The organism is Thioalkalivibrio sp. HK1, assembly GCA_000583135.1.
Taxonomy (GTDB): Bacteria; Pseudomonadota; Gammaproteobacteria; order HK1; family HK1; genus HK1.
Genome location: JFBG01000027.1, coordinates 1 through 57,671 on the forward strand (window position 1 = coordinate 1; position 57,671 = coordinate 57,671).

Below are 57,671 nucleotides of genomic sequence, written 5' to 3' on the forward strand. Positions count from 1 at the left end.
AACTGGTGGAACGGGAATTCGGGTTCTTCATCCTGCGCTCGCCTTCGAATGCCGAAGTCTGCGCCGCCCGGGATGCGATGCTCGAGGCTCTCGAGTCCTCGCTTTTCGATCGAACGAAACCGGCCATCAGCTCGACCCGAATCATCACCGGCGTCGAACCCTACCAAGCGCAGCTCATCAATAAATGGCGCCAAGGCGCACTGCTCGTGCCCGGGCGGACTCTGGGGATCGTCGAGTGCGCCCCGGCGGCCTATATCTCGATCGGGGCCAACGAAGCCGAGAAAGCGGCCGAAATCGATATCGTGGAAGTCCGCGCCGTCGGGCGCTATGGACGGCTCTTCATTTCGGGCTCGGAGAACTCCGTCAAGGCCGGGGTCGAGGGTGCGGTGCGAGCCGTCGAAGGGGTCCAAGGAAAAAGCGGCTGATGGGAGGAAGGCGGGTCATCGGGGTCGAGAGCGTCGAGGATGCCCGTCGACGGGGGCGACGAACGATCGAGATCCTGCGCGGCGATATCGTCACCGCCTTGGCCAAGGAGAGCGCCGAGCGATTGGGGATTCGCCTCGTTCAGGGGCCCATCGAGCGGGCGCCGGCGCCCGAGGCCGAAGGGCATCTCGTCTTGCAGCGAGCCCTTTGGCGACGATCGGCGAGATGGACCGGGATTGGAAGCGATCGGCAAGGCGACCCTCTTGCAGGCGAAAGTACCAAAGGATTCGTCGGCGGAATGAAAGGCGTCCGGCGATTTGCCAAGCTCGCCCTCGTCGGCGCCGGCGGAGTCGGAGCCAATATCGCGCAGATCGCGGCCATGCGGGGGATGGCCGAGGAAATAGCGCTGATCGATATTTCCCCGGGACTGGCCGCGGCTTTGGCCTTGGATCTGGAGCACGCCGGGGGTATGGGCGGCAACGCCGCTTCGTTCGTCGGCGGCGAATCCTTGGATCTTCTCGACGGGGCGGATGTGGTGGTCATGAGCGCCGGTCGCAGCCGACGACCGGGGATGGAGCGATCGGAGCTGGCCGCGGTCAACGCTCGGGTCATCCGGCAGGCGGCCAATGCGATTCGCACGCTGGCTCCTCGCGCGGTGGTGATCGTCATCACCAACCCGCTCGACGAGATGACCCTTGAAATGCTGCGAGCCACGGGCTTCGAGCGCGAGCGGGTCCTCGGCATGTCCGGGACATTGGACTCCGCGAGGCTGCGCCAAGCGCTGGCGCAAGCGGCGAGGGTCGATGCGGGCGATATCGACGCCATCGCTCTTGGCAGTCACGGTCGGGAGATGATCCCGATCATCAGCCTCGCCCGGATTCGCGGACGAAGCCTCGACGCCTTCCTTTCTCCTGCGGAAATAGAATCCTGTATCCATAAGGCGATCAACGGTGGCGGGGAGATCGTGGCGCTCAAAAAAACCGGCTCGGCGACCATCGCTCCCGCCCACGCCACGATCGAGATCTTGGATCACCTGCGCGGGGCGCGCCACGGCGCGGTGCCGGTATCGGTCATGCTCGCCGGGGAATACGGGATCGAGGGGGTGGCGGTCGGGGTTCCGGCGCACTTGGGAAGCAAGGGGCTTGTCGATATCGTCGAGTTGCCGCTCGACGATCGTGAACGAGAGCGATTGAAGGCCGCCGCGGCCGCGATCCGTCGGCGCTGCGAAGGCATAGGTTAAGGAGCCGCCGTCATGATGGTGGCGAGCGAAAAATCCGGCGGGCGCTTCGAGGAGATCGGAGCTTACAGCCGGGTCAAGCGTATCGGGCCTCATGTCTGGGTGGCGGGCACCGCGGCCATCGAGCCCTCGGGACGCATCCACGCCCCCGGGGATTGCTACGCCCAGACCCGCTATATTCTGCGGCGTATCGAGCAGGCGCTTTCGCAGGTCGGGGCGGAACTGTCCCATGTCGCTCGGGTGCGCTGCTACTTGGCCGACATGTCGCACGCCTCGGAATTCATCCGCGCCCACGGGGAGGTCTTTCGCGGCATCGATCCCGTGTTGACCGCCGTCGTCGCCGGACTCTCGCAGCCGGAACTGGTGGTCGAGATCGATGTCGATGCCCTGATCCACGAGCCGTCGATCGTAAGATGATCCGTCTTAATCGAGGCGCTCGATGGATCTCGCAGGCAGGCTTCGATCCCCAAGAGGGCTCTTCCGATCGACCATCGGCGATCGACCATCGGGTTTGGCGCGGACGAGACGATCTCGACGATCTCGACCCGAAACACCGAACACCCCGAGAAAAAACAGGAGATTGAGGATATGAAAAGCGCCACTTCGCCGGGCATCCGGTTTTTGGGCATCCGGTTTTCGGGCACACGGTTCTTCACGGCGGCTCTTCTTGCCGCCGCATTCACCGCCCACCAAGCCGCCGCCGATATCAAGGTGGGATTCATCGGCTCGCTCTCGTCGGATACCGGACGATCGACCCTGCGCGGCGCCGAAATCGCCGTCGACGAACTCAACGCCTCGGGCGGCGTGCTCGGCGGGCAGAAGATCGTCCTGATCCCCGCCGATACCGGCGAGGATGTCACCGAGGGCATCAAGGCCTACGAATACCTCGCCGAGAGCGAGGAGGTCGATTTCATCGTCTCCGGATCGATCGACGATGTCTCCTTGGGCTGGATCCCGCGCATGCGCGAATATCGCATTCCGACCTTGGATACATGGACATCCTATATCGGCATCATCGATATGGTGATCGAGGATCCCGAAGCGATGATGCCCTATTTCATGAATATCGCTTCCGACGAGGCTCTGGCCACCCTTTATATCGACTTCGGCAAGGATGTGCTCAAAGGCCAAATGGGCTGGAACAGCGTGGTGATCCTCGCCGAGGATACGGCTTTCGGCGGCGCGATCACCGGCTTGGTGACCGATGCGCTGGCCCCGGAGGCGGGGATCGAGGTCAAGGAGATCATCAAATACGACATCGCCACCGTCGACTTCGCCCCGATCTTCTCCAAGGCGCAAAACTCAGGGGCCGACTTCATCTACCTCGTCAGTTCGGTCAACTCGCAGGTGGTTTCCTCGCAATACGTCAAACTGCAAGTGCCGATGGCGATGACCGGGGTCAATGTATCGGCCATGGGCGCCGACTACTGGGAGGATACCGGCGGCGCCGGGGGCGGGATGTCGACCCTCTCGCCCGTCCCCTCGGTCGGCTTCAAACTCGATCCGGTCAGCCAAGCCTTCGTCGACACCTATCGAGCCCGATACAAGGACCGTCCGGTGATGCCCCATTTCAACGGCTTCAACGCCTATCACGGGGTCAAACAGGCGATGGCCGCCGCCGAAGCCGCCGGGGGATTCGATGATGTCGATGCTTGGGCTTCCAATATGAAACAGCAAGATCTGGTGTTGGAGCTCGACGGTCAACTCTGGCTTCGCTACGGATTTTGGGGCGACGACGAGGTGGAGCCGAGAACCGGACGCAAATACCCGCATAACATCCGCTTCGATATCACCGAGCCTTACGACGAGGCCTCTCCCTCGATGGTCGTGATCCAGTGGTACGAAGACGGCACCACTGCGGTGATCTATCCGAAGAAATACGCAACCGGCGAATTCGCCTTGCCCAGCTGGGTGAAGTGATCGATATCCGCTCGGGGGGTCGTCTCGGCCCCCCGAGGCCCGGCATCGAGCGCGCGATATCGACCATCTTGCCTCGGCGGCCTTAGGGCATGCTCCTCCAAATCCTGATCCAGGGCTTTTTGCTCAGCGGCCTTTACGCCCTGATCGCGGTCGGCTTCACCTTGATCTTCGGTATCGGCCGGATCCTCAATCTGGCCCACGGCAGCTATTTGATGGCCGGGGGCTACGCTTTTTTCTGGATCGGACAAATCATCGGCCTGCCCAAAATCATCGGGGTCGCCTTGGCCGTCTTTTTGGGTGCCGGTATGGGCATCGCGATCTACCGCTTGATCGTGCGCCCCCTCAAGGGAGACCGAATCGCGGTCGAGATCGCGACCCTGATCCTGGCCGTCATCTTGCAGGCTGCCATCGTGTTGATCTTCGGCAGCAGCTCGAAGATCCCCCATCCCTTGGTGCCCGGGGTGGTTCGCATCGCCGACACTCCGATCGCTTGGAGCATTCTGGTTGCGACCTGCGCCAGCTGGATCATCTTGCTTTCCCTTTACGCCTTCATCCGCCTGTCGCATACCGGCCGGGCGATGCAAGCGGTTTCGATGGATCCCAAAGGGGCGGCGATCTGCGGCATCGATTCCAATCGAATCGACATCATCGTTTGGAGCATCTCCGGGGGGCTCGGAGCCCTCGCAGGGGTGTTCTTCGCAGGCTATACCCAGCTCTCGCCCTCGATGTGGGTAACGCCTCTGATCATCTCCGTTGCGGTGGTCATCGTCGGCGGGATCGGATCGATCATGGGCACCTTGGCCGTGGCTCATATCATCGGTTTCATGGAGGTGATCGTCACCACCTTGATCGCCCCCGAATTGCGAGGGGTCTTCACCATGGGATTGATCATCGTCGCTTTGTTGTTTCGCCCCCGAGGGTTATTCGGCCGGGAAGAGATTTGAATGGATATCGGCAGACATCATCTCGCGCTTTGGGCGATCGCCGCCGCAGGTCTGTTCGTTCTCCCTTCGCTGGTGGGCAGCGGCATCCTGCGAACGCTGATACTCGCCAACTACTTGGCGATCTTCGCCATCAGTTGGGATGTGCTCTCGGGTCGCACCGGCTATATCAGCTTCGGACAACCCTTTCTCATCGGCATCGGGGCCTATACCACGGCCATCTTGACCAAACGCTTCGACGTGCCCATGGAGATATCGATCCCCGCCGCGGTGCTGGTAACGATGGTCGGGGGGTTGATCGTGCTCTTGCCCGCGCTGCGCCTTCGCGGCAGCTATTTCGCCTTGGTGACCTTGGCCTTGATGGAGCTGTGCTACCAGCTGGTGCAGGTGATCCGACCCGATATCACCGGCGGCACCCGCGGCATGTCCGGCCTGCCGACCCTGACCCGCGGCGCCTCGAATGGCTATTACCTCTCCACCGGGCTGATGTTGACGATCGCTTTGACGGCTTGGATGCTGATGCGAACGCGATTGGGACTCGCTCTTTCGGCCATCGGCATGGACGAGGGCGCGGTGCAAGGGGCGGGCCTTTCTCCGACCCGTCTCAAGAGCTTCGCCTTCCTCGCCAGTGCATTCATCGCCGGGCTCGGCGGGGCTTTCTACACCCACTATCTGGGATCGATCGCTCCTCGAGCCCTCTTCGATATCACTTTTCTCTTCACCATCCTCGCCGCCGCCCTGATCGGGGGATCGGGCACCGTGATCGGTCCGATCCTCGGGGCCTTCTTTTTGACCTTTTTATTGGAATGGCTGCGCCCCCTGCTACCCGGCGCGGAGCGCTATTTCGTTTACGGCCTGGTCGCTCTTTTGCTTTATATGTACCAGCCCGCCGGGATCCTTGCGATCATCGAGCGCGTGCGGGTCCGCTTGTTCGGCGATTCCCGAAGCGGATGAGGATCGATGACGATCGCCTTGGGCATCAGCGATCTCGGCAAGCGTTTCGGCGGGCTCGTGGCGATCGACGGTCTCTCCTTGGCGATCGATGACGGAGAGTCGGTCGGGCTGATCGGCCCCAACGGCGCGGGCAAGACCACGATCATCGGCCTGATCATGGGCGAGCTGCGCCCCGATTCGGGTCGGATCGATCTCTTCGGCAAGGATATTTCACCGCTCGGCGTGGCCGAGCGCATTCGATGCGGGATCAGCCGCACTTGGCAAATTCCCCGACCCTTCGCGAATCTCTCGGTGATCGAAAATATCCGCATCGGATCGATGCCCGACTCTTTGCGGGGGATGATCTTCGATCGATCGGATCCGATTCGAGAGCGCGAGCTGGCGATGAGCGTCGGCTTGGCGAAGAACGACCTCGAACGAAAAGCGTCGGATCTGGCAATGGGGGATCTGCGCAAACTGGAGATGGCGCGCACCTTGGCTGCCGGGGCCCGCATCCTGCTGCTCGACGAGGTCTTCGCCGGTCTCACGGTCGGGGAGATCGACCATATCGCGGCGGTGATTCAAAACCTTCGATCCCGAGGTATCACCTTCTTGATCGTCAGCCACGACTTGCCGGCCCTCGCCCCTCTCATCGATCGCGCCGTTGCCATCGATCGCGGGCGGGTCATCGCCGAGGGGCCGCTCGACGATATCCTCGATCATCCGGATGTTCGCGACTCCTATTTGGGAAGATAGGCATGAGCTTTTTCGCAACCCGACGACTTTGCGCCTTTCACGGCAAGGCCTAGGCCCTTTGGGATATCTCGCTCGAGGTGGAGGAAGGCGAGATCGTGGCCATCGTCGGGGCCAACGGTGCCGGCAAATCCACACTCTTCGACGGCGTAATGGGATTGGTGCACACCCGAGGCGATATCCGGCTCGCCGGGGAATCGATCCAAGGCAAGGGGCCGACCTTTGCAGTCGGCGCCGGAATCGGCTATGCCTCGGAGCGATTCAACCTCTTTCCCTATATGAGCGTGCGCGACAACTTGCTGACCGGCGCTTGGACCGCCCGCAAGTCCATCGAGGAAAACCTCCTTCGCGTGCATACCCTCTTCCCGCGGTTGGCGGAGCGCGAAAGCCAGGAAGCCGCCACTTGCTCCGGCGGGGAGCGTCAAATGATTTCGCTCGGCCGGGCGTTGATGAGCGCCCCCAAGTTATTGTTGGTGGATGAACCGACGATCGGGCTGGCCCCGAAGATTTGCGCGGAGATCGCCCAATCCTTGCAACGCATGCGCGACGAAATGGGATTGACGGTCTTGATCGCCGAACAGAATGCGAATTTCGCGATCCGCCTCGCCGAACGCTTGCTCATCTTGGAATCCGGCCATATCCGGGCCGGCGGACAAAGCGAAGAACTGGCGAAAGACGAGGGGTTGGTGAGCGCTTACTTCGGAAAGGATGCAGGCGGATTCGAAGCCAAGGAGGGTGTGAAAAGCCCCGGCGCCGCCTGGACGTGATGGCGAACTTTCGTCCTACACTACACCCTTTGTATCGGAGCGAACTCGGCGGCGGATCCAATGATCGAAGGAGAGAAAAATGTCCAAGATGCGCAAAGTATCGCTGGATGAATACACCGAAGAGATCAAGAACAAGCGCTTTTCCGATTATCTCGACGACATGCTCTGCGATCCCGATGACTCGGAAATCATCGTGATCGATAACGACAGTTTCTCTCGAGCTTGGCAGCAAGTCGGCGATGATTTGCGCACCGCCATGGGAGAGATGGATGAAGAAATCGCTCGGATGCCGCAGGTGCCGCAACGGGAAATGCGAAGCGTCACCCCCGAAAAAATACCGGATAGGGGTCCGGCGAATTCGATCCGAACACAAGGGATCGTCGATGCCGGCGATGTTTCCGACGAGAACGGGGGCGTCGATGTTTCAGCGGACCATTCAAATCCGATGCCGTCTCCCAAGGATCTTGCCGGCTACAAAGAGGTGCTCGAAGACGCCCCGGAGCGCATTCTTGCAATGGCCGGGAAAAATATGGAGGCTCGCAACAAAGCATTGATCTCCCTTATAAAATCCCATGAAATCAAAGCGCACCTTATCGGCTCGGCAAATTTGATCTGGACCATCGGGGTATTGCTCTTCGCTGTGATAGCGGTCTTGGAAGGACATCCCGTCTACGCCGCTTTGCTTCTTATCTTGGTGGGCGGACCGCGCTTTTTAAAATCGATCCGGGCTATTTTCAGATCCGATGGGACTTAAGACCGAAGTCTTGGCTCCAAAATCGACCCTCCTCTCGCCGATGGCCCCATACTCGCTTCAAGGCGGCGATGGGGAAAAAATCGGCTTCGACCTTCGATCCACAAGTCTCGTTCGCTCTCGCCGGAGCCCGAAATCCGGGCGCTTTTGAGTATTCGGGGCTTTTTCGAGAAAATCCGCATCCGTTTTCGATCGATCCGACACTTCGATGCTGCGGATTCGCACGCTCGCCCATGCGCTTTTTTCGATAGGAAGCGCCGAACCGATGGATGATTCGATATGAACGATCCGATACGCACTCATCTGGAAGGCGGAATCCTGGAAGTCGTCATCGATCGCCCCAAGGCCAACGCCATCGACTTGGCGACGAGCCGAAAGATGGGCGAGGTATTCAAAGCCTTTCGTGACGATCCGGCATTGCGGGTGGCGATCATCACCGGGGCCGAAGGGAAATTCTTCAGCGCCGGGTGGGATCTGAAAGCGGCGGCCCAAGGGGATGCGGTGGATGGCGACTACGGTGTCGGGGGCTTCGGCGGATTGCAGGAACTGCCGGGACTCGACAAGCCCGTCATCGCCGCCGTCAACGGCATGGCGGTGGGGGGTGGCTTCGAGATCGCCTTGTCTTGCGATCTGATCCTCGCCTCCACCGAAGCCTCCTTCGCCCTGCCGGAGATCCGGGCCGGGACCTTGGCCGACGCCGCCACCGTCAAATTGCCCCGACGCATCCCTTGGCATATCGCAATGGAACTCCTGTTCACCGGTCGGTGGATGGATGCTCATGAGGCCCATCGCTGGGGCTTGGTCAACGAAATCTTGGAATCTGAGGATCTGCTCCCTCGGGCTCGGGAGTTGGCGCGCTTGCTCGAAAGCGGACCGCCGCTGGTCTTCGCCGCGATCAAGGAAGTGCTGCGCGGGGTGGAAAACTTGAGCGCCCACGATGCCCTGAGCCGCATCGGCAAACGCCAATTCCCGAGCGTCGATCGCCTCTACGACAGCGAAGATCAGATGGAGGGATTTCGCGCCTTCGCCGAAAAACGCGATCCGATTTGGAAGGGTCGCTGAGAACCGGACGATTTCGCGTGGAGCGAAACACCCCTTCGAGGATCATGCTTTCGCATCTTGGCTACGATGCGATGGAGCGAAAGAACTTCGATATCGAGATCCGACGATTCACGGCAAGCAATCGCTTCTAAGGTAACGATTCCCCGCAACAAAGCAAAGCGGCTTTATCCCGACATCGACGAGAAGGGTGCGAATGCGCGTTGAGGATCTCGAAGGTCGATGCCTTCGGATCGCTGTTGATCGGGTACGGTCGAAGATGCGCCCGAATCGATCGATGTCTCGGACGCGGATTTCAAAGATCGATCCCCTCGAATTCGCCCGCTCCGATCATCAAATTGAGATTTTGCACGGCGGCTCCCGCCGCTCCCTTGCCGAGATTATCGAGGCGGGCGACGAGCATGATCCGGGTATCGTTTCCGAATACGAATAGCTCGATCGAATTCCCGCCCTTGCCCTGCTCATCGGCGTGCCCATCGACGTGCCCATCAAGTCGGGGATCGAGAAAACCGTCCTGTAAATACGCCTCGCCACCGAGGGGGCGCACCCGGATGCAGGGCTCGTTGCGATAACGAGCCTCCAAGCAGGCATGCACCCGGGCCGCGCCTTCGTCTTTGGCTCGGCCCGCCAGCATCCCGGCGGACAAGGGAATCATCGTCAGCATTCCTTGGGCGAAATGCCCCACCATCGGCGAGAAGATCGGTGGCGCCTCCAATCCGGCATGGAGCGCCATCTCCGGCAGATGCTTATGGTCGAGATGCAGGGCATAAGGGCGGACCGGCCATAGCCGATCGAGGCGATTCGAGGGCTTCGATGAATCGAGGGCTTGGGCGCTTCGATCCTCATAACGCTCGATCAGCTGCCGACCGCCGCCGCTGAAACCGGAAATCGCATGACACGAAAGAGCGGCTCCGGCGGGCAAGAAACCGGCGTCGACCAAGGGGCGAATCATCAAGATGAAACCGGTGGGATAGCAACCGGGGTTACTGATCCTCGATCCCTGTCGAATCCGCTCGCGCTGTTTCGGGCATAGCTCCGGCAATCCGTAGACCCACTTCGAGGCGGTACGGTGAGCGCTGCTCGCATCGAGCACCCGCACCCTCTCGTTGCGGATCATGGTAAGCGCCTCGCGAGCGGCGTCATCGGGCAGACAAAGGATCACGATATCCGCTTCATTGATAAAGCGGTCCTTGGCCGCCGGATCCTTGCGCGATCGATCCGGGATTTCAATCAACTCGAGATTCGCATGGGAGGCGATCAGCTCGCGGATGCGAAGACCGGTGGTCCCCGCCTGCCCGTCGATGAATACCCGCACCGCCTCCGTGCGGCGGCTCCCCCCGCTATCTTGCCGGCTCGTCCCTCGATGCTCGATATCGCTCATATCGCTTAGCCCTTGGTTTGAAAATCCGGTTTGAAAATCGAAGCCGCCGGCGCCGGATCGTGTTAAAAAAGATAGACGAGATTGCAATCTTGGCTATCGGAGGAGACGGCATAAATCTTGGCTCCGTCGGCACCGTCGGCAACGCAATTCCTCTCGCTTTGAGCCGGCTCCCCGAAGGTCGCTCCGGTGCTGACGGCAAGACGCACCGATCCGGTATCGGGTGCCCCGTCATCGAGTTTGACATCCACCTCGCGCGCGATATCCACCGGCATCCCGCGGCCTAGCACCAGATTCAAGCGCACCGTCGCCGTACCGCCGGCGAGGTAGTCGTCCGTACTACCGATCACCATGATCCGATTGTACGGATTAAGCGGCGCCAATCGGTTGGTGGCGTTCGGTTCGGCGGTACCGCCTTTGAACTCTCCTTGCAAGAACCCCGCCTTGGCCAACTGCTCCCAAAGGGCATTGGGTTCTTTCCACTTATCGCTGGATTCGTTGTCGATGCGACCATCGTTGTCGCCACCACCGTTGAGGGTAACGCCGATCGCCACCGACGCCTCTTTCATCCCCCAATCCCCCGGTACCCGCCGATAGCGATCCACGAAGCCGAAATAGGCAGCCTCGATACCGGAAACGCTATCGATGATATTGCGTACGCGAGCGCTGCCGATCAGCTCCTGCCCCTTCATCACCGCTCCGAGAAGAAGACCGACCACAACGAGCACGATGGCGATCTCGACGATGGTAAAACCCCTGCTGCGAGTCTTTCTCATGACACTCTCCTTGATTCTCCTTGTTGCCTGCCTGCGGATTTCGCGAACCTTGCGGGCTTATCCGAAAGACTTGGCCGCCGACACCTGATGAACGACGATGGAAACGCTCGCATCGACGAGCGCATCGAAAGTACATCCTCATGGCCAAACTCCGCTCATGGCCAGACCCCGGCCCGGATGAGGCGATTGAGCAAGACATACTTTGAAAGCCAGACCAGCATGTCGTCGGGCTCGCCGCTATCGGAACGCGCCGGCGGGCCGTATTCGTAGCGCGCATTGGCGGGGCGAACGGGATTGGTGCAGCCGTTCGGCGGGATCGCCGCCGCCTTTCCTTTTCTACCGTCGTTCTCTCCATCGGGAACGCCGTTCATCCCGCACGAAAAGAGGATCGCCGCCGGGCCGCCCGGGTTGCCGCGAACCAAGTCTTCATCGCCGACCCTATCCCGGATCAGCAGGCTGCCGATGGTGGCAGGGGGATTGGGGACTCCCTCTTTTCGGGTATAGGCATCGTTGCCGCGATAGCGAATCCGGCGATTCCAGCCATCGAGACCGCTGACCCCGAGGGTCATCCAAGGAATGCCCCCTTCGAATCTGCGACAAGGATGCGCATCGGGTTTCGCCGGATCGATCGATAAATCCTCCAGCCCATCGTCATCGATATCGGGGCAAGGCAAGCGACGATGGATGGCGGCATGGCCGAGCAGGGCCTCCATCGCTTGGGCAAGGGCCATTTCGGTCTCTCGCATTCGATAACGTTCCAACTGGGCGGAAAGCGGAACCATCAACCCTCCGACCATCAAGGCCATGGCGGCGATGACAATGGCCAATTCGATCAACGAAAAACCCCTTTGGCGGCCGCGACGAGATCCCGGCGCGATGATCTCGAAGATCGAAAGGGATAACGAGGAATGCGGGCGAAAACGGCGATCGACGACCAACGCTCGCTCGCCCCTTCGAGGTAGAGGCGAGCGCGATCGACACCTAAGGCGGCGATGACGCAAGCTGCGCTTTGCAAGGGCATCGGATTTGGGATAAGTCATCGCCCATCTCGGAAAAAACCGGGGGCCGACACATCGAGGTAATCGTTGAAATCCGGGGTGCGAAGGCGCATCTCGTAGTGTCCATCCGAGAGATTCGCGTTTTCTCCTTCGAACCACTGACTCGCATCGAAGCGCTCCTTATCCCGCCTCAAGGGAGGAATCGCCCTTCCGGGCAACAAGAACACCATCGCAATCCCTTCTTCATGACGACGCCGACCGTCGATGAACTCCCGAGTGACCGAAAGGCAATCGCCTTTCATGCAATTTCCGCTTCCCCCGGCAACGAAAGGGGGAGCGATTTCCACCCATAGAAGGCGGTGCCAGTCGTTCTCCGACAGCCAAAAAGGTAGGCGTCGATCGTCGGGATCCTCTTTGATGGTCGAGGGAGGAAAGGCGATCCCTCTCACCGAAAGCGGGGCTTTTTCATCCTTGTCGACGGGATCGTTCTCGGCGGGATCCTTGGTGAGACGGACCTTTCCCTTCCTCTTCAAGTTTTCATCCGTCGCCGGCTCCTCCCCATGCTCTGTGATTTCGATATTCGCTTTTATCGTCTTGGTGCCTTTCACCTCCCGCCGACGTAGATCGCTCACCGAGGGGGCGACCACCTTCGCCTGCCCTTCCAAATAGATATCGATCTCATAAATCCGAACTCCCCCGCTTGGAAGGCGCATGCGCGCACTGCCTTCACAATCGGCCTTGCCCAAGGAGATCCAAGTGCACTTCCCTTTCTCCACCGAAAGCCCTTGCTCGAGAAGATTCAGGGCATCGGCGGCCACGCTTCCCTCGATCGTCGCCCCTTCGAGCGAGCCTGCAAGAGAAAAAGGGGTTTCGATCTCCGATCCATCGATCGCTATCGGCAACCATCCTCGGCGGGTACCGACGGTTGCGAGCATATTCTTGGCACCCTCGTCATCCGCACCCTCATTCAACTTGGGCAAGAGCCAAGGCGGGGCTCCTTCCTCGTTCCATTTCGCTTCTCGATAACGACGCAGGTAGTTGCGCAAGGCCGCAAAGACCCGCAAAGCGACGACATCCATCAACTCGTCATGGGTCAGGAGGGCCAGCCGATCGTTGAAGCGCCGGGGATTCGAAGCCATCACCCCTCCGTAGGTGAATTCTCCATCTCGGGGGGTGGCGTTCTCCCCTTCGAGAAACTCCTCGGGAGCCGATTTATCCCGGGATGGATCTTGAAAATCGAGCGGGGTCCCGGGGTCGATGATCACCGCCACCACCCCATCTCGATCATCCACCCTCGAATCGGGCTTCGTCTCCATATTCACCGTTCTTTGATCTTTATCGGCGCGATATTTATCGTCCACCGCATACCATAGATAGCCGATTCGATTCTCATCGACGCCGCTTCGGGGCGCCACACCGAGTTGGGTCCAAGGAAGATAAGCGGTGGTCGGATATCGACATTTCCCGGCATCGGCGGAGCCATCGCCTTTCAGATCGGGACAAGGCAGGCGACCCGGGCCTTTTTTCTTTTTGGTGCCGGGACGACGCGTATCAGGATAAGCGGCCGAATACCCGATCAAGGCGTCCTTGGCGATGGCCAAGGAATATTCGTCACGGCGGCGAAGTTGACGCTCCCGATCCAAGGATTCGAGCCAAGATATCGATAAAAGACCTGCCGCCAGCACGCCGACCAACATCATCGTGATCAGCGCCGCCCCCCGCTCGGATGCCGCTTTATCCGAAAGCGACAACTTCGGCGGCAAACCCTTGGATCGAGCAAGCGAGCCCGGCGCACGACGGGGCTCGTTCGAGACCCGATGCGGGTTTTGCGTCGATATCGCAAAGCGGTCCTTCGCTTCCTTCATGTTCTCTCGCCTTCATCCTTGTGCGCTTCGAAGTTCCGGCTTCATGCCGATTGCAAAGGATCGCTTTTCAAACAACCGAAGAAGATGCGGCCGCGCAAGCGATGGATGCCCTATCGAGATGACGAAATGGGAGGAATTCCGATATCTCGCATCGAAGGGGGTGTTCTCGCCCTTGGGCATCGAGGCCCGCTTGCGCGGCCGGGAAACGCTAATCAAACACGAGGGGATCGGATGGATCCCCGGTGATCGGATCGATCGATTGACCGGGCAACACCTCCACCCATCGATCCCCGGCGCGCAAACGGATCGCCGGATAGGGATCGGTGATCGCGATGGCATCCGGTGGCAGGAGATCGACCTCGATCCGCTGCCCGTCGATCCAAATCCAACGAGGTTCGCCTGCGCGGGCGATGATTCCGCCGAAATGCCGGGATCGAGGAATCGGCGCTTCGGCAGGCGCTTCATGGTGAGACGATCCTTGTGGTTCGCCTAGTGGCTCGGAGAGTTCGAATGCGGGATCGAAAGGCTCGAATGCAGGCTCGGGGGGTTCGAACGCAGGCTCGGGGGATTCGAAGAGATCGAATGCCGGCTGGATCGACGCTATGGGTTCCTCCTCGGGCTCTTCCTCGGGTTCCGGCAAAATCGGATCGACCTTGCGTATCGCGGCCATCGCCGAGGAAAGGCGCAAGCGATCCAGGCGATCGCGCTCGGCGCCGGTCGTCAGCAGCCGATCGAATTCATCGAGGGGCGAGGTCGAAAGGATCGGATCGGGCGCACTCTCGCCATCCGGGACGAGGAGGGCGGCAACGGAAAAAGAACCGGCATCGAATGCCGCTTGCGGCACGCCGGGAGGGCGCCTGGCGGGATCCGAAGGCGGGACCACCACCCTCGTCCAGCGCAAACGACAGGCGACCCCCAATAAAGGATCGGGGACGACAATGCGCCCTCGACGGTCGATATCCTTCGCATAAGCCACGGCGGGATCGGAGGACGCCTTGCGCACCACCCGACAATGCGTGACGCTCACCGGAAGCCCGACCCTCGATCGAAGGCGACGAAAAAAGGCGAAGATCTCTTCCTCGTGAAAAAAGCGCCGCTCCACCCTGGCATCGATCCGCTCGACCCTCACCCCCCGACGATCCTCCGATCCCCGGTCCCCTTCGTCCCTCCCCTCGTCATCGTCGACGACCACCGAAGAAAGAAAGATCGGCTCCGACGCCAAGGCAAGGCGCATCTCCTCGAGCCATGCCCCTTCGCCCTCTCGTCGAATCAAACCCTTGGCTTCGAATGCGTGAAAAGAAGGCGCAAGGCGATCCTCTTCGAGCGCCAGCGATTCGAGGGCGGCATGCCGGTTGCGCAAATCGACGAGATGCGCCTGCGCCGTCGACAGCGACCGCTCCCGACGATGGACATGCCAAGCGGCACCGAGCGCCAGCGCTATCGCCACCGATAGACAAAGGGAGGCCAATATCCAAGATCTGCGCAAAAAAGGACGGCGCCACTCACTTGGGGGGAGCATCGAAAACCATCCTCATCGTGAAATCGACGCTTCGGGGCGAGGACGAAGGGCCGTAATCCTCCCAAGTGCGAGAGGGAACGCCGATGGCCTCGATGTCGCCGAAGCGATCCTCTTGCGCCATCGCGCGGGAAAAACGCCGGATCTCGTCGGCCGCGGGGCGGACATGGCCACCGATGGGGCGAAGGCTGGCCTGCAAATTCACGATTCGCCGCCGCTCGCCGATGAGCTCGACGAGGGTGGTGCGATCGAGGGCATCGACGCCCTCGGCCTGCAAGGATCCGTCCTCGGATGCCCGCCGATCGGCAAAGGGATCCCGATCCGCTCGTATGAAGGGATCGAACCACTCGATGCTCGATGGATGGATATCGGGGAAACCCTCGAGCGAATCGGAAAGCGCAGCGAAGAGCGGCTCCAATCGCGCCCCGCCGCCCTCGATGGCTTGGGCGGCGGCGACCGCGCGCCGAAGGTCGGGCAAGGGGATGCTCGGCGGCGAGCGCATCGGCGCTTGCATCCGCATTCCAAGGCCGTGAATGCGATGGTCGATGTCGGCGATCTCGGAGTCGATCTCGCCCGCCCGCTGCCAAGCAAGCCCGCCCCAGACCATGCCCGCAACGAGGGCGGCCACCCCCGCCGCTTTCAAGGCACGGGCCAAGCGCATCGCGCGCCATAGCCCCAGCATCGTCGGCGAGGCATAGTGATTGGGGAAAAAGCCTCGACCGGCAAGGTGGGCGATGAGCATGTCCGCTTCGCCGGCATCGATATCCGACTTCATCGCAGGCGGTGCGGCCGCCGGTGCAGCGCTCGTCGAGGTCGAATCGCCATCTTCCCTTTGCCCGAAAGGCGCCCTTTTGCCGAGCGCCGGCGGCGAGGGCGACGACCATGAGGGATCGACTCTCACCTTCGAAAGGAAGGGGGCGATCTCCTTGGCATCCAGGATCGACAACCCCTCGAAGGCATCGGGATCGCGCTTTATGGACTGCGAACCGGATTGCGAGCCGATCTGCGAGCGCAGCGCACCCGCCAAAGCCCCGCCGACCAACGCCACGACCTCGATATCGATATCGACATCCTTCGCCCCCGAGTCGGCCTGCTCCGATCGTTCCGATCGTTCGAGGTGCCGACAAAAGCGCTCGATTTCCTCCATCGCCCGTCGCCCTCGCAGCCAAGCATCCCCCTCGGGCAGCACCGCCAAGCGACTCATCACCAACCGTCCCTTTTTGAAAAAGCTCTGGCGAAGGGCGAAACGCCCGCTTTCACTGACCAAGAGCATCCTTTGGGCAAGCGCATCCGAGGACTTCGATGGCACCGAGGAAGACGGCTTTTCCCCATCCGATGGCGAGGACGAGGACGAGGATTCACGCTCGCCCGAACGCAGGAGATCGATAAATCCCGGTAAGCGAAGCAATGTCTCGCTCGCCAACGGCAACGACGTCACCCCGACCAGCGGGATATCGCATTCACGGAGCAGATCCAGCCATGGATCGAGGTATTCCGGTCGCACGATGGCCGAGAACAAGACGATATCGTCGCGCCGACCGGAGCGGTTGCGACCGGCCTCGCCGTCGGGCGGGTCCGCCCGACCCCGGCGAAGAACATGGATATGGGAAGCCCCGGGGAAAAGGCGTCGACCACGCAGATCCTGCACCGAGCGGCGGGAGCGCCCGATGACATGCGGGACATTCTCGAGACGAAAATCCTCCTCGACGAGATCGACCAACAACCGGATCGGATACTCGGCTCTTCCCCGCGCTTCGCCGAGAAGAAGGTGGCTCCGCAAAGCGGCGAACCCCTCCTCGGTGGCATCGAAGTGAAGGACTCGCCCCTTCGCCATCGATCGTTCGCTTCGATCCCCGGACCCTGTCGAGGGATCCTTGCTCGAAGGATCTTGTGCCGGCGGATATAGATAGGCGCCCTCGGCGCGCACGATCAGCACCTGCGCCTTTTCCCGCCGAGTCAGGCGCGAAAAGACGGCTCGCACGAATCGCGCAAGAAGGGGACGATTAAAAAGCAATGCCCGCCACCATGTCGTAGATCGGACCCATCACCGACACCACCACCCACAGCAACAAAGCCCCGAGAAAAAGCGTACACAGCGGCGCTATCAGCGCCTGCACCCTTCCTGCCGCTTCTCGCACATCCCGTTCGTAGAAATAGGCGATATTCGAAAGCGCGGTATCGAGCCCTCCGGTGCTCTCCCCGACTTTCAGCATGCGCAATACCAGCGAAGGAAAAAAGCCGGTGCGCGCAAAACCCTCGCTGATGCTCGCCCCTTGGGAAATTTGCCGCGCCGCCTCTTGCGCTGCGCTCTCCAACGCGCGGTTATCGAGCAGGGCTTCGCTAAGACGGATGCTCTCCAAAACCGGAATCCCGGCGGAATACATCAATGCGAAACAGTTGGCAAAGCGCGAAAGAACGAACTTGCGGCGCAAGGGACCGAAGGGCCATAACCTCAAGCGCAGGGCATCGAGCCGCTCGTGCACCGTCGGGAACAGACGGGCGGCGATGACGACCGGCAAGGCGGGCAAGGCCAGCAGCGGAGCCAATCGCCACCACCGCTCGACGAAGGCGGATATGGCGACCAATATCCGGGTATGCAGCGGCAGATCCTGCCCCATGGTCTCGATGAACCCGACCAGCCGAGGCACGAGGTAGACCATCAAAAAGACGATCACCGCCCCGACCACGATCGCCACGAAGAGCGGGGGGATGAGCAATTTGCGAAATTGCTGCATCTGTTCGTCCTGCCACCGCAGGTTTTCGGCGATCCGCCGCAGGATCGTCGGCAAATCGCCGCTGGATTCCCCGGCCCGCACGAGACTCACCATCATCGAATCGAAGACTTGGGGGTGGCGTTCCATCGACTGCGAGAGCCCGGCCCCGGCGTTGATGGCCTCGAGCATGTCCGCCAGAATTTCTCGCAGGCGATGCCCTCGCACGCTATTTCGCAGCTCGTCGAGGGCTTCGGGCACCGGCACCGAAATCGACACGAGTTGCTCCAAGTGAAAATAAAAGTGGAGCAGCTGGCTACGAGGAATGCCGCGAAAGGCGAATCGAAGGCCCTTGGCAAAGCGCCGACCGCTTCGATAGTCGATCAGATCCAGCTCCATCCGCTCCAAACGCGCTTCCAGATCCTTGACGTTGGCCACATCCATGCAGCCGTGGCGGATCGCCCCTTGCGCATCCATCGCCCGATAGCGCATCAGCGGCATCGATCCCGCCTTAGGGAGTGCATGGTCGAGCCCGGCACGCCCTTGGAACCGTCGTGGATCGGATCGTCGAGGAAAGATCCTCCACTTCCGGGATCGACCATCCGCGAGACTTCCTCCACGGTCGACGAACCATCGGCGATCCTCCTTTTCGCATCCTCGGCGAGGCTGACGAATCCCTTGCGCATCGCCGCCTCTTGCAGCTCGCGAGGGGTCGCCCCGCGGGCCACGAGATCGCCGATCTCATCGTCGAAGCGCAATACCTCGGTCAGTGCCATTCGACCTCGAAACCCTTGGTGATCGCATTCATCGCAGCCGACGGCGCGATAATTCCGGCGCCTTCGGCATCCGGCGCCTGAATACTCCGGGGAGGCATAACGAAAGGCGTTGGCCGTGGAATAGGCCTGCGCTCGGGCGGGGAAATCGGTCGATGCGGCGAAAGAGCCGTCCAAGGTGAAGGCGGGGGATGATGGATCGGGGCCATCGGCGGGCATCCGACATGCGCGGCACAGACGACGCACAAGGCGTTGGGCGACGATACCGATGATATTTCCCGCCACGGCTCCGGTGGACACTCCGATATCCAGCAGCCGCGGGATGGCGGCGATCGCACTCGAACTATGGAGGGTCGAATAGACTTGATGGCCGGTCATCGCCGCCCGAAATGCCATCGTCGCGGTATCGGAGTCGCGAATTTCTCCGACCAAAATGATGTCGGGATCCTGACGCATCAGGCTTCGCACCCCGTCGGCGAAACCGAATTTGATCGACTCGTTGATCGATGTCTGACGGATCCGGCTCATCGGATATTCGACCGGATCCTCGAGGGTCATGATATTGACCCCCTCGCGATCGAGATGAACCAGCATCGAATACAAGGTCGTGGTCTTGCCGCTGCCGGTCGGACCGGTGACCAGGATCACCCCGCTGGGGCGTTCCATCATGCGATGAATCTCCGCCAGGGATTCGGCGGACATATCGAGCGCGTCCAAAGAAAGGATGCCGCGGCTGCGATCGAGCACCCTTAGAACGATATTCTCTCCATAGGTGACGGGGAGCGAAGAGACCCGACAGTCGATCTCCCGTCCGCCCACCGAGAGGGTCATGCGCCCGTCTTGCGGCGCCCGCGTCTCGGCGATATTCATGCCCGACATCACCTTGAGGCGCACGGCGATCGCCGGCCAATATTCGCGATGCAGGCTGCGAACCTGACGCAACACTCCGTCGATGCGATAGCGCACCCGGAGAAATCCCGCCTCCGGCTCGAAATGCACATCGGAGGCTTCCTGCCGCACCGCATCGAAGAGCAATCCGTCCACCAAACGCACGATCGGCCGGGTATATTCGACACCCTCGGCCTCGGCGATCGCCTCGGCGGAGCTCTCTTGCTCGAGCTCGTCCAAAATCCCGGTGATCGATAAATCGTGATCGCAATAGCGATCGATGAACTCCTCGATATCCGCACGACTGGCCAATACCGACAGAATCCTCACCCCCTCCCCGATCAGGGAGCGGATATGGTCCAAGGCGATCACGTCGAAGGGATCGACCATCGCCACCCGCAAAATGGTCGGGGTCTTCTTTTCCTCCAAGGTCAGGCCGACGACGAGGAAACGCCGCGCCACTTGTACGGGGATCGCCTCGATGGCCCGGGCATCGGGGATCGTTCGCGCAAGATCGACGCTCTCGATGCCGAGGGCTCCGCCGAGGATATCGCGCAAAATGGCCCCGCTGACGAACCCCAAACGAATCAGGTTGTCTTCGAGGCTGCCACCTCTTTGCCGTTGCTCGGTCAGGGCGATGGCGATCTGATCCTCGCTGACCGCCCCCGACTCGATCAGCAAGGACTCGACGCAAGCGATGGAGAGATCCGGCGACCCTCGCTCTTTTTCTCCCACCTCTTTTTGCCGCCAACGAGAGGAAGCGGTCGCACTCGATATCGAAGCGGCGGCGCCGGATAGGGGGGATATCCCTTCTCGCTCATCGACCAGCATCGATTCGATCGAGGGGGCGTCCGGCGGCTCGCTCGATCCTTGCGCCGAAGATCCTTGCGCCGAAGATCCTTGCGCCGAAGATCCTTGCGCCGAGCGATCGCAAGAGGATCCCCCGTAAAGGCGAGATCCGAGCCCGGCTTCGAGCCCCTTCGAGCGGGAGGTCATGGCGAGCCCGCCCCCGGCGACGACGAAGCCCCGGTAAGCACCGACACCCGATCTCGGGCTCGGTGCGGATCGAAGGCAGGAGGCGATATCCAAGCGTGCGCCAAGGCCTTGCGATAAAAAGCGATGGCTCGGTCTCGCTCGCCTCGATGCTCGGCGGCGAGCGCCAGATTGAAAAGGGGATCGGGACTCCCGGGCGCCGCACGATGGGCGAGCGCATATTCGATGGCCGCCTCCTCATGGCGAAGCCCGAGAGCGAGAAGATTCCCCAACGCCACCCGCAACCAAGCAGGCGCCATCGAAGGCCTTGGAGGGCCATCGTCCCGATCACCGGAGGCAAGCGCCTCCCCGGCAAGGGAATCGCCGGCCGATTCGAAGGAAAAATCCGACTCCGATAGGACCTGCCTTAGGGCCCGCTCTCGCTCCGCCGCATCCCGCCCTTCGTCCAATACCACTCCCAAGATGCGGGCGATCTCGTGATCGGGGTCGATCTCGAGCAAACGCCGATACCATCGATGAGCCCGCTTCGGCCTTCCGGCTCTCAAGTCCACGACCCCGAGACCTTCAAGAGCCGCCGGCGGCCGCAAGTCCAGGATATCCCGATAAGCCTTGCGGGCGGCTTGGAGATCCGATCCTTTCAAGGCCTTGCGGGCGAAGGCAAGCCGCTCGTCCACCGAGAAGCGAGGCGGCGATCGATGCCAAGGAAGGTCCGGCGAAGGGGGCTCCCCGCTCGGGCTCGCAGCCGAGGATTCACCTCGGTAGGAAGAAGGCATCGCTTCGAAATCCGTTCTGGTCGATCCTGCGGCCTTTGATCCCCCGATCGCGGATCGACCATTTGGATCTCGAACGACGACCGGGCGCAAAAAGACCAATAGTTCGGTCTTGATCTCGCTTCGATCCCGGTAGCGAAAGGCAGACCCTACGATGGGCAGGCGGGAAAGCAGAGGCAGCCCTTCGCGATCGTCTTGATACTTATCCTGCATCAGCCCCCCGAGCACGGCGATCTCCCCGCTTTTCAGCCGCAGCACGGACTCGATTTCACGCACCGCGATCTCCGGGATACGACTCGTCACCCCGGCCATTGCAAGCTCCGGATTCGGGTCGACGACGAAGCCGATTTCCCTGGTCAGGGTGGGACGGATTTTCAAGATCACCTCGTCCAACGAGGAGACCGTCGGCGTCACCAACAGGATCAGACCGACCGGGATCGTGTGCAGATTCGTACTGATATGACGTTCGACGGTATTGTTCCCGGACGAGACATTGATATCGGTAGTGAAAAAAACGCGGTTTTCCGCGATCTTGACGATGGCGGTGTGATTGTTCAGCGCCATCACCACCGGGGTCGAGAGAACCCGCACCTCGCCGAATTCATCGAGAAGGCGGATCGATATCCCGATATCGGGCAAGGCGATGCCGGTAAAAGGGGCCGTTCCCAAACGGCCGCCGATATGCTGCGATTCGATGCCGATACGACTGAAAATACGATTGAAATCCACCCCGCCCCGGAATCGATCGTCGAGATCGACCTCGACGATCGTGGCCTCGATCAACACTTGGCGCTTGGCGCTGCCGATCGCTTGATGCAAAAAGCGCTCGATCTCCTCATGCTCGGTTCGGCGCGCCCATACCGCAAGGTTGCCCGCCTCTTTGTTGACGATGACGTTGGTCTGACCCGACGGGGGCTCGCCGACCATCGCCTGCACCGATTCTTTCAGTCGCTCCCAAAAACGATGCTCGGTACGGGTGACGATGCTGGCCGAAGAACTGTTCTCCCGACCGGCGGGGGAGCTGATATCGCTTGCGATCCTCGTGCCCGCCTCGTTGACGAGCTCCACCTCCAGATCGAGAGGGACATAATCGATCGGATAGGAGCGCAAAAAAGGCGTATCGGGATAGACGGAAAAGCCCCTTTCGAAACGCTCGATGCGCAGCGAAGCATGGCGAGAGATACGATCCAGCAAATCGTTCAAAGGAGCGTCGATGGCGTTGATCGTGATCCTCTTCTCTCTTTGCTCGCCTTCGAGGGAGATATCGATATCCAGACCGGAATCTCTGGCCAATGCGAAGAGCAGTTCGCCCACCGGCACGTTCTCCACCGCCACCGACCAGGTTTCGAGCGCATCCTTCGGCGGGGGCGAGGATATCGGGGGCGAAGATAGGGGCGGCGAGGGTAGCGGCGGGGGCATCCAAGCCGGCGAGGGAATCCCCTCGTCCTCGGATTCATCGAAAGCATCTCGGGTGGCAACGAGCGGATCGGGGGCGACCGAAGGCGAAGAGGCAAGGCGGGCGGAGCCCGTCCTCGATGCCGGGGCTTCGACGACCTTCGATGAGGGTCGACTCGGTCCGGTGCAAGCGGTGATGGATCCGATGAGCGCGAGCGAAAAGAGGCAAGCGAAGATCGCCGAAGGCTTTTTTCGCCCGAAAGGGATTCCGACTCGGCAAGGGATGGCGAAAGCCCCCGAATGCCTTCGGATGAGGATCGAGCCTTGAAGGAGGAATCGAGCGCAGCCCCGGGCCATCGCTTTTTCGGTGCCCCGCCCATCGGGGAGGCTTCCGGTCGATGCCTCGATCGCTTGCCTTCGATCGGTGATTCGTCGAATTCCCCGAGGCATCGAGGGTGTGGTGTTTTGGATGCGCATGGCTCGCCTTTTTCTCTTCGAGAGGCTTTGATCCGCATCATCGGGCGAAAAAGAACGAATGCCCCCTCCCTAAGTGCCCGTATCGTGTAAGCGAAAGTCCCATCGAAGATGCGAACGAAGGGAAGGTTCACGGGAATCACGCTTGTTTCGCTCGAACGACGCCAATCCCGGGGATGCTCCCAAACCATCGGCGGCGCATTGTTTTGAAAGGAGAAAAATCCCTCCATCCCTTGACGGCAATGCAAAAAAAAATCCTTCGGCCGAACGGGCGAAGTCCTCTTTCGAGGGTTTTGGAAAAAAGGATCGAAGGATCGAGGAATCGAAGAGAATCGAGGGAAATCGAGAGAAACGACGAGAGAAAATCAAAGGCGCGGATGAATCGAGATGCCGCCCGATTCGAAGGATGAGCATCGACCCGTCAGCGGCGAGAATACGGGTCGATGCCGACGGGCAGCAAGGGATCGAGATGGGTATTCTTTGCGGATCGAATACGAAATGCGGATGCTTCGAGGATCTTACGAATGACCAAAATCAAACGCCTGCTCGAAGATCGGGCGATCTTCTCGTGGACGCTCTACGACTGGGCGAATTCGGTCTTCGCCACCACCGTCATCGCCGGCTTCTTTCCGGTCTTTTTCAAACAATATTGGAATGCGGGCACCGAGGCGGTGGTCAGCACCGCTCGGCTCGGATTCATCACCTCCCTTTCCGGCATCATCATCCTGGTCGCCGCCCCCCTGATCGGCATCCTTGCGGATCGAAGAGGCGAGCGCAAGCGATACCTCGCTCTTTTCACCTTGATCGGGGCCGGGGCGACGATGGCGTTGTGGCTCGTCGACAAGGGTCAATGGGGCCAAGCCGCCGCCGTCTATGTCGTTGCCGCCACCGGATTTTCCGGCGCCATCGTTCTTTACGATTCGCTGTTGCCCGCGGTCGGCTCGCCCGAGAACTACCATGAAGTCTCCTCTTTGGGGTTCTCGCTCGGATATATCGGCGGCGGGGTGCTCTTCGCCCTCAATGTCGCCACCACGCTCAAGCCGGAATTCTTCGGTTTTTCCGATAGTGTGGAGGCGGTGCGTTTTTCATTCCTGCTGGTGGGGATCTGGTGGCTGCTTTTCTCCTTGCCTCTTTTTCGCCATGTCCCGGAGCCGCCTCGGAACCTGCGTTCCGGTTTGATCGAAAGCGATCCTCCGAAAGCGAAGGCGGGCAAGAAAAAATACTCATATAAGGAGATTTTTCATCACCATCGGATGGCGGGGCTTTTCCTGCTCGCCTATTTTTTCTATATCGATGCGGTGCATACCATCATCCGCATGGCGGTGGACTACGGGCTTTCGATCGGACTGCCATCGACGAGCCTGATCGTCGCCTTGCTGATCACCCAATTCGTCGGCTTTCCCGCGGCCTTGGCTTTCGGGTGGATTGCCCATCGCTTCGGCGCCAAGCCTGCCCTCTATACGGGCTTGGCGGTCTATACCGGCGTGATCGTCTACGCCCGGTTCATGTCATCGGAGCTGGAGTTCTATATTCTGGCGATCATGGTGGGGTTGGTGCAAGGGGGGGTGCAATCGGTATCGAGGTCGCTTTTCGCCCACTACATTCCCTTGGGTCGTAGCGGGGAATTCTTCGGATATTTCAATATGATGGGCAGATTCGCGGCGATCATCGGCCCGGCTTTGGTGGGAGCGGTGGGGCTTTGGACCGGCGATGTTCGAGATGGAATTCTCGCGGTTTTGATCCCGCTGCTGATCGGAATGGCACTGATCATCCCGCTGCGAGAGTCCGCGCAAACCGAACGAGCCCCTTCGCAAGTTCAAAGATAATAGGCGCTGCAAGTCATCGACTTCGATACATGACGCATCAAACGACGAACGATTCGGGGCAAGGGAACGCCCCCGGCGGCGATGGCTCCGGTGGCATGAGCCTGCTCGTCGGCGCGCATCCTTTCGAGGATGCGACGGCTACGACGATCCCCGGGCGGCAGCCGCTCGAGGTGTCGATCCAGATGCTCGACGACTTGATGCTCGGTTTCGGCGACGAAACCCAGACTGTATCGATCCCCCGCCCTTGCCGCCATCGCGCCGATGGCGAAAGAAGCGGCGTACCAAAAAGGATCGAGACGACTCGGGGCGGCATCGAGCTCCGAAAGCCGCTCCCGACACCAAGCGAGGTGATCCCCCTCCTCGGTGGCGGCCTTTTCCATCGCCTCCCTCACCGCCGAGTCGCGCGCTCCGAGAGCCTGTCCGTGATAGAGCGCTTGGGCGGCGATTTCACCGGCGTGATTCACCCGCATCAAGCCTGCCGCATGGCGACGCTGGGCCCTCGTCAACGGCTCGTCGGCGACCCCCGATGCGGGACTTTGTTCCGAAGTTCCGGATTCGACCCCGGCCACGGCCCGAAGCGCGCGATCGAAAACGCCGACCATACGATCGCCGAAATCGGATTCGCTCGGGCGATGACCCGGAACCGAGCGATCCCGCCGATGATCCCTTTTCGACATCGGACACTCCCTTCGATGGGCATCTTGTTGATGGATAACCGTTGATGGACAACAGTCGATGGAAATCTTGCCGGGACATTCGAGGATCGACGAATCGATGCGATCTTTTTTCGCACCGGAGCGTCGATATGAATATCGATACCGGCTCTTGCTTGCGAAACCCGCCGACATGATTTCGAAAACCATGGATCCCGCCAAGGCCCCGTCCGATGATTTTACGATGGCACCGAAGGGGCTATCGGGGGATCTTTCGGCCGTTGCCTCGATCCATCGGCATCGGCGCTTCTACCTGCGATCGATCCATCCGTAGATGGCGCATCGACTCATCCATCGGGGGCGAAGGCGCTCGTCCCTTATCCGAGTCCTGCGAAAAAACACCCGCCCGATGCGGGGCTTGGGCGGCACATCGAGCGCATCGATCCTTAGGTATCTTGCCCGATGAGCGCCCGCAGTTCCGAATCGAACCCGACCCCCGCCGGCAAACCTGCGGGGTCTCGCTTTGCGGCCTTGACCGAGCCCGCCTTCCGACGCTACTGGCTCGGATCGATCGGAACCATCGGCTCCACCCAACTCCTGTTCATCGGCATGGGCTGGCTTGTCTTTCAGCTGACCGGATCGCCCTTCGATCTCGGTCTCGTGGGGCTGTGTCTGTCGCTGCCCGCCATCGCCTTCAGTTTCATCGGTGGAGGGCTCGCCGATACCTTGGATCGCCGCCGCATCCTCTTTGCGACCAATCTCGCCTTGGCGATCGTATTGCTGGCGCTGGCCATCGCCGACCGCTTGGAAGTGGTGGAGGCTTGGCATGTACTGATCGCGGCCACCGCCTACGGCATCATCGCCGGATTCGATTGGCCGACCCGCCAATCATTCTTTCCGACCCTGCTCCCCCCTGAAAAGTTGCCGAGCGCGGTGGCCCTGATGTCGATGCTGTGGCAAGGCGGGCGCATGGCCATACCGGCCATCGGGGGAACGCTGATCGCCGCCGGCGGAACCGCCGGGGTCTTCGCCCTCGGGGCCTTGGGATCTGTGGCGATGTGCGCGGTGCTCTACAAACTGCCCTCGGTTGCGAAAAAAGAACCGGAAGAGGCTCCGGGGCTGCCGGCGGGGATTCGCTTCATCCTCCATGAACCCCTCTTTTTCACCTTGATCGGTCTTACTTGGGCGCTGTCCTTCTTCGGCATCTCCTATATGCAGATCATGCCCGCGCTGGCCGACCTCCTCGGAGCCGGCAGCCGGGGTTTCGGGGCGATGGTCTCGGCATCGGGGGTCGGATCGCTGATGGGGACGGCGCTGGTGATGATGCGAAGGCCGCATATCCGAAATCCGCGGCGTTTTCTGCTGTCGGCGCTGACGGGAGCGGGCTGCGGGCTGGCCGCGTTCGCCTTGGTCTGCTGGAACGCCCAAGGTTGGGATATCGCTTGGTACCTCGCCGTGGGCATCATGGTCCTAACCCACACCTGCGCCTCGATCTTCTACGTGATGACCATGATCGTGCTCCAACAAAATGTGCCGGAGCATCTGCGCGGACGGGTGATGGGAGTGCACGGCATCGGCTTCACCTTGATCATGCTCGGCGGGGTGTTCAGCGGCGGCATGGCCACTTTGCTGCACCCGGCGGCCGCGGTGCTGATCGGATCGATCATTTTGCTCATCGCCACCGCGATCGGGAATCGCTGGTTGCCTTGAAAAATCGACACTCGATTGGGTCGATCCGATCCCGAATACGCGATCGAAGGGATCCGGTTCGACAGCGCCGAGAATAGAGCATCTTGGAAGGATTGCGATGACCATGAAAAAGCGATCGATGCCTCGCCCATCGGGAGATTCCTCGATGGACACGATCCATCCTCGGCTCGCCCCGAAGGGATGCACCCACAACCCGAACGAGAGCCTCGATGCCGCATAAAGCGCCCTTTGCCAACGATCGCATCGTCTTGGGTACGATGCTGATGCTGGGCTTTTGCCTGACCGCCCCCCTGCTCGATGTCTGTGCGAAGCTGGCGGCCGCCACCATTCCCGTGGGTCAGGTAACGGGGGCGCGTTTTTTGGTGCAATCCCTGATCATGCTACCGGCGCTGATCCTGTGGCGCTATCCGCTGCGCTTCGATCCCGCCTTGCTGCGACTTTTATTCGCCCGCGCCTTGCTGCTGGTTCTTTCGACCTTCTGCTTCGTCGCCGCCATCGCCTCGATGCCGATCGCCGATGCCCTGGCCATCGCTTTCGTCGAGCCCTTTTTGCTCTTGCTGATCGGAAATTACGCGCTGGGCGAAAAGGTGGGGCCGCGCCGATTGGCCGCCTGCGCCGTCGGATTCATCGGGGTTTTACTGGTCATCCAACCCAGTTTCGAAGCCTTCGGCGCGGTCGCCTTCTTCCCTTTGGGCACCGCGCTTTTCTTCGCCCTGTACATGCTGATCACCCGATCTTTGAGTCGCCGCATCCAAGCCGTGCCCATGCAACTCCACTCGGCGTGGATCGGCACGCTGATCTGCCTGCCGATCCTGCTGCTCGCCGAGGGTAGCGGGATTCAAGTCTTGGATCCGGTGATGCCCCAGGGGATATTTTGGTTTTTCCTGATCGGGGTCGGCGCCGCCTCGTCCCTCTCTCACCTGCTGATGAGCCTGGCTTTGAGCCATGCCCCGGCCACCGTCCTGGCTCCCTTGCATTATTTGGAGCTGGTCAGCGCCGCGGCTTTGGGCTATTTGGTCTTCAAGGACACGCCGAACGAGCTGGCGCTGGCGGGGATGGCGGTGATTATCGGCTGCGGTTTGTACATCATCCATCGAGAAAGAGTGCACGAACGCCGAACGAACAAGCCTTAGGACCCTCTTCTCGAAGAACCGAGCCCCATCGGCTTTTTATCATACGGCCTGCTCTTGTTTCTCCCGGCGCACATAAAGACGGGAGAAGATCACCCCGAGCTCGAAAAGGGCCCAAACCGGCAGCGCCAGCAGGGTTTGAGAAATCACATCCGGGGGTGTCAGGAGCATCCCGACCACGAAGGCGCCGACGATGATATAGGGGCGTTTTTTCGCAAGCGACTCGGGGGTGGTAAATCCGGTCCAGACCAACACCACGGTGGCGATCGGAACCTCGAACGCCAATCCGAAGGCGAAAAAGATCTTGAGCACGAAATCCAAATAACTGCTGATATCGGTCATCACCTCCACCCCTTGGGGGGCCACCGCCTGGAAGAATTTGAACATCAGGGGAAAGACCACGTAATAGGCAAAAGCCATCCCAAGATAAAAAAGGAAGGAGCTGGTGACCATCAACGGGAAGACGAGGCGCTTTTCGTGCCGATAGAGCCCGGGGGCCACGAATGCCCAAAACTGATAGAGGATGAGAGGAAGGGCGATGAGGACGGAGCAGGCAAGGGCGAGTTTGAAGGGGGCGAGGAAAGGCGAGGCGACCTGGGTTGCGATCATGCTCGCCCCTTCGGGCATCGCCAAGAGCAAGGGCGCCGAAAGCCACTTATAAAGATAGTTGGCGAAGGGCATCAGGCATAGCAGCACCACCGAAACCGCGATCACCACCCGCACCAAGCGGTTGCGCAACTCCACCAAATGCTCGACGAAAGTCATCTCCCCTTGGGGCGAGGCGGCCCCGGCGGGGGTCGATGCGGCGGGATTCTCCTTCGCCGACTCCTCGCTCATCGGGGTGTCTCCGATGCGGATCGAGCCGCCTCAGGCGCAGGTTTTTCCTTCGAAGACACGACGGGATCCGCCCCCGGGGGCGAGATATCCCCATTCGATCCACCGACATTCGTTCCATCGGCCGATGCCCCGAAAGAATCGCTTTGTCCTTCGTCGGCCGAGCGGGCAGCAAAAGCGGGGGCATCGTCCGCCGCCGTCGGGACTTGGGGATCGCCCGAGGAATCTTCCTTCTTGGATGCAAGTTTCGAAGACGATCCCGATCCGGTGGCCGGCTCATCGGGCTTTTTTTCGTCTTTCGATGCGTTTTCGGGGCGATCGGGGGCGATCGAAGGGGCGTTTTTCGGAACTTGCGCAGACGAAGACGCCGGGGAATCGACGGATTCGATCGCGCTTTTCGCCTCTTCGAAAACCTCCTTCGTTTCGTTGGCCGCCTCTCGAATCTGCGTGAATTCGGAAGCGGGCTTGGCCAATTGTTCCTTCCACTCTTGGAGGCGCACCTCGCGATCGATATCGTTCTTGGCTTGGTTGATATAGCGCCGTATCCGACCCATCCACAATCCGATGGTACGCACCATCTTCGGCAAACGCTCGGGGCCGACCACGAGCAAGGCGATGATGCTGATCAGGGCGATCTCGAGAAAGCCGATATCAAACATGGCCGAAGTCCGGCATCACACTCTCCGAAAAACGCATCATCCGAAGGCGAATAAAAAAGGCCGTCGAAACCCGAGCGGCGATCATGCGCCCGCCGCCCGAGGCACGAAGCAAAACCCGAAAAAACGCTTCGAAAACGATAAAGCGGCGGGAACGAGAATATCTTTGCGCCCGATGACCGAAAAAGTCCGGTTTTGCGATCAATCGCCGCGCTTTTTTTCGGTGCCGGATTCGGGGGGATTCGATGCGGTGCGGGCCGCGGCGGGCTCCTCCTCCTTGGAGGATTTTTCCTCCCCTTCGAGGGCGGATTCCTCTCGCGCCTCGGCATCGCCTTCCTTGACCGCTCCCCGGAAATTGCGGATCGCGGCCCCGAGGTCGCCGCCCATATTGCGAAGCTTCTTCGTACCGAAGAGCAACAACACGATCAACAATACGATCAGAAGCTGCCAGACGCTGATCCCCATGCCCGTCTCCTTGATGTTTTTCAAACCGCCGCGAACGATCGAGATGGCAATCCCGATACTTGAAACTGTAACGCAAATAAAAAGGGATCAGCGAGCGGCCTTCTCTTCGAGGCCCGATCGTCCGAAGCGGCGGGAGAGCTCGTCGAACACATCCGTCGGGGAGAGCCCATGGGACGAAAGCAGCACCATGCTGTGAAACCACAGATCCGCAACCTCGTGCACCAGCGCCGCTCGATCGCTGCCTTTGCCCGCGATGATCGTCTCCGCGGCTTCCTCGCCCACCTTTTTCAATACGGCATCGACTCCTTTGGCGTGCAAAGAAGCCACATAAGACTCATCGGGCGGGGCGCCTTTGCGCGCATCGATGATCCTCGCCAGATCGGTCAGAACATCCCCGCTCGGGGCAAGAGGCAGGATCGGCGCCGCTTTTTCCTCGTCCGCCGGTACCCGCCCATCCTCCCCTTCTCGGTAGATCTCCTCGGCGGGGATGCGCACCGGCTCCACATCCACCCAGCGATCCCCCTCGAGCCTGCGAAAGAAGCAATGCTCGCGGCCGGTATGGCAGGCGATCCCGCCGACCTGATCGACCGCCAAGACCACCGTATCCCCGTCGCAATCGAGACGTATCTCGTGCACCCGCTGAACGAATCCGGATTGTTCGCCTTTGCGCCACAAACGCTGCTTCGAGCGCGACCAATAGACCGCCCGCCCCTCGCGGGCGGTGGCGGCCAAGGCCTCGCGATTCATCCACGCCAGCATCCATAGGCGCTTGTCATCTCGGCCATAGGCGATGCAAGGCACCAAACCCTGATCGTTCCAACGGACCTCATCCAACCACGCGCTCACTCGTCCGACTCCGTTTTCGATTGCGATACTTGCGGTTTTCGCCTTTTTCCCGGCGCCGATTTTCGATCGTCATCGATCACAAAGGGGGCAAGGCGGAAGGGTTGTCGAAATACCCGACGAGGCCTTCGCTCTATCGATCCGATGCGGGCAATTCGAGACGAGACTTCTCATCGACAATTCTTTCGGGTGCGAGGCGAGGCGATCCTCCAAGCGATCCATCGCTACCTTGGCGGGGGAATCGTCATGGGGCGGTATCGAAAGCCGCGGATGCAAGATTATATAGAACGCAAAGCCCGGGATCGGGGCATGCGCTCGACAACGCTCACCTCTTTTGCGCTTTGGAGCGACGACGATGCCCGTCGAAAGCATTCCGATGCCTTATCGCTTCACCATCGCCTTATCGCTTCGACATCGCATCGATCCTATCGGCCGACCATCGGGCGCTTTGCACCCCATTGCGCTTCCAGCCCCCATGCTTTCCAACCGGCAGCCGGCTCTCGGGCAAAGAGCTCGATCTTCGATTGATCGGGGAACATCGATTCGATCCTGCGCCGCACCTCGTCCGGCTTGCGCGAATGCCCCTGCCGGGGCTCGCATACGAGTTGGCGAATATTCCTCGCCCCCCTGGGCGAGGGGATCTTCCCCTTCTTGAACGCAAGGCACATTTCGCACTGCGAAAGGGTGTAATAGCCGGGATTGGTCTTGCACTTATCCCAAACGAAGGCGACGGTGGCCCAAGCGAAACCCCAAGCCTTGCCCAGATCGATCGCCTGATCCAGATGCGGGGAGGTCGCCCATAAAAAAAGCAAGGAATCGTCGGCGGCGATCCGATCCACCGGCAGGGTCTTCAAATCCGCAAGCCTGACCGTCGGATAGTGGCGCATCGCTCCCCCGGAATCGCCGCCCCCGGCCCCGCAATGTTGGAGCTGTCCCTTGTAATCCCACGGCGGGTCGGCGTAGATCACCTCGTATCTCTTCGACGGCATCGGCGGAAATAACGAAGCCCTCCCGCTCTTGGCATGGCCCGACATCTCGATCCTCCCTCCTTGTCCGGTGTGATCGATTCGAAAAGTGCACTATCCGGCTGCAATATCCGGCTGATCGAATATCCCTTCGACGCTCGATCGGGCATCGAGATCGAGCAAGGCGGCTCTCATCGATGCCTGACGATACCCGTCGTTGTCAACGATACCCGTCGCCGGTACATCTCGCCCGCACATCGCAGATCCGGCGCAAAACGATGATCCGAAAGCGCAAGTATCGTGAAGCCGGCGCCCTCGGGTCGATCCGAAGGCGCCCGGATGATAAGCACGAATGCGATCATCGGCGGCGAGGCGGGGCATGAAAAAGATGGCGGCGTTTCGATCCCTCGATCTTTTTTCGCACCCTCTTGCGATCCAATCGCCCTCGCCCCGGCCGTGGATCTTTGGATAAAAACGCCGATGAACCAAGCGATCATCGGATCCAAGGATCGCCTCGATGATCGATGGGCGAGCGAAGTCTTATAATTTCAACCGCATTCTTCCAACCGCATGCTTCTTGGCGGTCTTCGAAAAAACCTCGAAGATCCGGATCAAGGAATCAAGGCGGCGATGCGCCGACGAAGAGGATGAAAGAGCATCGATGAAAACGAGAAAGATCGCGATCTTGGGTGGATCGGGCTTTGTCGGCGGGCACTTGGTCGCCGCCTTGGCCGAGCGCGGGATGGCATCTCGCGTCATCACCCGAAGGCGCAACCGTACCCGTCATCTGTTGGTGATCCCGAGCTGCGAGGTGGTCGAGGGGGATATTTTCCAACTTGCGGATCGACAACGGCACTTGGCGGGCTGCGATGCGGTGGTCAATCTCGTCGGCATCCTCAATCAGGGCCGATCCGCACTTTTCGAGGATGTCCACGCCCGCCTCCCGGCATCCATCGCCGCCGCCTGTCGTTCCCTCGATATCGGGCGCATCGTGCATATCAGCGCCTTGGGGGTCGCAAAAAACGCCCCCAGCGAATATTTGCGTTCGAAATTCAAAGGCGAGGAGGCAATCCACGCCGCCGGTGGGGATATCCGGGTCACCAGCATTCGCCCGAGCATCATCTTCGGCCCCGGCGACAGTTTCTTCAATCGTTTTGCGAATTTGCTGTCCCTGTCGCCCTTGGCCTTTCCTTTGGCCTGCGCCGATGCCCGCTTCGCCCCGGTTTGGGTCGGGGATGTCATCGAGGCCATCCTTCGCATCCTCGATGACGATTCGACCGACGGCCACCGGTACGAACTTTGCGGCCCCGAGGTGCAAAGCCTTCGAGATCTGGTGCAATTCACCGCCGATGTCACGGGCAAAAGACGATGGATCATCGATATCGGCCATCGTTTATCTCGCCTGCAGGGCATCGCGATGCAAAATCTGCCGGGGAAGATCTTCACCTTGGACAACTACCTCTCGGCGACGGTGCCGAGCGTGTGCAAGGATTCGGGCTTCGCTGCCTTGGGCATCGAACCTTGCGGTATCGAGAGCATCGTGCCCGCCTATCTCGGGGCTCGGGAAAAAAACGCTCGTTTGAGTCGCCTAAGAAGCATGGCTCGACGATCGGATACTTGACATATCCAAAGCCGAGAAAAGATCGGGTATCGATCCGACGCGACCCGATACACCCCGATACATCGGCCCGATATCGCATAAAACCCCATCTTTCGGAGATCGAAGGCCACAAGAACGAAGCCCGACCTCGGGGCTTTCGTCCTTCGGGTTTTGCGTTTTCCGGTCGCCCCCTTCAACCGATGATGCGCTCTTTTTGCGATAACCTGGCTTGCGATCGATCCTTCGTGAATCGGCTTTCGAAGTCGGATCACATGGCCGGTCGATGAGCGATCGCCCAAGGCCTCGATGATCCTCGCCGGAGATCGATTTCTACGATGTACGCAATATTCATCGAGACCCTGCCCTTCTTTGCGATCATCGGGCTCGGCTATCTATCGGGGCGAAGCGGATTCTTCAGCGAAGAGGCCACCGATTGCCTCACCCGCTTCGTTTTCTATTTCGCCCTCTCGGCGATGATCTTTCGCTTCTCGTCGAATCTTTCGATCGAGGATATCTTGCAATGGAACTTCGTCGCCGCCTATCTCTGCGCCTCGATTTCGGTCTACGCCCTCGCCTTGATCGTCGCCCGCTTGCGCGGCATCCGCATCGAGGAAGCGGTCATCGAGGCCCAATGCTCGGTCGTCGGGAATGTGGGTTTCTTGGGGATCCCCATGCTCTCGCTGCTGATGGGCGAGGCCGCGGTCGGCTATATCATGATCGTCTTGGCGATGGATCTGCTGGTCTTCGGAACCCTGGCGGTATCGGTGATCATCGCTCGAAGAGATGGTCGGATGAGCCTTTCGCTCGGGCGCGTCCTGTTGGCGGGTCTGCTGCGCAATCCGATGATCATGTCGCTCACCATCGGTCTCCTCTGGTCGACATGGAACCTTTCGATCCCCGGTCCGGTCGACGAGTTCATGACCCTGCTAGGAGCGGCCGCCACCCCCGGGGCGCTCTTCGCCATCGGGGCCTCGCTGGCCTCGAAGTCCACGGAAAGGATCGAGGTGGCCGGTTGGCTGTCTTTTTGCAAGCTGATCCTGCATCCGGCGGCGGTGGCGTTTTTCGCCCTCGCGGTCTTTCCGGTCGAGATCTTCTCGGCGGCGGTGATGATCGCCCTTGCTTCCTTACCGGTCGCCGGGAATATCTACATCATCGCCCAGCATTACAAGGTCGCACCCCAACGGGTCTCGGCCTCGATCCTGCTCTCGACCGTCTTCGGCATCGTATCGGTCTCGCTGATCATCGCCCAAGCCGAAACCCTCTACCGATGATGGATTTGCCTTGCGGATCGAACGAGCCGCATCGAAGCTTTCTTGTCATTCATCGATGCCAAGCGAACGATTCCACCGAGCGATCCCGAGCATGGCCGAGAGCGTGTAGGGGGTATCCTTATCGGCATCGTCGGCTTGGCCGCCCTCGCCATGGGCATCGAGCCGCCTTGACGTCGTTTGGAAAAGTCTTTGCAACGCTCAATCGCAACGCTCAATCGTATCGCTTCATCACCAAGGAGAGTCACCCATGGAGCGCACCCTTCCCCTGAATCGAATGGGCATGGAGGATCTTCCCCGGGTCGGTGGAAAAAACGCATCGCTCGGGGAGATGATCAAGGCGCTTTCCGCCGCCGGGGTGCGCGTACCCGGGGGCTTTGCCACCACCGCCGACGCCTTTCGGGAATTCCTGGAAAGCAACGATTTGTCGCGGCGCATCCAAGGGCGGCTTGCAACCCTCGATAGCAAGGATGTACGGGCGCTGGCCGATGCGGGCAGCGAAATCCGCTCGCTGATCCGCAGCGCCCCCCTGCCCGCCGAGCTCGAAGAGGAGATCCGTCGGGGCTATGCGGCGCTTTGCGAAGGTCTCGATCAGGATATCGCGGTGGCGGTGCGCTCCTCCGCCACCGCCGAAGACCTCCCGGATGCCTCCTTCGCCGGGCAGCAAGAGACCTTGCTCAATGTCCGAGGAGCGGATGCGGTGGTGGATGCGGTGCGCGAGGTCTTTTCCTCTTTATTCAACGATCGGGCGATCTCCTATCGCGAACACCGGGGATTCGTGCACGAGGAGGTCTCTCTCTCGGCCGGGATCCAGCGCATGGTGCGAAGCGATATCGGCGCCAGCGGGGTCGCTTTTACCATCGATACCGAATCGGGCTTCCAAGACGCCATCTTGATCACCTCGGCCTGGGGCCTGGGCGAAATGGTGGTGCAGGGGCAGGTCAACCCCGACGAGTTCTGCGTCTACAAACCGGCTCTCGTCGCCGGCAGACCGGCGATCTTGCGCCGGGAGCGAGGCAGCAAGGCCTTGAAGATGATCTACCACCGAGATCCGGCGCAAAGGGTGGAAATCGTCGACGTCCCCCACGAGGAGAAACTGCGCTTTTCCCTCGACGACGATGACGTGATCCGCTTGGCGCATTACGCCTTGGCCATCGAGAATCATTACGGTCGGGCGATGGATATCGAATGGGCGAAGGACGGTATCGACGGCGAGATTCATATCCTGCAAGCACGGCCGGAGACCGTGCAAAGCCGAGGGGGCGAGAAGGATCCCAAGCAGACCATCGAACGCTTTTCCTTGCGCGAGCGAGGGCCGGTACTGGCCGCCGGACGCAGCATCGGCCAAAGGATCGGGGCGGGAAAGGCCCGGCGGGTGCTCGATGTCGGGCAGATGGATCGGGTGGAAGAAGGCGACGTATTGATCACCGACATGACCGACCCCGACTGGGAGCCGGTGATGAAGCGGGCCTCGGCCATCGTCACCAATCGGGGCGGACGTACCTGCCATGCCGCGATCATCGCCCGCGAACTCGGCATTCCCGCAGTGGTCGGCACCGGCGATGCCACCCGCAAAATCGAGGAGGGAACCGAGGTCACCGTCTCCTGCGCCGAGGGAGAGACCGGGTATGTCTACGGGGGACGGCTCGATTTCGAATGCCGGCGGATCGATGTCGATACCATGCCCCCGATCCCGGTCAAGATCGCGATGAATATCGGCAATCCGGATCGCGCCTTCGCCTTTCGCGCCCTGCCCAACGCCGGGGTCGGCCTTGCGCGACTCGAATTCATCATCGGCAACTCGATCGGCGTGCACCCGCAAGCGCTGCTGGACTTCGAGCGCTTGCCCATATCGGTCAAGGAACAGGTGGAAGAGCGGATTGCGGGATATGGCAGCCCGCGCGCCTTTTTTATCGAAAAGCTGGTGGAAGGGGTCTCGACCATCGCCGCCGCTTTCCACCCCAAACCGGTGATCGTCCGTCTTTCGGATTTCAAATCCGACGAATACGCCAACCTCCTGGGCGGCGATCTCTACGAGCCCGACGAAGCCAATCCGATGCTCGGTTTTCGCGGGGCCTCGCGCTATGTCTCGGAAGGATTCCGAGCCTGCTTCGAGCTCGAGTGCCAAGCCCTTCGCCGGGTACGCAACGAAATGGGGCTGACCAACCTCGAGCTGATGGTGCCCTTCGTCCGCACCTTGAACGAGGCGCGCGATATCCAATCCCTGCTCGCCCATAACGGGCTCGAACGGGGGCGCGACTCCTTGCGGGTGATCATGATGTGCGAGGTTCCCTCCAACGCCATCCTCGCCGAGGAATTCCTGGAATATTTCGACGGCTTGTCGATCGGCTCGAACGATCTGACCCAGATGACGTTGGGGCTCGATCGCAACTCCGCCCTCGTCGCCACCCATTTCGACGAGCGCGATCCGGCGGTCAAGGCCCTGCTCCGGCGGGCGATCAAAGCCTGTCGCGATCAAGGAAAATATGTCGGCATCTGCGGCCAAGGGCCCTCGGATTACCCCGATTTCGCGCATTGGCTGGTGGACGAGGGAATCTCGAGCATGTCGCTCAACCCCGATTCGGTCGTCGATACCTGGCTCTATCTGGGAGGGAAAGGGGGAGCGGTATCCGCATCGAGCGGCGAGGCATCCTGATCCTTGCGATGGGCCGACGAACCCTCGCCGAATGCCCGAAAAGCAATACCCGAAAAGCGAGTACCGATCGATAGGCGATCCGCCCCTTGCTACCGGGACTCGCTATCGGGGCTCGCCGCCGGAGTTGTCCTCGTTGAGAGAGTCCTCGCCCCGAATCGCTTCGATCTTCGGCTCATCGAGCGATCCCTTTCGCTCGACATCGCCCGTTTCCAGATTCGCCAACTGCCCCAAACGAAGGGGGCGAATCGGCGGGCGGATACGAAAATGCCCCGGATCCTCATCCGGCGGCGACGGATCCGAGCGATCCTTCCCTTGGCTCGTTCGGCGAGCGTGGTCCTCGAAGATCGCGCTCACGATCCCGGCGCACATTCGCCCCTGACAAGGACCCATCCCGCAACGAAGAAAGGCTTTGAGCTGATTCGGGCCGGAGCAGCCCTGTTCGATGGCGCGCTCGATATCCGCCACCGAGACCTCCTCGCAACGGCAAACCATCGTGCGTAGATCGCGAGGGCGCAACACCTCGTCGGCGGGCTCGAAGATGCGTTCTAAAAAACGCCGAAAGCGTCGTTCGAATGCCAATGCCTTGAATGCCGGGCGGGCCAGAGCGTTGCGGCGACGGCGATCGATCCGACCCAAATGATGCGCCGCCGAGAGGGCCGCGATCCGCGCGCTGTGCACCGCCGCCGATGCCCCGGCAATACCCGCACAATCCCCCGCCACCCATACCGCCCTTTCCCGACCATCTCGCTGCGTTTGATTCCAATCATCCGTCAACGGACGAAGGGCGTGTTGCCGCCGATCCCATCGATGGGCCAACGACGCCGCCAGCGTAAGATGCGCATTGGCGATCACCCCTTCATGCAGCAAGGCGAGGTAAGCCGGGAGGCGTCGATGGCAAGAGCGATGCTCGAAACGAACCGCTTCCACCCGCCCCTCGCCCTCGATCGCAAGATCGCTCACGCCGCGCAGCACCGGCACCCCTTTGCGCACGATCTCTTGGCGCCAGCGAAGACCCTTGTAGAGATCCTTGGGCCTTGAAAACGCATCGGGCAAGGAGGAAAAGACTCGCCGGAGTCGATCCGAGGGGGTGGTGAGCAACAATGCCCTCACCGACACCCCGGCCATCAACAACTGCTTGGTGGCCAAATAAACCAAAGGACCGGAACCTGCGATCACCACCGGGACATCCGGCACCATCCCGGATGCCTTGAGCATCGATTGCACCGCCCCCAGACCCATCACCCCGGGCAGGGTCGCACCCGGCACCGGCACCGGACGCTCCAAGGAGCCGGTGGCCACGATCACCGTCTTGGCTTGCAGCAACCGGGCTCGCCTGCGATGAACGATGCCGATCTCGACCAGATCTTCACGAAGGGCCGGGGATCGGCCGCCTCGAGCATCCGCTCCCTGACCATCGAAAGGACACTTAAGCGCCAGATCCCATATCGAAGCCCCCGGCAAATAGCGCGCCCCGCATCCCCGAAAGGCATCGACGAGGGCCATGCCCCTTCGATAGTCCTTGCCCAGCAAATCCGCCGGGCCGGCATCGGCGCCGGACTCATGCGCACAAATCCGCTCGATATTGCGATAGACCTGCCCGCCCGGTGCGCCTTGCTCATCGAGAACCAAGGTCTCGATACCATGCGCCCTGGCTTCGATGGCGGCGGCCATCCCCGCCGGACCGGCACCGATCACCGCCAGCTCGACCGGCGACGATGCAAGGGGATCTTCGGACATCTCCTTGACTCATCCTCGGTAGGCGTCGATATAAGAGTCTTTTCCTTATCTAACCCACCAAATTGAAGTCGGGGCCGTAGGGATAGGCGGTGATATTTTCCGCCCCCCGCTCGCCGATCACCAAAATATCGTGCTCGCGATAACCCCCGGCTCCTGCTTGGCCGACGGGGATCGTCAGCATCGGCTCCATCGAGATCACCATCCCCGGTTCGAGGACGGTATCGATATCCTCGCGCAACTCGAGCCCCGCCTCCCGTCCGTAATAATGCGAGAGCACCCCGAATGAATGACCGTAGCCGAAGGTGCGATATTGCAGCAGATCCCGCTCTTTTAGGAAAGCGTTGATGGCTTCGGTCACTTCGGAGCAAACCGCCCCGGGCTTGAGCAGGCCGATGCCGTATTCATGGCTTTCGACATTGGCCTGCCATATCTTCATGCTCGCAGGATCCGCCTCGCCCAGAAAAAGGGTGCGCTCCAAGGCGGTGTAATAACCCGATATCATCGGAAAGGCGTTCATCGAGATGATATCGCCACGCTTCAAATATCGACCGGTCACCGGATTGTGGGCGCCATCGGTATTGATACCCGATTGGAGCCAAGTCCAGGTATCCCTGTATTCGGCATCGGGAAAGGTTTTGGCGATCTCCTTTTCCATCGCATCGCGACCGGCCATCGCGATATCGATCTCCCGAGCCCCCTCCTTGATCTCCTCGCGCATCGCATAGCCACCGACATCGGCGACCCTCGCTCCGGCTCGAATCAAGGCGATCTCCTCCTCGGATTTATACATGCGCTGATGCATGATCTCGTGGCAGATATCGACCGTCCGAGCGGGCGCCAGGAAATGCTGCACTTTGTCGCGATTGACGAGGGTCAGATGGTCGCCCTCGTAGCCGATCGTCCTTCCCCTGCCGGTGATCGATTCGACCGTGCGCCAAAAGTTATCCCTTTGCCAATCGGTATAGGTGATATTGTCTCCGTGGCATCGGCGCCAAGGCTGCCCGGCATCGACTCCGGCGGAAATCGTCACGCACTGATCGTCGGTGACCACCAATCCGTAGGTTCGTCCGAAAGCGCAGTAAAGAAACCCGGAGTAATAGGCCACCGAATGCATCGAGGTGAAAAGGGCGGCGTCGACCGACAACTCGCTCATCGAGCGTCGCAGCCTCGAAAGACGCGCATCGTATTCATCGTTGGAAAAAGGCAACGGGGCCTTTTCGCCGTTATGAAAGCGGTACATCTGGGGACGGGATGTCATGATCGATCCTCCATTGAAGAGCCTTGCGAAAATCGCCGGAAAAAAACACCCTTGAACGAGCCCTCTCGTCGGTGATGAAAGCCTCGAAATTCTCTTACCCGAAACCTTCGCTTTGCATTCGAATGATCTTCGATATGATCGATGAGCGATTTTGCCCCGGGATCATGGGCCCAAAGATCAAAAATCGCCTTTGATCGCTCGGGTTTTTTCGATCGTCTTTTGCTGCATCGACGTGATTTAAGATCGATAAAACGATATTTCCCGGACATCGACAAGGGCATCGATCCCGATACAAGCGATGGGTCGATCCTTCCATACCGGGTGATCGATATCGTCGGGTTTGGCTTGGAAATCGTTCAATCGCCCGCCATTCGAATGCCTGTCGAATACTTAAGCGCTTCACTTGACGCCCAGCTCGCGCAAGCGCTCCTCCAAATAATCCCCGGCGGTATAGCGTTCGGACAATACCACATCCGCCCTCGGATGGAGGAAGGTGGGCAAGGAAATACGAGAGCGCTCGGCCATTCGACCGGTGGGGTTGATGACCCGATGGATCGTGGATGGAAAATATCCGCCGGTGGCCTCTTGCAACATATCCCCGGCATTGACGATCAGATAGCCGAAATCGCAAGGGACATCGATCCAGTTGCCATCTGTGCGCCTGACTTGCAAACCCGGCTGATTGGAGGCCGGAAGCACGGTCAGGAGGTTGATATCGCTATGGGCCGCCGCTCGCACCGCCCCGGCTTCCTCCTCCCCCGTCATCGGGGGGTAATGGAGCACGCGCAACAGCGTTCGATCGCTGCCTTCGATCATCTCCGACAAGGGCATGGATAGCCCGGCAACGACCTCTTCGGGAACGCTTCGCTGAATTCCGCTTAGCAATCGGGTGGCGAAGGCGTTGGCCCGATGATAGTAATCCATGACCTCTTCTTTGAGCCCGGCCGGGATACGCCCCCAAGGATAGATGTGGTAGTACTCCTTGATATCTTTTTTCGTATGACCCTTGGCGGTCTCGGCGATGGCAAGGGGAAAAAATCCGTCCTGATTCGTTTTATCGTAGAAGTATTCGTGCTTTTCCCCGCTATCGAAAAAGGCTTGCCAGCTCCGATAGATGGACTCGACCAATTCTTTGGGGATCGGGTGGTTTTTCAATACGCAAAATCCGGTATCTATCAGCGAATCGACCAAGCGCTCCAAGGCATCGGGGGCCGTGTAATCAACGGTGGACAACTGCATGGGTCGCTGGTCCTTATCCTTCGAAAAACACCGATATCATCAACCGGCAGGGATTCGGCTTTCAATCTCGGGCGGTCGAAGTCTCGATCGAAGATTCGCCGTCTTGCCATGCAAGCGATATCGAGGATCGAGGCAAGGGGCGAACGCAACGAGCGCCTATCGTTCGATCGCGAAAGCGATGGATCGGATGGGGCCGCATTCAAAGGACCGTTCCGCCTTGATCGACAACAACGCCTCGATCGGATCACTCGATGCTCGATGCATGTTGTCCGGTGTCGGAGGGCGGGCTATCCTCCCATCGCCCGCCTCCCGATCACTCGCTTCGAACTTCGCTTCAACTCTTGGTTTGATCGTCGAGCGTGGCATCCGGGGCGTATTTGGCCACGCTTTTCATCCCGTTTTTATAACCGGAATCCGATGCGTAGGATTGGCTGGTTCCGATCACCTGCTTGTTCTTCGCCGTCAGCTTGAAAGTCTTTTTTCCCGAATCCGAGGTCGATGACTCGAAGCGAGCCGGATCTTGCGAGTTCTTTCTTACCGATTCGATGCCTTTGAGGGCGCTCGATCTCGTTTTATAGCCCTCGCTGGCCAAGATGTTCTGCCCGTTGACGGCCTTGAGCCGGAAACGAAATTCACCGGCTTTGTCTTTGTAGAGTTCGAATTTTCCCGGCATGATCGTTCCTCCTGTGGTTTTTTTCGAAAAACGCTCGATAACGCAACCTATGGAACAGGTTGCGCTTGATCGATTTTCTTCGCAAGTTCGATGAAATCCTCGGCGATGAAATCGAAATCGTGCTCAGGTTCGATATCCTTCGTTTGGTGGGGTCCGTATTCGCTCCGGCGAGGGACGAAAGCGGTGCGCATTCCATGGGCTGCGGCATGCACCAGATCATCGTTGTGGGCGGCGACCATCACCGTTTCCCCGGGCAGGAGACCAAGACATGCGCATGTCGATAAATAGGCTTGGGGCATGGGCTTGTAGGCACGGGCGACCTCCGCTCCCAAGATCGCATCCCATGGCAGATTGGCCCTTTTCGCCATATTCACCAGCAGCGCGATATTGCCGTTGGAGCAGGTGGCGATGATATGCCGCTTTCGCATCGAGAGCAGCCCGGCGACGCTATCGGGCCACGGATCGAGGCGATGCCAAGCACGATTGAAATCATCGATCCCCCGATCGTCGAGACCGTGGATGCCGAAGCGCTCGAGAAGAACGCACAGGCTTTCTCGGTGCAAGACATCGAGGGGAGTCCATTGACGCTCCCCCGAACGCACCCGCTCCATCGATGGCTGGTACATCTTGCGCCAAGCATCGGCGAAGGACTCCCAATCCACCTCGATCCCGAGCCGTTCCCCCAGCGCCTTGCCTTGGCGAACGATACCGGATCGCCAATCGACGACGGTGCCGAAAACATCGAATACCAAGGCCCGGATCGGGATCGTTCGATTCATGCCTCATTACCTCTTTCAAGACCCCTTTCGAGCGATCGCGAAAAGATATCCTCAACGAGAACGCAACTTCGGATCCAGAAGATCCCGCAGTGCATCCCCGAAAAGATTGAAACCGAATACCGCAAGGGTGATCGCCAACCCCGGGAAGATCGAGAGCCACGGAGCGCTTTCGAGAAATTCCTCCGCCCCCCCTTTGAGCATCAAACCCCATGCCGGGGTCGGATCCTGCACCCCCATTCCGAGATAGGAAAGCACCGCTTCGAGCAGGATCGCCTGACCCACGAAGTAGGTGAGCATGATCAAAAAAGGCGCCATGACATTGGGGGCCATGTGGCGCAGGATGATTCGGGCATGACTGAATCCGAGCGCCCGAGCGGCATCGACATAGGGAATTTCACGCAGCGCCAGAGCGCTCGAACGCACGACCCGCGCGCATTGGGGGATGAAGGGGACGGTGATGGCGATGATTACGTTTTGAACCCCGGGACCCAAGGTCGCGACCACCGCCAGCGCCATGATGACCAAGGGAAAGGCGAGGAAAATATCGACGATCCGCTGCACCACGAGATCGAAGATGCCGCCGAAATAGGCGCTCGCCACCCCGAGCACGAGACCCAAGGTGGCGCCCAAGGAGGCGGCCACCAATCCGATGAACAGTGCGGTGCGGGCCCCGTAAAGAACACGGGTGAGGATGTCGCGGCCGAATTCGTCGGTACCCATCAAGTGAGCGCCGTCGGGGGAGGAGAGCATGTTCTCCAAGGAATTGGCCACCGGATCGTAGGGGGTCAAGAAACCTGCGAAAGCGGCGGCGAAGCACATGACCACGACCACGATGCCCCCGGCGGCGCCCAAGGGCTGGCGCCGACACAGGCTCCGGATCCGGGTGATGAGCGCCGGCTTGTCGATCGGATCGTCGATTTTGCCCAAGGCGACGGTGGATTGGCCGGTCATGATCGCTTCCCCTCGTCATTACTATCAGCTGTAGCGGATGCGCGGATCCAACCAAGCATAGAGAAGGTCCACGACCAGATTCGTCACCACGAAGATCAGCACCACCAGCATCACGAGGTGCTGGGTCAATGCGAAATCCTGATTCCCGATCGCGTCCACGAAGAGCTTGCCCAATCCGTTGAGATTGAAGACCTGCTCGGTCACCACCAGCCCCCCCATCAGGAAGGCGAATTCGATGGCGATGATCGTCACCACCGGCAGCAGGGCATTCTTGAAGGCATGACGATTGACGACCACCCGCTCCCTCAAACCCTTGGCCCTGGCGGTGCGCACATAATCCTCCCGCAATACCTCGAGCATCGCCGAGCGGGTCATGCGGGTCGCCACCGCCGAATAGCGATAGCCGGTGGCCAGCGCAGGCCAGATCAGCTGCGTGAGATTTCCCCAAAGATCGTCGAAAGGAGAGACATAGTTGATCGGGGGCATCCACCCGACCCCGAACAGGGCTTGGCTGACCACCAACAGCCCCAAGATGACCATGATGCCGAGCCAGAAAGAAGGAATGCCGATCCCCACGATACTGAAGGCCCGCACCAGATAGTCGACCCATGTATTTTGTTTGATCGCCGATAGGATGCCCAGCGGCACCGCGATCATCACCGCCACCAAGGTCGACATGATCGCCAGCTGCAAGGTGAGTTTGAAACGCACCCGGATCTCGTCCACCACCGGCTGGCCAGTCCACATTGAGGTGCCGAGATCGCCGGTGAAATAGCCGCCGACGAAGTCGATGAACTGCTCGTGGAGGGGGTCGTCCAAGCCGAGATTCTTGCGGCAGATATCGATATCCTCTTGCGAGGCATAAAGACCGCTGCCGGCCAAGCGCACCTCGCAGACATCGCCGGGAAGCAATCGCAGGAGGAAAAAGACGAGCACCGCCGCCCCGATCAGCGTCGGGATCATCAGCAGAACGCGTTTGAGGATATATTGATACATCCTAAGAGCGCCTCGGGATGCTTGCACTGGCCATCGTCGAGATCATGCTCGATCGGCGCCGTGCTTCGAAAAGTGCCCGCAGATGGAGATCGACCCTCGCGCGCCGCCCGGCAAAGGGCGAGCGCGCGAGGGTCGATTCGGCCTCGATCATCACAGCAGCGATGGATCTATCCAAACATTGTCGAGCTGCTGATTGATGTAATGGCTCGGAGCGATCTTCCATCCCTTGACGTACGAGCGATGGGGGTTGATCTTGTACCACCACAGCGTAACACCGAGATGCGCCATCTCGTCCAGCGCCCGCTTTTCGTAAAGGCGCATCAAACGGCGCTGCTCCCCCTCGTCCCCGGCACGCTCCAAATCGGCGTAGATCTTCTCGAGCACCGGATCGTCGTACTGACCGTAGTTGCTGCCGGAGCTGCCCAGGAATTTGGTGACATCGGCGATGGGGTTGATCACCGATTGACAGTTGAAGTCGATGGAAACATCGAAATCGTAGGAGTTGCGCAAGGCGGCGTAGAACTGCGGAGTCGGACGCACCCTTTGCTCGGTCTTGATGCCCACCTTCGCCCACTGGTCGATCAACCACGTGCCGACCACCTTATAGGGCTGATCGACATCGCGATTGTTGAGATCGATGACCAGATCCGTCGCTCCCGCATCCTCGAGCAATTGTCGGGCCTCGGCGCGAGAGGCTTCCAGATCGGGACGATAGCCTGCGATCTCTTCCAACTCGTCTCGGGTGGCGGCCAAGGGATGACCCGGAAAGGCCACGCCCCCCACCGTCTTGACGATCGCGATCCGGGAGAGGTATTTCGAGCCGCCCCAGCGATCCACCGCCAGCGTCAGCGCCCGCCGCACCCTCGGATCCTCGATGAACTTGCGCTTGTGATTGGGGGTGAACAAGAGCACGCAGTTCCAATCGCTCTCTTGCACCGTCAGCTTGTCTCCGAGCGCTGCGACCAGATCGTCCCGCGCCTTGGGCGGAAATCCACGAAACTCGATCCCGGCCCGATTGCCGCGGATCGCCTGGATACGCACCGACATCTTCTTGGCGATGATGGCCTTGAAGCCGTCGAGGTAGGGCTGCCCCTCGTGGAAGTAATCGTCGTTGCGAACCCCGTCGACGAAGGCCCCCGGCTGGTGCTGAACGAAGCGGAAGGGTCCGCTGCCGTTGACATTCTTCTCATGCCAGGCAAAGCCGTGCTCTTCCAAATCCTTCTTGCTGTAGATCCAATTGAAGGGGGTGGCCAGCGAGGGCAGGAATGCCCCCGAGGGGAATTTCAGGTTGAAAACGATGGTGGTATCGTCGGTGGCCTCGAAGGATTCGACCATGCTGAAGAAGGATTTGCGCGCGCTCGGCACTCCCTCGGGGGGATTGATGATCTTCTCGTAGGTGGCCTCGATATCGTGCGCGGTCAGCGGCGTTCCGTCGTGAAACTTGACCCCTTCGCGAATCTCGAAGGTATAGGTCTTGCCGCCGTTGGTCGGTGCCGGAACATCCCCGACGCAGAGATCGCAAACGAAATCCGTCGATTGGGGATTATCCGGATCGACCCGGATCAGCAGGCTGTAAAAGGGGGCGTAAGGGTGAACGACGGAGTAGCTGGTCTCTTTGTGGCCGTCCTTCGAAGGGGCCTCTCCGGCCACCACGAAGTCGAGAACGCCGCCGCGCTGGATCTCCTCTTGCGCTTGGGCGAGGTGGCCGAAACCGACTGCGAGCGCCATTCCGAGCAGCCAAGGAGCGGTGCGAGACGCAAGCCCCGAGCCCTTCGCCGACGGATCGGATTCATATCCTTTTTTCATCTTCGCTCCTCCTCGTGGGGCGGGTGATGGATCTTCTTCTCCAAGCAGTGCTTTTGCATTGCCGCACTTTTATGTTATGTCGTTCTTTTGTACCGCTCGTTCTTCGCCCTTCGTTCTTAACCTCCCTATCGGCGAGGCGATTCGCCTCGATCGGCTCTCGATCGATCCTCGAACGACTGCGCCCGAGGATCCTCGTTTCGCAAATATCCCCTTCGTTCTCAAGACACCTGGGTGCACGCCACCCAATGGCCGGGACGAAGTTCGCGCAATTCCGGCTCGGAGCGCGAGCACCCCTCCACCGCCAACTGACAGCGCGGATGAAACACGCAGCCCGGCGGCGGATTCATCGGGCTCGGCACCTCGCCTTTGAGGGTTTGATGGGCCCTCTTGGCCTCGACCACGGGATCGGGAATCGGCACCGCCGAGAGCAAGGCCTTGGTGTAGGGATGCATCGGATTGCCGAACAGTTCTTTCGAGTCGGCGAGCTCGACGATCTTGCCCAAGTACATCACCGCCACCCGATTGCATAGATGATGAACAACGCTTAAGTCGTGGGCGATGAAAAGATAGGTGAGATCGAATTCATGGCGCAGGTCTTCGAGCAAATTGATGACCTGAGCCTGGATCGAGACATCGAGGGCGGAGACCGCTTCGTCACAGACGATGAATTCGGGGTTGAGAGACAAAGCGCGGGCGATACCCACCCGCTGCCGTTGGCCGCCGCTCATCTCATGCGGATAGCGGTCGGCGAATTTCTCCGGCAATCCGCAGATCTCCAACAACTCCGCGATCCGCCGCCGCCTTCTCGAAGGATTCGACTCGATGCCGTGGATGCGCATCGGCTCGTCGAGCATCGTCCCGATCTTCATGCGAGGATTCAGCGAACTGTAAGGGTCTTGAAAGATGACCTGAATTTTTCGCCGCCACGCGATCAGTTCCTGATCCGGCAGCTCTTCCAAGTTGACCCCGTCGAAAACGATCTCGCCCGAGGTGGGTCGCTCCAACTGCAGCACGCAGCGCCCGGTCGTGGTCTTGCCGCAACCGGACTCGCCGACCAACCCCAGCGTTTCCCCCTTGCGAATGCTGAAGCTGACCCCGTCGACCGCCTTTACTTGACCGACGGCGCGCTGAAAGACGACCCCTTCGACGACCGGAAAATGTTTTTTGAGATCCCTGACTTCGAGCAGGGATTCACCCGCCACCGGCTCATGAGGGGGCGAATGTTCGAAAGCAGTGGAGGCATGGGTAGGAGCGTTCATACCGCAAGGGACTCCTTATCGGCCAACGCACGGTGATTGAAACAGGCCGCGATCTGGCCTTCGCCGACATTCTCGAGCGCAGGCGTCGACCGCTCGCAACGATCCTCGGCCCAAGCGCAACGCGGTCTGTAGGGGCATCCCTCGCCGAGCCGGGTCAAATCCGGCGGTTGACCCTCGATCGGCTGCAGGCGCTTCCCCCGCGCCATATCCATGCGCGGTACGGATTTCAACAAGCCGATGGTATAGGGGTGTCGCGGGCGGTGGTAGATCTGCTCCGCGGTACCGGTCTCCACGATCTTTCCCGCATACATCACGATCACCCGCTCGGCGTAGCGCGCCACCACCCCGAGATTGTGGGTGATGATGATCAGCGCCACTCCCATCTGATGCGTCAGTGTACGCATCAATTCGAGGATTTGGGCCTGGATGGTGACATCGAGAGCGGTGGTGGGCTCGTCGGCGATGATCAACCGCGGCCGACACGAGAGCGCCAAGGCGATCATCACCCGCTGGCGCATGCCGCCGCTGAAATGATGCGGGTATTGCCGAAGGCGTCGCTCGGCCTCGCCGATGCCGACCATCTCGAGCAACTCGATCGCCCGGCGATCCGCCGCCGCCTGATCGAGGCCCAAGTGCAGCATCATCGTCTCCGTCAGTTGGAGGCCGATGGTCAGCACCGGATTGAGCGAGGTCATCGGCTCTTGAAAGACCATCGAGATCTGGCCGCCTCGGATATGGCGGATCCGATCGTCGTCCATGCTCAGCAGATCCTCGCCCGCAAAGAGGATACGGCTGCCTTCGACGATCTCGCCCGGGGGCTTGGGGATCAGGCGCAGGATCGACATCGCCCCCACCGATTTGCCGCAACCGGATTCGCCGACGATGGCGACGGTCTCCCCCTCGCTGACATCGTAGCTGATCCCGTCGACCGCGCGAACGACCCCCTCGGTGGTGTGGAAGCGGGTGTGCAGGTCTTGAACTTCAAGCAGTTTGGACAAAGGATCGACTCCTAGGCAAAACACTTCGCAACTTGCCAATACAGCCTTGCGAATCCGATCTTGCGAGTCCGAATTTGCGAATCCGAATTTGCGAGTACAAAGGGCAAGTGCGCGAAGATTCGAAAACCCGATACATCACATCGACCGACTCCGCCCGGCTTTTGGCATGCAAATCCTCGGCTTTCGCTCGATCGTTCTTGGGCTCCATACCCCCCCACGCTCGCCGTCTTCGTTCCGGCCCTTGGGCCTTATCGCCGTCTTCGCTTTTGGGAATCATGGCCGATTATGCGACACTTGGCGCTATGGGGGGAATAAAAAGCGCTTGGTACCGAAAAAGCGATCCGAAGGCTTTCGATTCTCCTTTGGCGCGCACACCTTGTAGCGCGCACATCTTGCGCATATCGGGCATCTTCGCTTTCGATGATGACCCGTCAACGATAATCCCGTCAAAGACAACCCGGTCAACGACAACCTCGTGAACTGCAAGGACGATAGCGATGAGCCCAACCGCCGAAGCGATCCAAAACGAATCTTACGCGCAAGACGAACGCAATCCGGAAGCGATCGTCGATGCCCTTGTCCGATGCGGGCGCAAGGCGATGGAATCTTTCGCCGATGCCGATCAGGCCCGGGTCGACGAAGCCGTCACCGCCATCGCATGGTCGCTCTACAAACCCGAAAACGCGAAATCCCTGGCCAAGATGGCGGTCATGGATACCGGCTTGGGCAACGAAGCGGACAAGGTCATCAAGAATCAGCGCAAGACCTTCGGCACCTTGCGGGATCTGATGCGGGTGAAGAGCGTCGGCATCATCGAACAATCCCCCGAACTCGGCATCGTGAAGTATGCCAAACCGGTCGGAGTGGTGGGGGCGGTGACCCCCTCCACCAATCCCTCGGCGACCCCCGTCAACAAGGCGATGATGGCGCTCAAAGGACGCAACGCGATCATCGTCGCCCCCTCTCCGGCGGGGCTGGCGACCACCACCCGCACGGTGGATCTGATGCGCGATGCCTTAGGCAGAATCGGCGCCCCCGAAGATCTGATACAGATCCTGCCCGCCCCGGTGGATAAAGCCCTCACCCGAGCGTTGATGGCCGCTTGCGATCTGGTCGTGGTCACCGGCTCGCAAAATAACGTGCGCAGCGCCTATCGCAGCGGCACCCCGGCGATCGGCGTCGGTGCGGGCAACGTACCGGTGATCATCGATTCGAGCGCGGATCTCGCCCTCGCCGCCGAGAAGATCCGCAACTCCAAATGCTTCGACAACGCCACCTCGTGCTCGTCGGAAAACGCCCTGATCATCATCGATGATGTCTACGATGCGGCCATCGAGGCCTTGAAGAGCGTCGGGGGTTATCTGGCGGATGCGCAAGAAAAAGAGGCGATCCGAAAAACCCTGTGGATCGACGGCCGCCTCAACCGCCGGGTGATCGCCAGAGATATCGATATCCTCGCCGCCGAATGCGGCCTCGGCGACAAGGCCGACAACGTGCGTTTCTTGATGGTCGAAGAAAGCGGAACGGGAGCGGACCATCCCTTTTCCGACGAGAAACTCTCCCTCGTATTGACCATCTATCGAGTGCCGGATTTCGACGGCGCCGTCGACAAAGTACGCGCGATCATGGACTTCAAAGGACGCGGGCATTCGGTCGGCATCCATACCCGCAACCTCGAGCGCGCCCGTCGCCTTGCCGAAGCGCTCGATACCGCCCGCGTCCTCGTCAATATGGCGCATACCTTCGGCAACGGCGGGGGCTTCGAAAGCGGGCTGAACTTCACCCTCTCGATGGGCTGCGGGACTTGGCAAGGCAACAGCATCAGCGAGAATCTGAACTATCGTCACTTTCTCAACATCACTTGGCTTGCCACGCCGATCCCCGAGGATCGACCGAGCGAGGAGGATCTCTTCGCCGCTCACTGGCAAAAATACGGCAAATGATCCGATAACGAGGGGTTTCAACGGAGGATCCCTTCGAATGCTCGACGATCATCGACGATCATCGGCAATCCCCCGTTGAAAAGCCCTTTATTAGAGACCACCTCCCATGAACTTCGAAGAACATGCGGCAAAACCGCTATTGCACCGAGCGGGAATTCCGACCCCGAAAGGGGGTCTGGCCCATAGCGCAAGCGATGCGCGAGAAATCGCCGATGGATTGGGAAAGGTGGTTGTAAAAGCCCAAGTGCCCACCGGAAAGCGCGGCAAGGCCGGCGGCATCCGCAGCGCCGACACCCCCTCTGAGGCCTTCGACGCCGCGCAGGCGATCATCGAGATGGAGATCGCCGGATACGAAGTGACCTCGGTATGGGTGGAGGAGCGCTTGGCATCGACGGCGGAGTTCTACGCTGCGGTCTTGAACGACGCCCCCTCGCGCTCGCCGATGGTGATCTTCTCTTTCGAGGGCGGGATGGATATCGAAGAGGTCGCAGCCTCGATGCCGGATCGCCTGCGGCGGGTCGTCGTCGATATCCGTCATGGCTTCGGGCAACAAGAAGCGCTCGCGCTGCTCGATGGCTTGCCTGGCGCCCACCGAGAAAAAGAGGGATCTCCTGGCATCGACAAAGAGGCCCTCGCCGATATCCTCGCTCGCCTGTACCGCGCCTTTCGCGACAACGATGCCGAGCTGCTCGAGATCAACCCCTTGGCCCAGCTCGCCGATGCGAGTTTCGCGGCCTTGGACTGCAAGTTCGTCCTCGACGATTCCGCCATCGTCCGGCGTCGGGATCTCGCCGAACACGGCCGTTCGGAACAACTCACCGGACTCGAGGCCCGCGCCCGAGAAGCGGGGCTTCGCTATATCGAGCTTTCAGGGGATATCGGGGTGATCGCCAACGGTGCGGGATTGACCATGACCACCATGGACGTGATCGCCCGTCACGGCGGCGAGCCCGCCAACTTTCTCGAAATCGGCGGCGATTCCTATATCCACGCCCGACCGGCGCTCGAACTGCTGCTCGACAACCCCCGCGTGCGATCTCTGGTGGTCAATTTCTGCGGGGCCTTCGCCCGCACCGACGTGATGACCCAAGGGATCGTCGAGGCTTGGAAAGCCCTCGGTCCCTCCTTGCCGATTTTCTTTTGCGTGCACGGAACCGGCTCGAAGGAAGCCCGGGCGATGCTTCGCGAGGATTTGGGGATCGAACCCTTCGAAACCATGGACGAGGCCATCATCGCCGCCATCGCAGGAGCGAAATCATGATCGTGCGGGCATCCGAGCGGGTTCTGATTCAAGGGATCACCGGTCGACAAGGCACATTTTGGACCGAGCGAATGCAAGCGTACGGAACCCGCATCGTCGCCGGGGTCAACCCCAAGAAGGCGGGCACCGTCCACTGCGGCGTGCCGGTCTATGCAAACGCCGGCCAAGCGATGCGAGAAACCGGTTTCGAGGTCTCGGTGCTCTTCATCCCCGCCCTGGGAGTCAAGGCCGCGGCGGTGGATGCCATCGAGGCCGGCTGCAAACGCTTGGTCATCCTGACCGAACATGTCCCGGTGCATGATGTGATGGAGTTGCTCGCCGCCGCCAAGGCCAACGATGCTTGCGTCGTCGGCCCCAATACCGCCGGATTGGTGACCCCCGGGGAATGCTTCACCGGGTTCATGCCCGCCTTCGAGCGCGATATCTTTCGCCCGGGCTCGATCGGGGTGATCTCGCGCAGCGGAAGCCTCGGCACCTTGATCTGCCTCAATCTCGTCCAAGCGGGATTCGGGGAATCCGCCTTTGTCGGCATCGGCGGGGATCCGATCATCGGCACCACCACTTTGGATGCGCTGCGGATCCTCGATGCCGATCCCGGTACGCAAGCGGTGGCGTTGGTCGGCGAGATCGGCGGCACGATGGAAGAGGATGCCGCCGAATACATCGCGGGAATGAAAAAGCCGGTGGTCGCCTTCATCGCCGGCGGCGCTTCCCCGCCGGGCAAGAAAATGGGGCATGCCGGGGCCATCGTGATCGGGAACCGGGGGAGCCATGCCTCGAAACGCAAGGCCTTGGAGGCCGCAAGGGCAGTGGTGATCCAATCCCCTTCCGATATCGGACCGGCGATGCGAGAGGCGATCGGCTGAAAAGCGAAACGGTGCCCTCATTCATCCTTGAGATCGATCGCTTTGGCACCGCTCGCCTTTTGCAACGCCGACGGTTCGATCGAAAAAAGACTGAAAGGATCCCCCGCCGCCGCCCAAATACGATCGAAGCGGAACAGATCCTCGTCCATAAAACGATCGAAAGCGGTGATATGCCCCAAAGGCGGCACTCCCCCGATCGCGTATCCGGTCTTCGCTCGCACGAAGTCGGCATCGGCGCGAACGAGGGCGCCGACAACGGGCTCGGCGCCGGTGCGCCTATCCTCGCTCGCAAGGGCGGCCAAGAGTTTTTCGGGATCGAGTCGGTTATCCCCACTCATCACCGCCATCACCGCCCGATCACCGAGCCTGAAAACCAGCGATTTGGCGATACGACCCAAAGGACAACCCACCGCCGTCGCCGCCTCGTTCGCCGTGCGCACCGAATCGGATAGGGTGATGATCTCGCAATCGAGCGCCTTTGCGGCCATGGCCGCGCGAAAGCGATCGAGGCCTTTGATCTTTGCCATGCCAAAACTCTCCCTTTTTTCACGACAATGACTATCGACCCGAACAGGAGGTCTTTCGGAAAATGAGCCAGGAAAGTCAGATCGAAGTACACCGGGGGCTGATGGATATCTGTTTCGACCGATCGCCCACCACCCTCATCGACGGCCGTGCCGGAGAGCTTCGCTATCGCGGATATTCCATCCACGATCTCGCCGGCGAATCCTCCTTCGAGGAAACCGCCTTTCTCTTGCTCTTCGGCGAGCTCCCCTCTCGCAGCGCGCTGAACGATTTCGATCGTGACCTCAAACAGGCCCGCAGGCTGCCTTCGTCGATCCTCGATATCATCCACATCATTAAGGACGCGCATCCGATGGATGTGCTGCGCACCGCGGTCTCGGCCCTGGCCGCCATCGACCCCGAAACCGCTGATAACTCCATCGATGCCACCCGTCGAAAGGGGATCCGGCTGAACGCCCAAGTCCCGGTCATCATCTGCGCCCACCACCGCATCCGCCAAGGGCTCGAACCGGTGGCGGCGCATCCCGATCTCGGCCACGCCGCGAACTTTCTCTACATGCTCAAAGGCGAAGTCCCCAGCGCCGACGCCGCGGCCCTGACCGACAAGGATATGATCCTCCATGCCGAACACGGCTCGAATGCCTCCTCCTTCGCCGCCCGGGTCGTCGCCGGCACCGAGGCGAATTTACATGCCGCCCTCGTTGCCGCCATCGGCGCCCTCTCGGGTCCGGCCCACGGCGGAGCGGCGGAGAATGTGATGCTGATGGCAAAGGCCATCGGCGATCCGGCAAAGGCCGCCGAATACGTCAAGGAAAAACGCAAAGCCCGCGAAGCGATCATGGGATTCGGGCATCGCGTCTATCGAGCGGAGGATCCCCGGGCGCGCCATCTGCGAGAAGGGGTCAAGAGGCTTTCGATGGAGATGGGGCAACCGCACTGGTACGAAATATTGGAGGCCTTGGTGGAGGCGATGCGCCCCTACTCCCGCCACGGGGTGAATGTCAATGTGGATTTCTATGCCGGGGTGATCTACCACCTGCACGGGATCCCCGACGATCTCTTCGTGCCGATCTTCGCCATCGGCCGCATCCCCGGTTGGACCGTGCAGGTCATGGAGCAGCTGGAAAACAATATTCTGATCCGTCCCCGCCTGCTCTATACCGGACCCGAACCCCGCAACTACACCCCCATCGAGGCCCGATAGCCAAGGGATATTGGGGCACGGGCCAAGGCGATTTCGATGGCGAATCCATCGGGCGAACGAAGGATTTCAGTCAAGACGAAACCCCTTGGAGCGCAGAAAATCACCGAAACCCTCGCGCTCGGTTTCAGCCACCTGACGCGCCTTGTCCTCGGACCAGCCGTAGAACTCCACCTCGCCGAAACGCTCGCAATCGCGTCGGCGCTCAGGAGAAATGGGTAGCAGGCGATGGCGCCGGGCATCGTATCGATCCACCTGCGCTTTTAGATCGCCGTCGCCATAGCGATCTTCGTGCACGAAAACCTCGAGCGGCAGTCGGGGGACAACCTTGCGCTCCTGCGCCGGCCATCCCGCCACCAACCCCGCCACCGGGAAAACATGATCGGGCAATGCGAGCAATCCCGCCACCTCCAAAGCATGATTTCGGATCACGCTCAACGGACAACAGCCCAAACCGGCCGCTTGAGCCGCCCGAACGAACCCGGCGATGACCAAAGCGGCATCGACCGCAGCGTTGAAAACGCTATCGAAATGATCGTTGCCGAAAGGAATGCCGCGCATCTCGCATATCCGCCGAATGCGCCGATTGTCCGCACAAAATACCAACAACTCCGGGGCGTCGGCAATCCACGGCATCGACGGAATCAAGGCTGCCACTTGCGCCTTGATCTCGGGATCGATGACGTGCACCACGCAAGACTGCTGAAGGTCGGATTTCGAAGGGGCGGAAAAAGCGGCGGCGAGCAAGGTACGTAGCAGCGCCGACGGCACCTTGTGGTCGGTGAAAATGCGATGGCTGCGGTGCCCGGCAATTCCCTTGATCTCGGAATGGCGCAAAAGCCAGTCGGGGATATCGGGGATCTCTCCGAAGCGCTCTCGCAGCAGATTCGGCAAATCCTCGCAAGAGGCGTCGGGCGAAGGGCGAGCGTTCATGGCGATATCTTGGATTCTTACGATCGTTCGAGGGCTCGTTCGGGGTCGAACTTCCTTATCCCTCGGCTCTCGATGCACCGAGGAATCATCGACGGATTCGAGCGACATGACCTTCCAATGCGTGCGCTTCCGTCCCCCTTCGAAGGAAGATTGTAAAGGCCGTGGCGGAAAAAGCAAGGAAACTACCTGCATCCAAGAAGATGATCATCGACGAGCGACGATCGTCTTTTTCAGGCGAAATGGCCTTTTTCAAGCAAAATGGCGTAGCCTATCGGCAAAAAGCGCGAGGGCGATGGTTCGATGCCCCGCCCGATTTTGCCGAAATTCGATTAGTCGATGAACCCTCGATATCGGCTCGGTTTTTTCGCCGATGACAATCACGATGCGGGCATCATTGCAAGGGCGTTTGTCAAGCCGAGAACCCGATAACCATCCACACCTGCGCCGGGGGCGAAAAGGAACCGGCCATGGAAACGCAAGCGGGCTCGACCCCTTGAATTCGCTTTTCGAATCCGAGTGTTTTCAAAGCGGATTTTCGATATACTATCAAGGCTAAAAAACGCTCCGCCGCCTCGGAACGAGCGACGGGAGCGACGGTGTTTTTCACAGCCAAGCCCAAATTACAACGAGCAGCCGTGACAAGGAGTGCCATTGACGATGAATACGAAGACGATTGATTGCACCGATTCGAACCCGTGCCCGACTCCGGTGCCGCTCGATGGCTCGCCTGCCGAAAGACCCCTTCTTTCGGCGCTCGTTTTCACCCTCCTCCTCGGATCGTTGTCGATGCTCGCAGCCTTCCCCGGCACTGCGAGCGCGCAAATCGCGGCGGCGAAAGATTGCATTTCTCGCCCCGGGAGCAATACCGGGAGTTACTCGAGCACCTGCGCTCATGATGTTTCGATGTCAGGTAGTCGAACCATCAATGTCGGGGGGGGGACATGTACTCCCAGAACGGGGGTTAACGCCCGTATAGATGCAGGATCAACCGGCTCCATTTCAGCCAGTGCAAATCCTCAAACAGTTTGTCTTGAATACGTTGATGCCGCAACGCAGTATTCCTCGGGCTATGCGGCCTGCAATGTCACCGGGTGCGGCAGCAGCGGGGTGACATACAGCGAAGCGGCGCAGCTGCCGGCCGCTACCATCAATCTCGCCGATGTCTCGGTGAACGAAGGAGCCTCGATCGGCCAAGTGATATTTTTCACTTTAAACAACTCCCAAGCGTCTCTTCCCTCGAATGTCGTCATCGATTTCACGAGCAACAACTCGGATGTGACCATAAGCCCGGCACAGCTTACCTTTACCGAAGCCAACAA

The 57,671-nt window shown here is 60.3% G+C and carries 51 protein-coding genes (1 of these 51 running past the window's edge); 22 read left to right on the top strand and 29 right to left on the bottom strand.

Translation table 11 applies throughout. The features are described from left to right. The 10 genes from BF99_RS0108465 to BF99_RS0108525 all read left to right on the top strand — a co-directional run. Positions 1-425, top strand: a 425-nt coding sequence (locus tag BF99_RS0108465; protein ID WP_025770519.1) for a BMC domain-containing protein, incomplete at its 5' end; no start/stop codon positions are given. Beyond that, positions 425-1,663 (top strand): malate dehydrogenase, encoded by a 1,239-nt coding sequence (locus BF99_RS20535; protein ID WP_025770520.1) that lies wholly within the window; start codon positions 425-427, stop codon positions 1,661-1,663. The genes BF99_RS0108465 and BF99_RS20535, both read left to right, overlap by 1 nt. 12 nt (positions 1,664-1,675) lie before the next feature. Then, positions 1,676-2,077, top strand: coding sequence for a Rid family hydrolase (locus BF99_RS0108475; RefSeq protein ID WP_025770521.1), 402 nt, complete (start codon positions 1,676-1,678; stop codon positions 2,075-2,077). Positions 2,078-2,248: 171 nt separating this feature from the next. Continuing rightward, positions 2,249-3,580, top strand: a complete 1,332-nt coding sequence (locus BF99_RS0108485; protein ID WP_025770522.1) for an ABC transporter substrate-binding protein — start codon at positions 2,249-2,251, stop codon at positions 3,578-3,580. An 89-nt stretch (positions 3,581-3,669) separates the two neighbouring features. Then, entirely contained in the window at positions 3,670-4,524 is an 855-nt protein-coding gene (locus BF99_RS0108495) for a branched-chain amino acid ABC transporter permease (protein ID WP_025770523.1), read from the top strand. Further along, positions 4,525-5,475, top strand: a complete 951-nt coding sequence (locus tag BF99_RS0108500) for a branched-chain amino acid ABC transporter permease (RefSeq protein WP_025770524.1) — start codon at positions 4,525-4,527, stop codon at positions 5,473-5,475. Positions 5,476-5,481: 6 nt separating this feature from the next. Further along, positions 5,482-6,210: an ABC transporter ATP-binding protein gene (locus tag BF99_RS0108505; RefSeq protein ID WP_038097838.1), complete on the top strand. Its 729-nt coding sequence runs from the start codon at positions 5,482-5,484 to the stop codon at positions 6,208-6,210. 65 nt (positions 6,211-6,275) lie between these two features. Further along, on the top strand, positions 6,276-6,974 hold the full coding sequence (locus tag BF99_RS20540) for an ABC transporter ATP-binding protein (RefSeq protein WP_081759180.1): 699 nt from the start codon (positions 6,276-6,278) through the stop codon (positions 6,972-6,974). 79 nt (positions 6,975-7,053) lie between these two features. Further along, entirely contained in the window at positions 7,054-7,728 is a 675-nt protein-coding gene (locus tag BF99_RS0108515) for a DUF2335 domain-containing protein (RefSeq protein WP_025770526.1), read from the top strand. Between the two features lie 276 nt (positions 7,729-8,004). Then, positions 8,005-8,787, top strand: coding sequence for a carnitinyl-CoA dehydratase (locus tag BF99_RS0108525; RefSeq protein ID WP_025770528.1), 783 nt, complete (start codon positions 8,005-8,007; stop codon positions 8,785-8,787). A gap of 292 nt (positions 8,788-9,079) precedes the next feature. Here the strand turns inward: BF99_RS0108525 and argC are convergent, their stop codons facing one another. From argC to BF99_RS21930, 9 genes are all read right to left on the bottom strand, one after another. Beyond that, complete coding sequence (gene argC, locus BF99_RS0108540) at positions 9,080-10,165, bottom strand: N-acetyl-gamma-glutamyl-phosphate reductase (protein ID WP_025770529.1); 1,086 nt, start codon at positions 10,163-10,165, stop codon at positions 9,080-9,082. 62 nt (positions 10,166-10,227) lie between these two features. Then, positions 10,228-10,938, bottom strand: coding sequence for a prepilin-type N-terminal cleavage/methylation domain-containing protein (locus tag BF99_RS0108545; RefSeq protein WP_025770530.1), 711 nt, complete (start codon positions 10,936-10,938; stop codon positions 10,228-10,230). Between the two features lie 155 nt (positions 10,939-11,093). After that, positions 11,094-11,978 (bottom strand): type II secretion system protein, encoded by an 885-nt coding sequence (locus BF99_RS21925; RefSeq protein ID WP_025770531.1) that lies wholly within the window; start codon positions 11,976-11,978, stop codon positions 11,094-11,096. Further along, a complete protein-coding gene (locus tag BF99_RS0108560) occupies positions 11,975-13,699 on the bottom strand; it encodes a hypothetical protein (RefSeq protein WP_156013232.1) in 1,725 nt (574 codons plus the stop codon). The genes BF99_RS21925 and BF99_RS0108560 overlap by 4 nt, the downstream gene beginning before the upstream one ends. 310 nt (positions 13,700-14,009) lie before the next feature. Continuing rightward, positions 14,010-15,320, bottom strand: coding sequence for a hypothetical protein (locus BF99_RS0108570; RefSeq protein WP_156013233.1), 1,311 nt, complete (start codon positions 15,318-15,320; stop codon positions 14,010-14,012). After that, positions 15,304-17,298: a hypothetical protein gene (locus tag BF99_RS0108575; protein WP_156013234.1), complete on the bottom strand. Its 1,995-nt coding sequence runs from the start codon at positions 17,296-17,298 to the stop codon at positions 15,304-15,306. Before BF99_RS0108575 ends, BF99_RS0108570 begins: the two co-directional genes overlap by 17 nt. Before the next feature lie 22 nt (positions 17,299-17,320). Next, on the bottom strand, positions 17,321-18,529 hold the full coding sequence (locus tag BF99_RS0108580; RefSeq protein ID WP_025770536.1) for a type II secretion system F family protein: 1,209 nt from the start codon (positions 18,527-18,529) through the stop codon (positions 17,321-17,323). Next, positions 18,520-20,685, bottom strand: coding sequence for a GspE/PulE family protein (locus BF99_RS20550; protein WP_197019086.1), 2,166 nt, complete (start codon positions 20,683-20,685; stop codon positions 18,520-18,522). Before BF99_RS20550 ends, BF99_RS0108580 begins: the two co-directional genes overlap by 10 nt. After that, the gene (locus BF99_RS21930) at positions 20,682-22,655 is read right to left on the bottom strand and encodes a secretin N-terminal domain-containing protein (RefSeq protein ID WP_197019087.1); all 1,974 of its coding nucleotides are present in this window, start codon (positions 22,653-22,655) and stop codon (positions 20,682-20,684) included. The genes BF99_RS20550 and BF99_RS21930 overlap by 4 nt, the downstream gene beginning before the upstream one ends. Before the next feature lie 10 nt (positions 22,656-22,665). Between BF99_RS21930 and BF99_RS23365 the strand changes: the two genes are divergently transcribed. Both BF99_RS23365 and BF99_RS0108605 read left to right on the top strand, forming a co-directional pair. Further along, the gene (locus BF99_RS23365) at positions 22,666-23,175 is read left to right on the top strand and encodes a hypothetical protein (protein ID WP_197019088.1); all 510 of its coding nucleotides are present in this window, start codon (positions 22,666-22,668) and stop codon (positions 23,173-23,175) included. Between the two features lie 670 nt (positions 23,176-23,845). Further along, positions 23,846-25,147 (top strand): MFS transporter, encoded by a 1,302-nt coding sequence (locus BF99_RS0108605; RefSeq protein ID WP_025770540.1) that lies wholly within the window; start codon positions 23,846-23,848, stop codon positions 25,145-25,147. Here BF99_RS0108605 and coq7 read toward each other — a convergent pair. Next, complete coding sequence (gene coq7 / locus BF99_RS0108610; protein WP_051482847.1) at positions 25,138-25,749, bottom strand: 2-polyprenyl-3-methyl-6-methoxy-1,4-benzoquinone monooxygenase; 612 nt, start codon at positions 25,747-25,749, stop codon at positions 25,138-25,140. The two genes, BF99_RS0108605 and coq7, sit on opposite strands and share 10 nt — an antisense overlap. A gap of 513 nt (positions 25,750-26,262) precedes the next feature. On the opposite strand from coq7, the gene BF99_RS0108625 reads away from it, so the two are divergent. Both BF99_RS0108625 and BF99_RS0108635 read left to right on the top strand, forming a co-directional pair. Beyond that, positions 26,263-27,510, top strand: coding sequence for an MFS transporter (locus BF99_RS0108625; protein WP_025770543.1), 1,248 nt, complete (start codon positions 26,263-26,265; stop codon positions 27,508-27,510). 209 nt (positions 27,511-27,719) lie between these two features. Next, on the top strand, positions 27,720-28,643 hold the full coding sequence (locus tag BF99_RS0108635) for a DMT family transporter (RefSeq protein WP_038097839.1): 924 nt from the start codon (positions 27,720-27,722) through the stop codon (positions 28,641-28,643). Between the two features lie 39 nt (positions 28,644-28,682). Here the strand turns inward: BF99_RS0108635 and tatC are convergent, their stop codons facing one another. The 6 genes from tatC to BF99_RS23725 all read right to left on the bottom strand — a co-directional run bounded on the left by tatC (position 28,683) and on the right by BF99_RS23725 (position 32,661). Next, positions 28,683-29,477 carry a twin-arginine translocase subunit TatC gene (gene tatC / locus BF99_RS0108640; protein ID WP_025770546.1) on the bottom strand — a complete coding sequence of 265 codons (795 nt, stop codon included), beginning with the start codon at positions 29,475-29,477 and terminating at the stop codon, positions 28,683-28,685. After that, positions 29,474-30,133: a Sec-independent protein translocase protein TatB gene (gene tatB / locus BF99_RS0108645; protein ID WP_025770547.1), complete on the bottom strand. Its 660-nt coding sequence runs from the start codon at positions 30,131-30,133 to the stop codon at positions 29,474-29,476. The genes tatC and tatB overlap by 4 nt, the downstream gene beginning before the upstream one ends. A gap of 198 nt (positions 30,134-30,331) precedes the next feature. After that, entirely contained in the window at positions 30,332-30,595 is a 264-nt protein-coding gene (tatA, locus tag BF99_RS23930; protein WP_081759187.1) for a twin-arginine translocase TatA/TatE family subunit, read from the bottom strand. An 87-nt stretch (positions 30,596-30,682) separates the two neighbouring features. Beyond that, positions 30,683-31,441, bottom strand: a complete 759-nt coding sequence (gene hisIE, locus BF99_RS20565; protein WP_038097846.1) for a bifunctional phosphoribosyl-AMP cyclohydrolase/phosphoribosyl-ATP diphosphatase HisIE — start codon at positions 31,439-31,441, stop codon at positions 30,683-30,685. 422 nt (positions 31,442-31,863) lie between these two features. Then, positions 31,864-32,472: an MT-A70 family methyltransferase gene (locus BF99_RS0108675; protein ID WP_025770550.1), complete on the bottom strand. Its 609-nt coding sequence runs from the start codon at positions 32,470-32,472 to the stop codon at positions 31,864-31,866. Positions 32,473-32,517: 45 nt separating this feature from the next. Next, entirely contained in the window at positions 32,518-32,661 is a 144-nt protein-coding gene (locus BF99_RS23725) for a hypothetical protein (protein ID WP_231471347.1), read from the bottom strand. Between the two features lie 403 nt (positions 32,662-33,064). Here BF99_RS23725 and BF99_RS0108690 point away from each other — a divergent pair, with 403 nt between their 5' ends. Continuing rightward, complete coding sequence (locus BF99_RS0108690; RefSeq protein ID WP_025770553.1) at positions 33,065-34,024, top strand: complex I NDUFA9 subunit family protein; 960 nt, start codon at positions 33,065-33,067, stop codon at positions 34,022-34,024. A gap of 314 nt (positions 34,025-34,338) precedes the next feature. Next, complete coding sequence (locus tag BF99_RS0108700; RefSeq protein WP_025770555.1) at positions 34,339-35,274, top strand: AEC family transporter; 936 nt, start codon at positions 34,339-34,341, stop codon at positions 35,272-35,274. Positions 35,275-35,319: 45 nt separating this feature from the next. Here the strand turns inward: BF99_RS0108700 and BF99_RS22905 are convergent, their stop codons facing one another. Further along, on the bottom strand, positions 35,320-35,469 hold the full coding sequence (locus BF99_RS22905) for a hypothetical protein (protein WP_156013235.1): 150 nt from the start codon (positions 35,467-35,469) through the stop codon (positions 35,320-35,322). 52 nt (positions 35,470-35,521) lie between these two features. Between BF99_RS22905 and ppsA the strand changes: the two genes are divergently transcribed. Then, positions 35,522-37,927: a phosphoenolpyruvate synthase gene (ppsA, locus tag BF99_RS0108710; protein ID WP_025770556.1), complete on the top strand. Its 2,406-nt coding sequence runs from the start codon at positions 35,522-35,524 to the stop codon at positions 37,925-37,927. A 102-nt stretch (positions 37,928-38,029) separates the two neighbouring features. Here ppsA and BF99_RS0108715 read toward each other — a convergent pair whose 3' ends face one another. The 10 genes from BF99_RS0108715 to BF99_RS0108785 form a co-directional block, all read right to left on the bottom strand. Then, positions 38,030-39,664, bottom strand: coding sequence for an FAD/NAD(P)-dependent oxidoreductase (locus tag BF99_RS0108715; RefSeq protein WP_025770557.1), 1,635 nt, complete (start codon positions 39,662-39,664; stop codon positions 38,030-38,032). A gap of 49 nt (positions 39,665-39,713) precedes the next feature. Next, a complete protein-coding gene (locus BF99_RS0108720) occupies positions 39,714-40,922 on the bottom strand; it encodes an aminopeptidase P family protein (RefSeq protein WP_025770558.1) in 1,209 nt (402 codons plus the stop codon). Positions 40,923-41,321: 399 nt separating this feature from the next. Next, positions 41,322-42,161 carry an isopenicillin N synthase family dioxygenase gene (locus BF99_RS0108735; RefSeq protein WP_025770559.1) on the bottom strand — a complete coding sequence of 280 codons (840 nt, stop codon included), beginning with the start codon at positions 42,159-42,161 and terminating at the stop codon, positions 41,322-41,324. Positions 42,162-42,495: 334 nt separating this feature from the next. Beyond that, a complete protein-coding gene (locus BF99_RS0108745) occupies positions 42,496-42,834 on the bottom strand; it encodes a YegP family protein (protein ID WP_025770560.1) in 339 nt (112 codons plus the stop codon). Between the two features lie 47 nt (positions 42,835-42,881). Continuing rightward, positions 42,882-43,613, bottom strand: coding sequence for a haloacid dehalogenase type II (locus BF99_RS0108750; protein ID WP_025770561.1), 732 nt, complete (start codon positions 43,611-43,613; stop codon positions 42,882-42,884). A 51-nt stretch (positions 43,614-43,664) separates the two neighbouring features. Next, positions 43,665-44,564, bottom strand: a complete 900-nt coding sequence (locus tag BF99_RS0108755) for an ABC transporter permease (RefSeq protein ID WP_025770562.1) — start codon at positions 44,562-44,564, stop codon at positions 43,665-43,667. Between the two features lie 24 nt (positions 44,565-44,588). Further along, entirely contained in the window at positions 44,589-45,560 is a 972-nt protein-coding gene (locus tag BF99_RS0108760; RefSeq protein ID WP_025770563.1) for an ABC transporter permease, read from the bottom strand. A gap of 150 nt (positions 45,561-45,710) precedes the next feature. After that, on the bottom strand, positions 45,711-47,366 hold the full coding sequence (locus BF99_RS21935) for an ABC transporter substrate-binding protein (protein ID WP_051482844.1): 1,656 nt from the start codon (positions 47,364-47,366) through the stop codon (positions 45,711-45,713). A 218-nt stretch (positions 47,367-47,584) separates the two neighbouring features. Next, on the bottom strand, positions 47,585-48,625 hold the full coding sequence (locus tag BF99_RS20570) for an ABC transporter ATP-binding protein (protein ID WP_051482845.1): 1,041 nt from the start codon (positions 48,623-48,625) through the stop codon (positions 47,585-47,587). Further along, positions 48,622-49,623, bottom strand: a complete 1,002-nt coding sequence (locus BF99_RS0108785; RefSeq protein WP_025770566.1) for an ABC transporter ATP-binding protein — start codon at positions 49,621-49,623, stop codon at positions 48,622-48,624. Before BF99_RS0108785 ends, BF99_RS20570 begins: the two co-directional genes overlap by 4 nt. Positions 49,624-50,120: 497 nt before the next feature. Here BF99_RS0108785 and sauS point away from each other — a divergent pair, with 497 nt between their 5' ends. From sauS to BF99_RS0108815, 3 genes are all read left to right on the top strand, one after another. After that, complete coding sequence (sauS, locus tag BF99_RS0108800; RefSeq protein WP_025770568.1) at positions 50,121-51,566, top strand: acylating sulfoacetaldehyde dehydrogenase; 1,446 nt, start codon at positions 50,121-50,123, stop codon at positions 51,564-51,566. 106 nt (positions 51,567-51,672) lie between these two features. Next, the gene (locus BF99_RS0108810) at positions 51,673-52,827 is read left to right on the top strand and encodes a succinate--CoA ligase subunit beta (RefSeq protein ID WP_025770569.1); all 1,155 of its coding nucleotides are present in this window, start codon (positions 51,673-51,675) and stop codon (positions 52,825-52,827) included. After that, the gene (locus BF99_RS0108815; protein ID WP_025770570.1) at positions 52,824-53,693 is read left to right on the top strand and encodes a succinate--CoA ligase subunit alpha; all 870 of its coding nucleotides are present in this window, start codon (positions 52,824-52,826) and stop codon (positions 53,691-53,693) included. The genes BF99_RS0108810 and BF99_RS0108815 overlap by 4 nt, the downstream gene beginning before the upstream one ends. A gap of 17 nt (positions 53,694-53,710) precedes the next feature. On the opposite strand, the gene BF99_RS0108820 is transcribed toward BF99_RS0108815, so the two are convergent. Further along, positions 53,711-54,220 carry a YbaK/EbsC family protein gene (locus BF99_RS0108820; protein ID WP_025770571.1) on the bottom strand — a complete coding sequence of 170 codons (510 nt, stop codon included), beginning with the start codon at positions 54,218-54,220 and terminating at the stop codon, positions 53,711-53,713. 62 nt (positions 54,221-54,282) lie between these two features. Between BF99_RS0108820 and BF99_RS0108825 the strand changes: the two genes are divergently transcribed. Beyond that, a complete protein-coding gene (locus BF99_RS0108825; RefSeq protein ID WP_025770572.1) occupies positions 54,283-55,422 on the top strand; it encodes a citrate/2-methylcitrate synthase in 1,140 nt (379 codons plus the stop codon). Positions 55,423-55,488: 66 nt separating this feature from the next. On the opposite strand, the gene BF99_RS0108830 is transcribed toward BF99_RS0108825, so the two are convergent. Further along, a complete protein-coding gene (locus BF99_RS0108830; protein ID WP_051482849.1) occupies positions 55,489-56,352 on the bottom strand; it encodes a nitroreductase family protein in 864 nt (287 codons plus the stop codon). A 657-nt stretch (positions 56,353-57,009) separates the two neighbouring features. Between BF99_RS0108830 and BF99_RS0108855 the strand changes: the two genes are divergently transcribed. After that, positions 57,010-57,671: the 5' portion of a hypothetical protein gene (locus BF99_RS0108855; protein ID WP_156013236.1), read on the top strand. The gene runs 3,703 nt beyond the window's last position; the window shows 662 of its 4,365 coding nt (coding positions 1-662); it begins with the start codon at positions 57,010-57,012; its stop codon lies off the right edge, out of view.

Coding starts and splice junctions, on each gene's coding strand:
- BF99_RS20535 (WP_025770520.1), top strand. CDS start 425: ATGGGAGGAAGGCGGGTCATCGGGGTCGAGAGCGTCGAGGATGCCCGT.
- BF99_RS0108475 (WP_025770521.1), top strand. CDS start 1,676: ATGATGGTGGCGAGCGAAAAATCCGGCGGGCGCTTCGAGGAGATCGGA.
- BF99_RS0108485 (WP_025770522.1), top strand. CDS start 2,249: ATGAAAAGCGCCACTTCGCCGGGCATCCGGTTTTTGGGCATCCGGTTT.
- BF99_RS0108495 (WP_025770523.1), top strand. CDS start 3,670: ATGCTCCTCCAAATCCTGATCCAGGGCTTTTTGCTCAGCGGCCTTTAC.
- BF99_RS0108500 (WP_025770524.1), top strand. CDS start 4,525: ATGGATATCGGCAGACATCATCTCGCGCTTTGGGCGATCGCCGCCGCA.
- BF99_RS0108505 (WP_038097838.1), top strand. CDS start 5,482: ATGACGATCGCCTTGGGCATCAGCGATCTCGGCAAGCGTTTCGGCGGG.
- BF99_RS0108515 (WP_025770526.1), top strand. CDS start 7,054: ATGTCCAAGATGCGCAAAGTATCGCTGGATGAATACACCGAAGAGATC.
- BF99_RS0108525 (WP_025770528.1), top strand. CDS start 8,005: ATGAACGATCCGATACGCACTCATCTGGAAGGCGGAATCCTGGAAGTC.
- argC (WP_025770529.1), bottom strand. CDS start 10,165: ATGAGCGATATCGAGCATCGAGGGACGAGCCGGCAAGATAGCGGGGGG.
- BF99_RS0108545 (WP_025770530.1), bottom strand. CDS start 10,938: ATGAGAAAGACTCGCAGCAGGGGTTTTACCATCGTCGAGATCGCCATC.
- BF99_RS21925 (WP_025770531.1), bottom strand. CDS start 11,978: ATGACTTATCCCAAATCCGATGCCCTTGCAAAGCGCAGCTTGCGTCAT.
- BF99_RS0108570 (WP_156013233.1), bottom strand. CDS start 15,320: ATGCTCCCCCCAAGTGAGTGGCGCCGTCCTTTTTTGCGCAGATCTTGG.
- BF99_RS0108580 (WP_025770536.1), bottom strand. CDS start 18,529: ATGCCGCTGATGCGCTATCGGGCGATGGATGCGCAAGGGGCGATCCGC.
- BF99_RS20550 (WP_197019086.1), bottom strand. CDS start 20,685: ATGACCTCCCGCTCGAAGGGGCTCGAAGCCGGGCTCGGATCTCGCCTT.
- BF99_RS23365 (WP_197019088.1), top strand. CDS start 22,666: ATGGCGTTGATCGTGATCCTCTTCTCTCTTTGCTCGCCTTCGAGGGAG.
- BF99_RS0108605 (WP_025770540.1), top strand. CDS start 23,846: ATGACCAAAATCAAACGCCTGCTCGAAGATCGGGCGATCTTCTCGTGG.
- coq7 (WP_051482847.1), bottom strand. CDS start 25,749: ATGGTCGGCGTTTTCGATCGCGCGCTTCGGGCCGTGGCCGGGGTCGAA.
- BF99_RS0108625 (WP_025770543.1), top strand. CDS start 26,263: ATGAGCGCCCGCAGTTCCGAATCGAACCCGACCCCCGCCGGCAAACCT.
- BF99_RS0108635 (WP_038097839.1), top strand. CDS start 27,720: ATGCCGCATAAAGCGCCCTTTGCCAACGATCGCATCGTCTTGGGTACG.
- tatC (WP_025770546.1), bottom strand. CDS start 29,477: ATGAGCGAGGAGTCGGCGAAGGAGAATCCCGCCGCATCGACCCCCGCC.
- tatB (WP_025770547.1), bottom strand. CDS start 30,133: ATGTTTGATATCGGCTTTCTCGAGATCGCCCTGATCAGCATCATCGCC.
- tatA (WP_081759187.1), bottom strand. CDS start 30,595: ATGGGGATCAGCGTCTGGCAGCTTCTGATCGTATTGTTGATCGTGTTG.
- BF99_RS0108675 (WP_025770550.1), bottom strand. CDS start 32,472: ATGTCGGGCCATGCCAAGAGCGGGAGGGCTTCGTTATTTCCGCCGATG.
- BF99_RS23725 (WP_231471347.1), bottom strand. CDS start 32,661: ATGTGCGGGCGAGATGTACCGGCGACGGGTATCGTTGACAACGACGGG.
- BF99_RS0108690 (WP_025770553.1), top strand. CDS start 33,065: ATGAAAACGAGAAAGATCGCGATCTTGGGTGGATCGGGCTTTGTCGGC.
- BF99_RS0108700 (WP_025770555.1), top strand. CDS start 34,339: ATGTACGCAATATTCATCGAGACCCTGCCCTTCTTTGCGATCATCGGG.
- ppsA (WP_025770556.1), top strand. CDS start 35,522: ATGGAGCGCACCCTTCCCCTGAATCGAATGGGCATGGAGGATCTTCCC.
- BF99_RS0108715 (WP_025770557.1), bottom strand. CDS start 39,664: ATGTCCGAAGATCCCCTTGCATCGTCGCCGGTCGAGCTGGCGGTGATC.
- BF99_RS0108720 (WP_025770558.1), bottom strand. CDS start 40,922: ATGACATCCCGTCCCCAGATGTACCGCTTTCATAACGGCGAAAAGGCC.
- BF99_RS0108735 (WP_025770559.1), bottom strand. CDS start 42,161: ATGCAGTTGTCCACCGTTGATTACACGGCCCCCGATGCCTTGGAGCGC.
- BF99_RS0108745 (WP_025770560.1), bottom strand. CDS start 42,834: ATGCCGGGAAAATTCGAACTCTACAAAGACAAAGCCGGTGAATTTCGT.
- BF99_RS0108750 (WP_025770561.1), bottom strand. CDS start 43,613: ATGAATCGAACGATCCCGATCCGGGCCTTGGTATTCGATGTTTTCGGC.
- BF99_RS0108755 (WP_025770562.1), bottom strand. CDS start 44,564: ATGACCGGCCAATCCACCGTCGCCTTGGGCAAAATCGACGATCCGATC.
- BF99_RS0108760 (WP_025770563.1), bottom strand. CDS start 45,560: ATGTATCAATATATCCTCAAACGCGTTCTGCTGATGATCCCGACGCTG.
- BF99_RS21935 (WP_051482844.1), bottom strand. CDS start 47,366: ATGAAAAAAGGATATGAATCCGATCCGTCGGCGAAGGGCTCGGGGCTT.
- BF99_RS20570 (WP_051482845.1), bottom strand. CDS start 48,625: ATGAACGCTCCTACCCATGCCTCCACTGCTTTCGAACATTCGCCCCCT.
- sauS (WP_025770568.1), top strand. CDS start 50,121: ATGAGCCCAACCGCCGAAGCGATCCAAAACGAATCTTACGCGCAAGAC.
- BF99_RS0108810 (WP_025770569.1), top strand. CDS start 51,673: ATGAACTTCGAAGAACATGCGGCAAAACCGCTATTGCACCGAGCGGGA.
- BF99_RS0108815 (WP_025770570.1), top strand. CDS start 52,824: ATGATCGTGCGGGCATCCGAGCGGGTTCTGATTCAAGGGATCACCGGT.
- BF99_RS0108820 (WP_025770571.1), bottom strand. CDS start 54,220: ATGGCAAAGATCAAAGGCCTCGATCGCTTTCGCGCGGCCATGGCCGCA.
- BF99_RS0108825 (WP_025770572.1), top strand. CDS start 54,283: ATGAGCCAGGAAAGTCAGATCGAAGTACACCGGGGGCTGATGGATATC.
- BF99_RS0108830 (WP_051482849.1), bottom strand. CDS start 56,352: ATGAACGCTCGCCCTTCGCCCGACGCCTCTTGCGAGGATTTGCCGAAT.